Source organism: Bacillus sp. JFL15 (assembly GCF_001184225.1).
Classification (GTDB): Bacteria; Bacillota; Bacilli; order Bacillales; family Bacillaceae; genus Bacillus; species Bacillus siamensis.
Genome location: NZ_KQ236689.1, coordinates 1089466 through 1147136 on the forward strand (window position 1 = coordinate 1089466; position 57671 = coordinate 1147136).

50 protein-coding genes and 1 pseudogene (2 of these 51 only partly in view) are annotated in these 57671 nt (G+C 45.8%); 19 read left to right on the top strand and 32 right to left on the bottom strand.

What is annotated here, in order from left to right; all coding sequences use genetic code 11:
• From AD710_RS05510 to degS, 5 genes are all read right to left on the bottom strand, one after another.
• Window positions 1-50, bottom strand: partial view of a late competence protein ComFB gene (locus tag AD710_RS05510; protein WP_016937770.1) — the 5' portion only. It extends 235 nt beyond the left edge of the window; the window shows 50 of its 285 coding nt (coding positions 1-50); the start codon lies at window positions 48-50; its stop codon lies beyond the left edge, outside the window.
• Between the two features lie 57 nt (window positions 51-107).
• Entirely contained in the window at window positions 108-1493 is a 1386-nt protein-coding gene (locus tag AD710_RS05515) for an ATP-dependent helicase ComFA (protein WP_049627500.1), read from the bottom strand.
• Window positions 1494-1600: 107 nt separating this feature from the next.
• Window positions 1601-2449 (bottom strand): DegV family protein, encoded by an 849-nt coding sequence (locus AD710_RS05520; RefSeq protein ID WP_049627501.1) that lies wholly within the window; start codon window positions 2447-2449, stop codon window positions 1601-1603.
• Between the two features lie 97 nt (window positions 2450-2546).
• On the bottom strand, window positions 2547-3236 hold the full coding sequence (gene degU, locus AD710_RS05525) for a two-component system response regulator DegU (RefSeq protein ID WP_003219701.1): 690 nt from the start codon (window positions 3234-3236) through the stop codon (window positions 2547-2549).
• Between the two features lie 76 nt (window positions 3237-3312).
• The gene (gene degS / locus AD710_RS05530; protein WP_016937767.1) at window positions 3313-4476 is read right to left on the bottom strand and encodes a two-component sensor histidine kinase DegS; all 1164 of its coding nucleotides are present in this window, start codon (window positions 4474-4476) and stop codon (window positions 3313-3315) included.
• Window positions 4477-4698: 222 nt separating this feature from the next.
• Between degS and AD710_RS05535 the strand changes: the two genes are divergently transcribed.
• Window positions 4699-5346 (top strand): YigZ family protein, encoded by a 648-nt coding sequence (locus AD710_RS05535; RefSeq protein WP_007614107.1) that lies wholly within the window; start codon window positions 4699-4701, stop codon window positions 5344-5346.
• Window positions 5347-5350: 4 nt separating this feature from the next.
• Window positions 5351-6577 (top strand): LCP family protein, encoded by a 1227-nt coding sequence (locus AD710_RS05540; protein WP_049627502.1) that lies wholly within the window; start codon window positions 5351-5353, stop codon window positions 6575-6577.
• A gap of 98 nt (window positions 6578-6675) precedes the next feature.
• Here the strand turns inward: AD710_RS05540 and AD710_RS05545 are convergent, their stop codons facing one another.
• The 12 genes from AD710_RS05545 to AD710_RS05600 form a co-directional block, all read right to left on the bottom strand.
• A complete protein-coding gene (locus AD710_RS05545; protein ID WP_003151382.1) occupies window positions 6676-7752 on the bottom strand; it encodes a glycosyltransferase family 4 protein in 1077 nt (358 codons plus the stop codon).
• 132 nt (window positions 7753-7884) lie between these two features.
• Window positions 7885-9081, bottom strand: coding sequence for a teichuronic acid biosynthesis protein TuaH (gene tuaH / locus AD710_RS05550; protein ID WP_049627503.1), 1197 nt, complete (start codon window positions 9079-9081; stop codon window positions 7885-7887).
• Window positions 9082-9100: 19 nt separating this feature from the next.
• A complete protein-coding gene (gene tuaG / locus AD710_RS05555; RefSeq protein ID WP_049627504.1) occupies window positions 9101-9859 on the bottom strand; it encodes a teichuronic acid biosynthesis protein TuaG in 759 nt (252 codons plus the stop codon).
• Between the two features lie 23 nt (window positions 9860-9882).
• Complete coding sequence (gene tuaF / locus AD710_RS05560) at window positions 9883-10563, bottom strand: teichuronic acid biosynthesis protein TuaF (protein ID WP_045927197.1); 681 nt, start codon at window positions 10561-10563, stop codon at window positions 9883-9885.
• Entirely contained in the window at window positions 10560-12047 is a 1488-nt protein-coding gene (gene tuaE / locus AD710_RS05565) for a teichuronic acid biosynthesis protein TuaE (protein WP_049627505.1), read from the bottom strand. The genes tuaF and tuaE overlap by 4 nt, the downstream gene beginning before the upstream one ends.
• A 67-nt stretch (window positions 12048-12114) precedes the next feature.
• Window positions 12115-13455: a UDP-glucose 6-dehydrogenase TuaD gene (gene tuaD, locus AD710_RS05570; protein WP_049627506.1), complete on the bottom strand. Its 1341-nt coding sequence runs from the start codon at window positions 13453-13455 to the stop codon at window positions 12115-12117.
• A 4-nt stretch (window positions 13456-13459) separates the two neighbouring features.
• Window positions 13460-14656, bottom strand: a complete 1197-nt coding sequence (tuaC, locus tag AD710_RS05575; RefSeq protein WP_049627507.1) for a teichuronic acid biosynthesis protein TuaC — start codon at window positions 14654-14656, stop codon at window positions 13460-13462.
• Entirely contained in the window at window positions 14653-16101 is a 1449-nt protein-coding gene (tuaB, locus tag AD710_RS05580; protein WP_049627508.1) for a teichuronic acid biosynthesis protein TuaB, read from the bottom strand. Before tuaB ends, tuaC begins: the two co-directional genes overlap by 4 nt.
• A gap of 35 nt (window positions 16102-16136) precedes the next feature.
• Window positions 16137-16796: an exopolysaccharide biosynthesis polyprenyl glycosylphosphotransferase gene (locus tag AD710_RS05585; protein ID WP_049627509.1), complete on the bottom strand. Its 660-nt coding sequence runs from the start codon at window positions 16794-16796 to the stop codon at window positions 16137-16139.
• Window positions 16797-17014: 218 nt separating this feature from the next.
• Window positions 17015-18505, bottom strand: coding sequence for an N-acetylmuramoyl-L-alanine amidase (locus AD710_RS05590; RefSeq protein ID WP_049627510.1), 1491 nt, complete (start codon window positions 18503-18505; stop codon window positions 17015-17017).
• Between the two features lie 21 nt (window positions 18506-18526).
• Window positions 18527-20647 (bottom strand): SpoIID/LytB domain-containing protein, encoded by a 2121-nt coding sequence (locus tag AD710_RS05595; RefSeq protein WP_049627511.1) that lies wholly within the window; start codon window positions 20645-20647, stop codon window positions 18527-18529.
• Between the two features lie 32 nt (window positions 20648-20679).
• Window positions 20680-20997, bottom strand: coding sequence for a hypothetical protein (locus AD710_RS05600; RefSeq protein ID WP_016937755.1), 318 nt, complete (start codon window positions 20995-20997; stop codon window positions 20680-20682).
• Between the two features lie 181 nt (window positions 20998-21178).
• Between AD710_RS05600 and tagU the strand changes: the two genes are divergently transcribed.
• Window positions 21179-22096, top strand: a complete 918-nt coding sequence (gene tagU / locus AD710_RS05605) for a polyisoprenyl-teichoic acid--peptidoglycan teichoic acid transferase TagU (protein WP_049627512.1) — start codon at window positions 21179-21181, stop codon at window positions 22094-22096.
• Window positions 22097-22126: 30 nt separating this feature from the next.
• Here tagU and wecB read toward each other — a convergent pair whose 3' ends face one another.
• Entirely contained in the window at window positions 22127-23266 is a 1140-nt protein-coding gene (wecB, locus tag AD710_RS05610; protein WP_049627513.1) for a non-hydrolyzing UDP-N-acetylglucosamine 2-epimerase, read from the bottom strand.
• Between the two features lie 229 nt (window positions 23267-23495).
• Here wecB and galU point away from each other — a divergent pair, with 229 nt between their 5' ends.
• On the top strand, window positions 23496-24380 hold the full coding sequence (galU, locus tag AD710_RS05615) for a UTP--glucose-1-phosphate uridylyltransferase GalU (protein ID WP_016937752.1): 885 nt from the start codon (window positions 23496-23498) through the stop codon (window positions 24378-24380).
• A gap of 39 nt (window positions 24381-24419) precedes the next feature.
• On the opposite strand, the gene tagH is transcribed toward galU, so the two are convergent.
• The 5 genes from tagH to tagD all read right to left on the bottom strand — a co-directional run bounded on the left by tagH (window position 24420) and on the right by tagD (window position 31286).
• The gene (gene tagH / locus AD710_RS05620) at window positions 24420-25964 is read right to left on the bottom strand and encodes a teichoic acids export ABC transporter ATP-binding subunit TagH (RefSeq protein WP_049627514.1); all 1545 of its coding nucleotides are present in this window, start codon (window positions 25962-25964) and stop codon (window positions 24420-24422) included.
• 20 nt (window positions 25965-25984) lie between these two features.
• Window positions 25985-26812: an ABC transporter permease gene (locus AD710_RS05625; protein ID WP_016937750.1), complete on the bottom strand. Its 828-nt coding sequence runs from the start codon at window positions 26810-26812 to the stop codon at window positions 25985-25987.
• A 184-nt stretch (window positions 26813-26996) separates the two neighbouring features.
• Complete coding sequence (locus AD710_RS05630; protein ID WP_049627515.1) at window positions 26997-29171, bottom strand: CDP-glycerol glycerophosphotransferase family protein; 2175 nt, start codon at window positions 29169-29171, stop codon at window positions 26997-26999.
• Window positions 29172-29220: 49 nt separating this feature from the next.
• Window positions 29221-30759 carry a glycosyltransferase family 2 protein gene (locus AD710_RS05635; protein WP_049627516.1) on the bottom strand — a complete coding sequence of 513 codons (1539 nt, stop codon included), beginning with the start codon at window positions 30757-30759 and terminating at the stop codon, window positions 29221-29223.
• 137 nt (window positions 30760-30896) lie between these two features.
• A complete protein-coding gene (gene tagD / locus AD710_RS05640; RefSeq protein WP_016937747.1) occupies window positions 30897-31286 on the bottom strand; it encodes a glycerol-3-phosphate cytidylyltransferase in 390 nt (129 codons plus the stop codon).
• A 355-nt stretch (window positions 31287-31641) separates the two neighbouring features.
• Here tagD and AD710_RS05645 point away from each other — a divergent pair, with 355 nt between their 5' ends.
• Window positions 31642-32412: a WecB/TagA/CpsF family glycosyltransferase gene (locus AD710_RS05645; RefSeq protein WP_016937746.1), complete on the top strand. Its 771-nt coding sequence runs from the start codon at window positions 31642-31644 to the stop codon at window positions 32410-32412.
• Between the two features lie 32 nt (window positions 32413-32444).
• Window positions 32445-33611, top strand: a complete 1167-nt coding sequence (locus AD710_RS05650) for a CDP-glycerol--glycerophosphate glycerophosphotransferase (RefSeq protein ID WP_049627517.1) — start codon at window positions 32445-32447, stop codon at window positions 33609-33611.
• Between the two features lie 60 nt (window positions 33612-33671).
• Here the strand turns inward: AD710_RS05650 and AD710_RS05655 are convergent, their stop codons facing one another.
• Complete coding sequence (locus AD710_RS05655) at window positions 33672-36317, bottom strand: N-acetylglucosaminidase (RefSeq protein WP_049627518.1); 2646 nt, start codon at window positions 36315-36317, stop codon at window positions 33672-33674.
• A gap of 143 nt (window positions 36318-36460) precedes the next feature.
• On the bottom strand, window positions 36461-37411 hold the full coding sequence (gene manA / locus AD710_RS05660; RefSeq protein WP_049627519.1) for a mannose-6-phosphate isomerase, class I: 951 nt from the start codon (window positions 37409-37411) through the stop codon (window positions 36461-36463).
• 217 nt (window positions 37412-37628) lie between these two features.
• Here manA and AD710_RS05665 point away from each other — a divergent pair, with 217 nt between their 5' ends.
• From AD710_RS05665 to AD710_RS05675, 3 genes are read left to right on the top strand one after another with little or no spacing between them, the layout of a single operon-like run.
• Window positions 37629-39080, top strand: a complete 1452-nt coding sequence (locus AD710_RS05665; RefSeq protein ID WP_049627520.1) for a spore germination protein GerBA — start codon at window positions 37629-37631, stop codon at window positions 39078-39080.
• A gap of 5 nt (window positions 39081-39085) precedes the next feature.
• Window positions 39086-40192 carry a GerAB/ArcD/ProY family transporter gene (locus AD710_RS05670; RefSeq protein WP_049627521.1) on the top strand — a complete coding sequence of 369 codons (1107 nt, stop codon included), beginning with the start codon at window positions 39086-39088 and terminating at the stop codon, window positions 40190-40192.
• Window positions 40189-41319, top strand: a complete 1131-nt coding sequence (locus tag AD710_RS05675; RefSeq protein ID WP_049627522.1) for a Ger(x)C family spore germination protein — start codon at window positions 40189-40191, stop codon at window positions 41317-41319. Before AD710_RS05670 ends, AD710_RS05675 begins: the two co-directional genes overlap by 4 nt.
• A gap of 3 nt (window positions 41320-41322) precedes the next feature.
• On the opposite strand, the gene AD710_RS05680 is transcribed toward AD710_RS05675, so the two are convergent.
• Window positions 41323-42708: a glycosyltransferase gene (locus AD710_RS05680; protein ID WP_049627523.1), complete on the bottom strand. Its 1386-nt coding sequence runs from the start codon at window positions 42706-42708 to the stop codon at window positions 41323-41325.
• A 116-nt stretch (window positions 42709-42824) separates the two neighbouring features.
• On the bottom strand, window positions 42825-44201 hold the full coding sequence (locus tag AD710_RS05685; protein ID WP_049627524.1) for a sugar porter family MFS transporter: 1377 nt from the start codon (window positions 44199-44201) through the stop codon (window positions 42825-42827).
• 303 nt (window positions 44202-44504) lie between these two features.
• Here AD710_RS05685 and AD710_RS05690 point away from each other — a divergent pair, with 303 nt between their 5' ends.
• From AD710_RS05690 to AD710_RS05700, 3 genes are all read left to right on the top strand, one after another.
• Window positions 44505-45491 (top strand): LCP family protein, encoded by a 987-nt coding sequence (locus AD710_RS05690; RefSeq protein ID WP_045926551.1) that lies wholly within the window; start codon window positions 44505-44507, stop codon window positions 45489-45491.
• Between the two features lie 155 nt (window positions 45492-45646).
• The gene (locus AD710_RS05695; RefSeq protein ID WP_016937736.1) at window positions 45647-46504 is read left to right on the top strand and encodes a Cof-type HAD-IIB family hydrolase; all 858 of its coding nucleotides are present in this window, start codon (window positions 45647-45649) and stop codon (window positions 46502-46504) included.
• A gap of 114 nt (window positions 46505-46618) precedes the next feature.
• Window positions 46619-47344, top strand: a complete 726-nt coding sequence (locus AD710_RS05700; protein WP_049627525.1) for a sunset domain-containing protein — start codon at window positions 46619-46621, stop codon at window positions 47342-47344.
• A 38-nt stretch (window positions 47345-47382) separates the two neighbouring features.
• On the opposite strand, the gene AD710_RS05705 is transcribed toward AD710_RS05700, so the two are convergent.
• The 5 genes from AD710_RS05705 to pgsB form a co-directional block, all read right to left on the bottom strand.
• Window positions 47383-48618, bottom strand: coding sequence for a C40 family peptidase (locus tag AD710_RS05705; RefSeq protein WP_049627526.1), 1236 nt, complete (start codon window positions 48616-48618; stop codon window positions 47383-47385).
• Between the two features lie 147 nt (window positions 48619-48765).
• Window positions 48766-48927, bottom strand: a complete 162-nt coding sequence (locus AD710_RS19505) for an extrachromosomal elements maintenance protein EdmS (RefSeq protein ID WP_003151344.1) — start codon at window positions 48925-48927, stop codon at window positions 48766-48768.
• Entirely contained in the window at window positions 48914-50083 is a 1170-nt protein-coding gene (locus AD710_RS05710) for a CapA family protein (RefSeq protein WP_049627527.1), read from the bottom strand. The genes AD710_RS19505 and AD710_RS05710 overlap by 14 nt, the downstream gene beginning before the upstream one ends.
• Before the next feature lie 18 nt (window positions 50084-50101).
• Complete coding sequence (pgsC, locus tag AD710_RS05715) at window positions 50102-50551, bottom strand: poly-gamma-glutamate biosynthesis protein PgsC (RefSeq protein WP_003151340.1); 450 nt, start codon at window positions 50549-50551, stop codon at window positions 50102-50104.
• 14 nt (window positions 50552-50565) lie between these two features.
• Window positions 50566-51747 (bottom strand): poly-gamma-glutamate synthase PgsB, encoded by a 1182-nt coding sequence (gene pgsB, locus AD710_RS05720; RefSeq protein ID WP_016937732.1) that lies wholly within the window; start codon window positions 51745-51747, stop codon window positions 50566-50568.
• Between the two features lie 696 nt (window positions 51748-52443).
• On the opposite strand from pgsB, the pseudogene AD710_RS05725 reads away from it, so the two are divergent.
• The 7 genes and pseudogenes from AD710_RS05725 to rbsB all read left to right on the top strand — a co-directional run.
• Window positions 52444-52687 (top strand): annotated as a pseudogene (locus AD710_RS05725) (Ger(x)C family spore germination protein); the annotation flags it as partial.
• Between the two features lie 91 nt (window positions 52688-52778).
• Window positions 52779-53765 (top strand): LacI family DNA-binding transcriptional regulator, encoded by a 987-nt coding sequence (locus AD710_RS05730; RefSeq protein ID WP_049627529.1) that lies wholly within the window; start codon window positions 52779-52781, stop codon window positions 53763-53765.
• On the top strand, window positions 53762-54643 hold the full coding sequence (gene rbsK / locus AD710_RS05735; RefSeq protein ID WP_049627530.1) for a ribokinase: 882 nt from the start codon (window positions 53762-53764) through the stop codon (window positions 54641-54643). The genes AD710_RS05730 and rbsK overlap by 4 nt, the downstream gene beginning before the upstream one ends.
• A complete protein-coding gene (gene rbsD / locus AD710_RS05740; RefSeq protein ID WP_049627531.1) occupies window positions 54640-55035 on the top strand; it encodes a D-ribose pyranase in 396 nt (131 codons plus the stop codon). Before rbsK ends, rbsD begins: the two co-directional genes overlap by 4 nt.
• Window positions 55036-55051: 16 nt before the next feature.
• Entirely contained in the window at window positions 55052-56545 is a 1494-nt protein-coding gene (locus tag AD710_RS05745) for a sugar ABC transporter ATP-binding protein (protein WP_049627532.1), read from the top strand.
• Window positions 56535-57506, top strand: coding sequence for a ribose ABC transporter permease RbsC (gene rbsC / locus AD710_RS05750; RefSeq protein WP_049627533.1), 972 nt, complete (start codon window positions 56535-56537; stop codon window positions 57504-57506). The genes AD710_RS05745 and rbsC overlap by 11 nt, the downstream gene beginning before the upstream one ends.
• A 13-nt stretch (window positions 57507-57519) precedes the next feature.
• On the top strand, window positions 57520-57671 hold the 5' portion of the coding sequence (gene rbsB, locus AD710_RS05755) for a ribose ABC transporter substrate-binding protein RbsB (RefSeq protein ID WP_049627534.1). 766 nt of this gene lie beyond the right edge of the window; 152 of the gene's 918 nt are visible here — the first part of the coding sequence; it begins with the start codon at window positions 57520-57522; the stop codon falls past the right edge of the window.

A 57671-nucleotide genomic window follows, 5' to 3' on the forward strand; every position in this document is an offset into this window, starting at 1 on the left:
TGGCGGTCGAGAAGTTCCCTTAATATGATTTCTTTAGAATTGACAAGCATGTTGACAGCTCCTCATAGGAAAGTATGAGTATACTGTATCACGTTTTCTGAAATTAACTAGTCCAACAATTTACTTTTTTGTGCCAATTTGTTCATATGTTCTATATGTTTTTTTGCTTTTTTCATTCCGTTTGTCATTCCGAAATGAAACATGACGACATCACCGCTGAAATGTTTATAGTGCCTTCCCGTTCTGCCTGCGATCTGCACGAGTGCGCTCTCAGTAAAGATAGGTGCTTCTGCGCCGAGGACACATGTCTGAACTTTAGGTACGGTAACTCCTCTTTCTAAAATCGTAGTTGTTACCAGCAGATCAAGCCGGCCGTCTCTGAACCGTTTCACTTTATCCTTTCTGAATGTGTCTTCCGCATGTACGCCTTCTGCCCTTACATTTAATTTCTGAAAATAATCCGTTGTCTTTTTCAATACGTGTACAGACGGAACGAATAAGAAAACAGGCAGCCGTGATTGAAGTTTTTGACGGACCCAATCCGTTACTGAGTGCGGCAGTTTTCCTTTCTCAAGCTTCTTCTTCCAATTGCCGCACCACAAAAAACGCGGCTCCGGGAGAGGTTTTCGATGATATCTGGCCGGTATGCGGACGCTTTTCAGCAAACCGGCTTCAGCCTTCTTTTTTAATGCGTCTGAAGGAGTTGCCGTTACATAAACAAGGGCGCTGTTGTTCTTTCTGGCTTTATCAACCGCGAATCTTAATGTCTCATCGGCTGAAAAAGGAAATGCATCCACTTCATCTATTATCATGACATCAAAAATATCACGATAGCGCATCAGCTGGTGAGCGGTTGAAATCATTAGCGGAGTTAAACTGCCTTTGTCTTCACTGCCGCCGTACAGAGCTGAAACTTCAACATTCTCAAATGCTTTTTTCAGTCTCGGCAGAAGTTCAAGCACGACATCTGTACGCGGAGTCGCGACACAGACCCGCAATCCGTGATTCAGCGCAAACTCTATACCCGGAAACAGCATCTCTGTTTTCCCTGATCCGCAAACCGCCCACACTAACAGCTCTTGTTTCTCTTTTATCGCTTTTATAAGCGCGCCGGCCGCCTGCTTCTGTCCGTCTGTCAGTGTTCCTTCCCAAGCAAGCTTTACAGGCTCCCAGCTGCTTTCTGAGGTTTGATTCCAAGAATATAATGACGTCAGTTCATCAGCCCTTCCCATGACGACACAGGCACGGCAATAGGTAATATGTCTTTTGGCAGAAGGCGCCCAGAATGCGGCAAAGCAGGATTGATCAGACTGGCCGCATCGGCGGCAGACGTAACGGTTTTTCCTGCGGATGACAGACGGCTCGGCCTTTATATATTCTTTTTCTATAAAAGGATTGATACGCTGATCTGAAAACGGTATCTCAGATCTCAACAAATGCCTGCCGTAAAAGAAATCCCGCACCTCTGAAAATTCTGAAGCATCTTCGGACATCTCTCTGCCTCCTTTCTGCTCAAAGTATGCCTGACGGGAATTTTTTTGTCGAATCCCGAAAATTAAAAAACAAAAAAATCTCCGCTCTTGAAAACGGAGATTTTCACTTAGTTTTTAAAGCACCAGCCGATTCCGATGGCGCCTTCGCCCAAATGCGTTCCGATCACGGCACCGAAATAGCTGTTATAGAATTCGACATGAGGGTATTTACCGCTTAATTCTTGAATAATATCCGCGGCTTCTTCCTCCCTGTTTCCATGAATGACAGCTGCCCGCATCGGGATTCCTTTACTTGCATCCTCGCCAAACAGCTCAAAAATTCTAGAAATCGCTTTTTTGCGTGTCCGAATCTTCTCAAAAGGAACAATTACCTTATTGTCAAAATGAAGAATAGGCTTTACCTTTAACAGACCGCCGATAAATGCCTGAGCACTGCTTAGGCGCCCGCCCCGCTGCAGATGTGATAAATCGTCAACCATAAAATACGCACGGACTGTTTTCTTCATTTCTTCCAGCTCTTTTAAAATCTCTTCCGGAGAGTCAACACCGTCTTTAATAAGCTGTGCCGCTTTTAATGCATAAAAACCTTGCGCCAAACAGCTGATCTCTGAATCAAAAGGATAAACTTCGATATTATCAACCATAGCGTTTGCCGAAGCGGCGCTGTTATAAGTTCCGCTGATTCCGCTGGACAAATGTATGCTTATGACTGCATCATATGTTTTGCCCAGTTCTTCGTACAATGCGATCAATTCACCGAAAGAAGGCTGTGACGTAGTCGGCAGCTCATCATGATTTTTTACTTCTTTATAAAAGCTTCTCCAGTCGAGCTCTGTTTCTTCGCGGAATGTTTTTTCACCGAAAACCACTTGAAGAGGAATCATATGAATATGATGTTCTTCTCTCATCTCTTTCGGAATATATGCTGTACTGTCTGTTACAACTGCAATATTCATCACTTTACCTGCCTTATTAAGTACTTAATAAGTATTTTAATAGATATGAAGCGGTAAAAAAAGACTTGCCTATTATGGCAAGTCTTCTCATACATGACTAACGCATCTCTACCCAGCCGTTTTTAATGGCTACGACAACGGCTTGTGTCCGGTCGTTAACGTTCATTTTCTGCAAAATGTTACTCACGTGGTTTTTCACTGTTTTCTCACTGATAAACAATGATTCACCGATTCCGCGGTTGCTTTTTCCGTCTGCAAGCATTTGCAGCACTTCACATTCCCGTCTCGTTAATATATGTAATGGTCTCCGAATTTCCGGATAAACCTCATGCTGAGGATGAGCGGAAACTCCGCTTGTCGCAAGACGTCGGAATTCGTTGACAAGATTGTGGGTTACTTTCGGGTGAAGGTACGAACCGCCTTCGGCTACCACTTTCACTGCCTCAATTAAAGTATCCGCGTCCATCTCTTTCAGGAGATAGCCTCTTGCGCCTGTTTTTAAAGCATGGGTCACATAGTTTTCATCATCATGGATAGAGAGGATAATCACCTTAGATTCAGGGTACAGCTCAACAAGCTGTTTAGTAGCCTCTACTCCATTTACATTCGGCATATTGATGTCCATTATGACGACATCGGGATGATAATGCTCGACGATACGAGCCGCTTCATCTCCATCGTCACCTTCTGCTACCACTTCAAAGGTAGGTTCAAAATCCAGTATTCTTTTTACACCCTCACGGAATAGTTGATGGTCGTCGATAATAACAATATTTACTTTAGTCACACGCTACGCCTCCTTATCCTATTGTTCTATATACGCCGCTGTTCGGTCAATATGTCTTTTGGCTCTATTTAACAAATTATAGGCCGAGAGATAACGGAACCTTAATCATGATAAATGTCCCAAGACCTATTTTAGAGTCTATCGTTATCGTTCCTTCAAGCAGATCTACTCTTTCTTTCATTCCCAGCAAGCCGAATGACTTGTTTTTCTTTTGTTTAGCTTCCTTAATATCAAAGCCTTTTCCGTTGTCCTTAATGATAAGAACGACAAAATCAGCGGTTATTTCCACTTTTACCGTAATTTCCTCTGATTCTGAATGTTTGAGGGCATTTGTAACGGCTTCCTGAGCGAGACGGAAAAGCGCCACTTCAAATTGCGGGGCAAGCCTTTTGTTCTCCGTGTCTCCGATACACTGAAAATGTATTTTCACCTTTCCGTTGTATTCTTCAGTTGTATAAAGATATTTTCTCAGCGTCGGAATCAGCCCGAGATCGTCCAATGCCATCGGTCTTAAATCATATATAATCCTTCTGACTTCGTAAAGGGCATTCCGCACATTCTGCCGAAGATTTCTGATTTCCTGAAAGCCGTCCTCCGTGCCGCGGTCGCGGAAGATCCGTTCTATCAATTCCGATCTCATCATGACATTTGCCAGCATTTGCGCGGGACCGTCATGAATTTCTCTGGAAACTCTTTTTCTTTCTTCCTCTTGGGCTTCGATAATTCTTAAACCGAAATCTTGTTTAGCCTGCGCATCGGCAAGCAGAAGCCCTACTTGGCGAAGGTCTTGATTCAGGTAATTCAGAACGACGGTTATTTGGCTGACCAATGATTCTGACCGTTCAATGATTTCCTGAAGCCCCAAAAGCCGGCGTTCTAAATCATCTCTGCGCTCCCGCAGCTGTTTTTCACGTTGCTGGATCATCGTCAGTTCCACTTGAAGTTTGTGCGCCTTTTCATAGGCATTGCGAATTTCTTCTTCGCTGAACTTATGGAAATTCCTGCTTACTTCAGACAAGCGGTTTCGTGCATGCCGAGTATGAACTTCAAGTTTGTCTCCCAGTTCAATGACATCGTAGACCTGCTGTTTGATCTGTTTGAGTTCTTCGACCAGCTGTTCATATTGCTGGCGCGACTGCTCTCCGATTTGAAAAACCTCGTCTTTGCTCCCGTCCACGGTTTTCAGCATTTTCATAAGTATAGAATCCAAAACTTTGGAGTCCATCTTCGATTTATTCATCGGTCTCCCTCCGTAACGGTGTTGTTATGTATTTTTATTATAAATGTAATTGAACTGCAATTTATGTCGAATTATAATGAAAGAATGCGTATATTCTAGAAAAAAACATTTTTATATAGTATCTTACTCTTTCATGATACCAAAATATGCGCAAAAATTCTAAAGTCTGTTCGAATTTGTAGAAACAAGTCTTTTAATGCTTGTCAGGAGGGTCCAGCAATCATGCTGCACAGCTATTTAACTGTTAAAGAAACGGGTGAACACGAGATTGTGATTGAAAAATCACGTTTTATCTGCCACCTGAGCCGTGCTGCTTCTGAAGAGGAAGCGCAGGAATTTATACAAAAGATAAAAAAACAGCACTGGAATGCGACTCATAACTGCTCAGCTTATCTGATCGGAGAAACGGATCATATACAAAAGGCGAATGATGACGGAGAACCAAGCGGCACAGCAGGCGTACCCATGCTGGAAGTGCTGAAAAAACGCGGCCTGAAAGATACCTGCGCGGTGGTTACCCGGTATTTCGGCGGAATAAAGCTCGGAGCAGGCGGATTGATTCGTGCATACGGGAAGTCAGTGTCTGAGGGGTTAAATCATATAGGGGTTACGGAGCGGAAGCTGATGCGGATTATGCATACATCGGCGGATTATACGTGGCTCGGCAAGATAGAGAATGAATTGAGGGAGTCAGTTTTTTTACTGAAGGATATCCATTATGCAGATCACGTTGAATTTGAAACGTACGTTGAAGAAAAAGACAAAGACGAGTTTATAAAATGGATGACAGAACTGACGAACGGCAAGAGTAAGAATACAGAGGGAGAACTGACGTATTTAGAAACAGACGTCAGCCCTAAAGGAGACTAATGTAATGGCTGAACGTGTAAGAGTGCGTGTTCGAAAGAAAAAGAAAAGCAAACGAAAGATTATTTTCAAGCGGATTTTGCTGCTGCTTACCCTCGTTTTGTTAGTCGCTGCCGGGTTCGGCGGGTACAAAGTATACAAAACGATCAATGCGGCAGATAATGCATATGATGCCCTTTCCCGCGGAGATAAATCAAAACTGAGGGATGAAGTCATCGATATGAAGAAAAAACCGTTCTCCATTTTGTTTATGGGGATCGAAAATTATGCCACTAGCGGAAAAGGCGGACGATCAGATTCTCTAATTGTCGTTACCCTTGATCCGAGAAATAAAACAATGAAAATGCTGAGTATTCCGCGTGATACGCGGGTGACGCTTGCCGGCGACACAACCGGTAAAAAAACAAAAATCAATTCGGCTTTTGCTAAGGGCGGAGCGGATGAAACCGTGGCGACCGTTGAGGACTTATTAGACATTCCGATTGATAAGTATGTCACTGTGGATTTTAACGGATTTAAGGATGTTATTGATGAAGTCGGAGGAGTCAATGTAAAAGTGCCGTTTGACTTCGACGAGATGAGTGACGTCAGTAAAAAGAAACGGATTTACTTCAAGAAAGGAAACATGCATTTGAACGGTGAGCAGGCTCTGGCTTACGCGCGGATGAGAAAGCAGGATAAGCGCGGAGACTTCGGCCGGAATGACCGTCAAAAGCAAATCCTCAATGCACTGATTGACCAAATGTCGAAGGCTGGAAATATTGCTAAAATCGATAAAATCGCTGAAACAGCGAGCAATAACGTACAAACGAATATCCGAATCACTGAAGGACTCGCTCTTCAGCAGATTTACAGCGGCTTTACCAGCAAAAAGATTGATACACTGTCCATTACAGGATCAGATTTATATTTAGGCGGCGGCGGAACCGCATCTACGGGCGGAACGTATTATTTCCAACCGGACCCGGCCAATCTCGAAAAAGTACGCCAAACCTTGCAGAAACATTTAGATTACCCGTCCGGAAGCGGCACCGCGACCGATTCTGCTTCTGACAGCACCGGAACGGACAGTACGACTGGTTCAAGTTCCGGCGGCACAGGAACAGACGACGGCACGACTGATTCGACTTCCGGCAGCACGGGAACAACTGATTCAACCAGTACTCCAGGTACAAACGGAACGGACAGCACACAGTCTGGCAGCACAAATTCAAGCGGCACAACAGGCTATTAACAGCAAACCCGATCCTTTGAGAAGGATCGGGTTTTTCTATATAATAAGAGAATAGAAGAATCCATAAAAAAGCAGACCATTCGCATGATCTGCTCTTTTTAATTTTTCTTTACCAACCTCTTGTAAAACTTGGTAAATGGTTTAAATTGTTCATTTACTAACCCTGTGACCTCTGCTATGATTTGCATAAATACAATCAATACAAAAATAATAAACAGCGAAAGCCATATGGTCGCGCTTTTCAGCAGGATTGCACTGACGCTGAAAATAAAGCCGATTAAATAAATGATGATGACAGCCGTACGGTGTGAAAGCCCGAAGGCCATCAGCCTGTGGTGTATATGTGACTTATCAGGCGCCGAGATCGGCTGTTTGTTTAAAATCCGCCTGATGACAGCGAATGTCGTATCAAAAATCGGCACGCCCAAAATAATGATCGGAATGATGATACTGAATAAAGTAACGCTTTTATAAAGACCCAATAATGAGAGTACTGAGATGACGTATCCGAGAAAGAGCGATCCGGTATCTCCCATAAATATTTTTGCCGGATGAAAATTATAAAATAAAAATCCGAGTGTGCTTCCTATCACTACGAGAGAAAGTGACAGAATCAGGATTTTGCCTCCGGATAACGCCATTACTGCGATGGTGGACAGTCCGATGACTGACAGGCCCGCAGCGAGTCCGTCCAAACCGTCTATCAGGTTCATCGCGTTCGTGATACCGACGATCCATAACACAGTCAGCGGGTAAGCGACCCATCCCAATTCTAAACGTTCCGTTAAAAACGGCACGGAGAAAAAGTCCATTTTCAGTCCCGTGCTCACAATCATAATGGCCACGGCTAACTGGACGAAAAACTTTACCTTTGCGCTTAATTGGTATTTATCATCAAGGATTCCTAAAATAACAATAATAAACGCGCCCACCGTGATGGCGGTCATCTTCGTTTCATTATATATGCCGGCCGCGAGCACCCCTGCCGCTACGCCGATAAAGATAGCCAATCCGCCCATACGGGGCATTATTTTATCATGTACTTTTCGGTTGCTGGGCTGGTCAACTGCACCTATTTTGATCGCAATTTTTTTCACGATAGGAGTTAGGATTAAAACCGTTAGCAGAGAGACAAAAAACGCAACAACTATGCGAAACATGCGTTCGTCAAGCATAAAGAAGTCTCCTTTGGAATTATATGAAGTCTTTTCTGATATTGAACCGTTCCTTCCATTATAATTCTTACTAGTTATTATAACAAGCATCATCAAAAAGAAACACGCAAATCAAAAAATGCGCTTTCCCTTTTAATGGGATTGCGCATTTTTCAATATACCCGTGCATTCGAGCATTCGGCCGAATAAAACGTTCCAATCCCGTCTCCGGGCCAATTCACGGCGCAACGCCTCATATGATCCGCTCCGTTCCGATGCCAGCAGGGCGTCACAGGCCGCAATGAAATCTGCGGAGTCCCCGCCTTCAACGTATTCATAAACGAAAGGCCTTTTGATCTTTGCCGTAGAAGTAAGGTTGCACCCGACAACAGGTTTCCCGGCGGCTAAAAATTCAAAAAGCTTGAGCGGAAATACCGCGTCATTATAAGGAGAATTTTTATAAGGCATAATGCCGATGTCGACGAGCTGCATATAGGACGGCACTTCATTCGGCGCGGCGGGTCCCGTCCAGATAACATTCGGGCGTTCCAGAAGCGACTTGAAATCCGGGTCATCGTGAGCCGTGTTCGGGCCTACCAATAAAATCGTCCATTCCGGCCGTAAATCTGCGGTTTCCGCCAAAAGCGCGAAATCAAGCTTCGGTTTGATTCCGCCGATAAAACCGAGAACGTTTCCGTTTCTTCCCCGTAAAATGTCTTCATCCGGCTGTTTATTTTCCCGTGAAAACAGGTCATATTCCACTCCGTTTTCAATGGTGAACACTTTCTGGCGCGGATTCTCCAGCTTTTTTCCGACCTCCTGGTGCAGAAAGTCAGATGTGCAGGTAATGGAATCCGCCCGCTGAATGATTCTCATTTCCGCCTGTTTAATGATGTTTCTTCTGACATTTGACAGCACACCGGCACGGCCGCTGATCGGAGCGGCCCACAGATCGCTGCAATCGTAAATCACTTCATCCCAAGGGTAAAGATCTGATAAAAGCGGAAAACCGGGGAAGGTGTACCATAAGCAGCAGCGGGCCCCTTTTCCTTCTTCCTTCAGCACGGCCAGCAACGGTGAAAGCTTATGCCTGTAGCACATATCTGTATACCTGCCGAATCGGAATGCTTTTTGCCGGAAGAGATCCTTTACCGCGAACTGCCGGATTCTCTCGGAAATTTCGGTCATCTGTCCGTCATTTGCCCGCGGAGACGGACATACCCAAATGACGCTTTTCGTTTCTTTTTGCCGGGCGAGAAATTCAGCCAGCCGGTGCCGTCTGTATCTCAGCCGGTCATGACCCCATTCCGCCGCTCCGACGATTACGTGAACAATCGGTTCCACCTTCATCACCCAGCCCCTCTGACGCCTACAGCCTTTTCATGACCGCGTTTTTCGCATATTGCATAAAACACCATGAAGCCTTGATAAAGTGCAGGCGCTCAATTTCTCTATAGACAAACCATGTTTTTTTGGCGGCTTTCCACTTGTTGCTTGAAATCGAATTCTGCACAAGTCTGTATTCTGAAAGACACTCATTCAAACCGTAAGCTGTAAATCCCCTTTTCAGCAGGGAAAGCCAAGTCGCCAAATCCTGCCGCGTTCTGATATCAGGCATTTGAATCTGCCCCGTCTGCTCTCTGTCAATCATGACCGTTAAACATCCGATAATCGTGTTTTTTAAAGCTTCATCATATGACAGGCTTTCAGGCGCTTGAATCGTTTTATCCGTCGGCGTTCCGTCCTGCTCTATGACGCTGTAGCCCGTGAATGAAAAGGCGCAGGACCGCTCTGACATAAACGCCAGCTGTTTCTGAAGCTTTTCCTTCTTCCATCTGTCATCGCTGTCCAAAAATGCGACATAACGCCCCTCGGCATGCTCGAGGGCTGTATTTCTGGCAGCCGCGGCTCCCTTGTTCTCGTCTAAATAAACGACGCGGATCCGCTCATCCTTTTGTTCATATTGCCGTAAAATATCTCTCGTTCCGTCCGTTGAACAATCATCCGCAATGATCATTTCCCAATGGGGATGGCTTTGGTGTAAAACGGATTGAATCGTGTCTTCGATATATTCACTTGCATTATAAGACGGTGTAATGACAGATACGAAAGGTTTCCAGTTTGTCATGGTCACATCTCCATCGCAGATTTTTAAAAGGACTCTCTAAAAAACTCAGGAATGACAATGAACATAAATGCAACCGCAATGCCGATCAAAACACCCAGAACCGCTTTCTTTTTCGGCGGCATGCCTTGTCCCGCCGTTTCACTCACCGGCTCTGAATTGATGACGCCGGCTGATTTCAGATTCAGCTGTGTATTTTTCAATTCGTATAAAAATCTTTCCTTATCCACTTTGGCATCCGCGCTGACGGTTTCTCCTTCAAGTGCATCAATGCTCTGCCGGACCACTTTTGCCCGTTTCTCAAACAGCTCCTGATCATTCTTCAGAAAAGTCTTCATGACGGCCTGAAACACCGATTCGGTCTCCTGCTTGTTTTGATCGCTGTAGCTGACCGTGATCAATGAATCTGATTGTGTTTCGACAGTCAGTTTACTTTTCACGGCCGTCCTTTCTTCGTCTGTTTTGTCAGGCAGAGCCTGTTTTAAAAAAGCATCGCTCGTCAAAAGGAGCGGAATTTCTTTTGTATTGTTATAAAGCGGATGATCATAGTTTCCGGCGGCAATCGCGGCTTCCGATGTGAAACTGCTGCTTCCGGTGATTTTTGACGGCAATAGATAACCCGCCGCCCCCAGCACTACGGGCAGCGCAATGATCCAAATGATATTCTTTTTGATACGCCGGATTATTCTTGTCAACATATCCTTCATCTCGCATCTCCCTGTTTTTCATAGTACGCCGTAACGGCAGGCTCCTTTTGTAAACGTCTCAGAATATTGACCGCCGCAATCACGAGTGAGAGAAATACCCAGTGGAAAAATAAATTTGATACGGAGCTTGGGCTGATGCTGCTTACCAAAAAACCGGCCATTGCTGTGATGAGTCCTTCTGTGATCAGTCTTGACTGATTTTCCGATTTTCTTTCATGGCATTTATAAAGTGTCCAAAAAAGGTACAAATAGACTGTCAGATAGCCAAGCATCGCAAGCACGCCGAAGTTCGCCATAATCTCGACGAGCCAGTTGTGCACCTCAACTACGCCGCCCGTATCATAAACGGGCTCGGCTTTTAAATAGTACGAGACGTTTCCGGCACCCACTCCGAACCCCCAGGAATCAATTACGTAGTAAAAGGCGTTCTTTAAAAGATTCGCCCGCGCGAGGTTCGATGGAAGCGGGTGCTGTCCCGGCATCGCCTGCGGAGCTGAAAACAGATTCAAGACGGCATTTGTGATACGGCCCGCAAATAAAACCGCAAACAGCGCAGCACCCGCTCCCGCTGCGTACAGCGCGAGTTTTTTCAGCAGGGACGGCAGCAGGATGAAGACGTATACAGCCGCCCCCGCGCATATGCCCAGCAGGCTCGCGCGCGAACCGGTCAACATGATTAAATACAAAGCGCTGATCGCAAAGAGCAGGCTGACGGCTTTTACATAGCCGTTTTTCACATTTTTCACCGCCGCCGCGTACAGAAAGAAACTGATGCACAAAAATGTCGCAAAATCATTTTGATTAAAGAAAACGGACGTCGGATAATGCTGTTTGTACTGCGGCCCGTTATAAAGCGTTGAGCTCGGCAGTTGGTGGTGAGTAAAATGGTTGTAAAAGCCGATCGCCATCACAAAAATGGTCATCACAAGCCAGATGCCGTAAAAAACCATCAGCTGATCAAAGCGCTGAATAAACATGACGATGAGATAAATCAGAAACATGCCCATCGCCATTAAAGCTAAATATTTGATCCCGTACGTCACGGATTTTGCCCACAATAACGATATGAGACCGTATGTAAACCATAAGGCGAAAAACATCAGGATGCCTTTTACATTCACCCGATTCCATCTGTCAATATGATGACGGTTTGTCAGGATGCCGGCGATGTGAAGAGCGCCCGCTCCGATTAATAACAGCCGGTATATAAATAAGCTGAAAAACCCGAGATGGATCGCAAAGAAGGCCTGATTTAAAAATGTACACGCGATCAAGACATAAATGAGCCCCATAAACATCTGACCGTTTGTGGCAAAGGCCGATAGCAAAGCAAGACCGGCAATCCCGATCATGGCGGCAAGCAGCATCACGGTGATTTTTCCGAAGCCGGCATCCGCCCTGACCGCCTCCACCATGATAAATCCTCCAGTAATGACAGCGGCAAGCAGCACAAGAACATGTGCCGCTGAACGTTTGATACTCACATGGCAAACCCCTTTCCAAAACCGGCAGCCGAGCCGGACTGCCGAGAGCCTGAAGACAAATCTTTTTCTACCTTGCCAGTTCTTTTATTTGCCGATCGGCATGAACCGCCGGACGTCCGACGGAATGATAAGTGAATCCTGAAACCCGCATATATTCCAGCGGGAACATATTTCTGCCGTCAATGATGACCGGCTGTTTGAGCAGCTGCTTCGCCCTCTGAAGATCCATCTCCTTGACTTCCGGCCAATCGGTTGTAATCAGGCATGCATCCGCATTTTTGATGGCGCTGTACAGCTCTGTGTAATAGTCAATGCCGCCGTTTCCTAATGCCGCAGACGCTTCGGGAATCGCGATCGGATCATACGCTTTTACGTAAGCGCCCTTCTCTTTAAGACGCGGAATGATATCAAGAGCCGGGGCGGAGCGGACGTCATTTGTGTGCGGTTTAAAGGCCAGCCCCAGTACGGCCACGGTTTTCCCTTTTACCGAACCGATGGCGCGGTTTAATTTTTCCGTTATGAGAACCCGCTGCTTCTGATTGGTTTCAATGACGGCTTCCATCATTTGAAACGGATATCCGGCGCTGTTTGCGATATGCAATAAAGCCGTTGTATCTTTCGGAAAGCACGATCCGCCGAACCCGATGCCCGCCTGAAGAAATTTATTCCCGATCCGGCTGTCAAGGCCGACGCCTTCTGACACGTGAGAAATGTCCGCGCCGACACGTTCGCAAATATTTGCGATATCGTTAATAAAAGATATTTTGGCGGCTAAAAAAGCATTTGCGGCATACTTAATCATTTCCGCGCTTTCAAGATTGGTCTTAACGATCTTCGTACGGAACGGCTTGTGAAGCTCTTCAATAACCGAAGCGGCATGTTCGCTTGTGGCGCCGATGACCGCCCGCTCCATCTGCATCGTATCCCGCACCGCCGAGCCTTCGCGGAGAAATTCAGGATTTGACGCGACATCAAACGGATATTTCCCCTTCGACGCTTCGCTGACGATTTGGTAAACGAGCTTTCCCGTCCCGACCGGAACTGTGCTTTTGCTGACAATGATTTTGTATCCGTTCAGCTGTTCCCCGATTGTTTGCGCCGCGGCCTTGATATAGGTCAAATCGGCTTCACCCGTCTTTGACATCGGTGTACCGACGGCAATATAGATGATATCAGCGGCTTTCACAGCCGGCCCAATCTCTGCCGTAAAGGATAACCGCCCGGCACTGACGTTTTTTTCAGCTAATTCCTCAAGCCCCGGTTCATATATCGGGATGACTCCGTTTTGCAGGCTTCTGATTTTCGCTTCATTGATGTCACAGCAAGTCACATGATGGCCGATTTCCGCAAAACAAGTTCCAGATACTAGACCTACATACCCTGTTCCTAATACAGCGATTTTTTTCACAGCTTCATCCCTCTTTCGAAAGGTTCTCCTCTTGCCCGGCCCGGTTCATGACGGTCCGGTATTTCTCTTTCAGCGCTTTTGCGTTTTGGCTTGCGTCAAAATACGTGCGGACGGTTTGATAAAGTTCTTCGGCTGTTTGCGTTGTCCATGCCTCTCCTTTTTCATATCGCAGGATGGATTCCGCCAGCGTTTCGGGTGAACCCGGTCTGATCAGCAGCCCCCGGTATTTACCGAATAAAGAAGCCACTCCTCCGACATCAGTGCAGAGCACCGGCACCTTCAGAGCAAGCGCCTCAATGACCACGGTCGGCATGCCTTCGCTGTAGGACGGCAGGGCCATGATATCCGACGCCAGCAGATAGTCCTGTATCTTGTCATTCGGCACTTGCCCCGTGACGATGTGAGCGGCTTCCCGCAATGAGGCTGCGGCGGGTCCGTCACCGACAAAGACGGCTTCAAATCTTTCATCCAATGACTGAACGGCTTTTGATAAGTCGAAAACGCCTTTCTCTTTGACAAGCCTGCCGATGAACGCGATCAGCTTTTTATCCGGAGGAAGGCCGAGCCGTTTTCTGATGGCTTCTTTCGTCTCGTTTCTTTTTTGGAAGGCGTCAAACGTGATGCCGATCGGAAGCACGCTGCAATCCGCTGCGCTGATCTTCTTCATTTGTTCCCGCAGACTGCCGCTGACGGCATAAATATCGGCAGCCTCCCGCACCGCAAATGTAAATGCGCGATGAGCGCTTTTGCTGTAATGCGGATAGACATTGACATCGCTGCCATGCAAGGTCAGGACATACGGAATTCCCAGAGCCTTTGACACAATGGCGGCCGCTCCGCCTGACGGCATGGCGAAATGCGCGTGAATCAGGTCAGGCTTCAGGCCGTTCTTTTTGATCGCAGAAAGAACCGATGCCGCCATTCTTTTATGCGGCTGCGCCCATTTCAGCTGCCCGGGGACCGCCTGATAAAACGGCCGGTGTACGGACACGCCTTTCCGCCATTCATGCGCAGGCCTTATATCCTTTTGCCGATATGTCTTTTTCAGCAGCCGGAATGGCGCGGCGAGTTTCGGCCGCGGACAGATAACGGTCATCTCCGCGCCAAGCTTGCTCAGTTCTTGCGCCTGTGTTTCATGAAAAACGCCTTCCCCCGGCTTTTCACTGCTCGGATAGACACTTGTCATCCACAATACCTTCATAGCAAACGCCCTTTTCTTAATTTACTTTTCATCTGCGGATAAGCTTTGATTAAAAGAAATAAATAACACAATGCGCCGCAGGCTACTGAGATCGCCAGACGCAGCTTTACATCAAGGCTGATCCGCTCCGTTCCGAGGCTGGCTGTAAAGGCGATGACACCCATCGCCGCCGTAAGCAGAAACGGTTTGGCCACGGCTTTGAAGTAAGCCGACAGCCGCAGCTTAATGACATATGCCAACAGCCAGCGGCCGATCAGGAAATTCAAGATGCTGATGAATGCGTACGTCCAGGCTACCGTCAAGAGATTTCCGGACAGCACGGCGGCGTACAATGATGCACCATACAGGAGCATCACCCCGGCGTCCCAATAAAACGCCAGATCGGCCCGCCCTTTTGCCAGCAGCACAGATCCGTTCGGGTTCATCAGGACCCTTAAAATCCCGACAATGGCGAGAACATTTAAGACCGGGACAGCCGCCAGCCATTTTTCTCCGAATACCGAAGCCACGAATGCATCCGACACTGAAACCAAACCGAGCAAAAGCGGAAAGGATATCAGCGCGAGCATTTTGGTCATATTGAGAAAGCCTTCTCTGATGGCGCTGTTTTCATGCTTGTTTTTCGCAAAGACGGGAAACGCGACTCTTGTAATGATTGGATTAATTTTTAATACCGGAAGCGTGACCATCTGATAGGCCAGATTGTAAATGCCAAGGGCCTCGGCGCCGATAAAACTGCCGATCAGAATCATATCAATATTCGCCCCGAGCCGGTTCACAAGCCGGGAAGACAGCTGAAAGGCTCCGAAAGAAAAGAAGCCTCTCATTCCCTTCAGATCAAAAACGAACGACGGACGCCATGTTTTTCTGCAGGCCATCCAGTACAGAATCCCTTTCGACGATTGCAGCAGCACCTGGGAAATCACATACGCGAGAATCGGGTCCGTATAAAAAACCGCAGCCGCCAAGTAAACGAAGGACAGCACATTTGAAAAGATTTCAATTTTGCTTAACGAATTAAATGCCAGCGCTTTTTGCAGCATATACTGATATTGCTGACCGATCGGTGCGATTAAAAACATGACGGCCAGCACGCGGACTAAATAGTCAAGCTCCTCCCGCTGATAAAAATCAGCAATGAGCGGGCTGTTGAAAAACAGCAGCGCAAACAGTGCAAGCCCGGTTATGATATTCAGCCAGTACAAGGAAGACATCTGTTTTTCAGTCACATGATCTTTTTGAATGAGCGCGGCGCCAAACCCCATATCAAGCGCAATTTGGGCAAACACCGCTACCGTTGTGATCATGCCGACAAGGCCGAATTCAGCCAGTGACATGACCCGCCCGAGCAGGGCAAATTGAACGATTTGAATGACCGTAATACACGCTGTCGAAATACTTGTCCATTTGGCGCCGCTCAAAATTTGATTTGTAATACTAGGCATCGTTTTCCCTACTTTTTGTCTGCTGACCAGAATTTTTATCGTGCCCCGTCACCGGTCCAGATTACTTTGCACGTTTTGAGCATAATCTTCAGTTCCAATGAAAAGGTCAGGTTGCGGATATAGTATAAGTCAAACATCAGCTTTTCCCTCGGTGTCATGTCATATCCCCCATTGACCTGCGCCCAGCCGCTTAATCCCGGCTTAACAGCCAGCCGCTCCGTAAATCCCGGGATTTCTGCCTGAAACTGTTCCGTAAACACGGGCCGTTCGGGGCGCGGGCCGATCAGGCTCATTTCTCCCCGAAGCACATTTACCAGCTGCGGCAGCTCATCAATACGGGTCCTTCTGATAAAAGCGCCGACCTTTGTCACGCGGGGATCCTTTTTCAGCGCCCAGACCGCACCCGATTTTTCAGCATCTATTTTCATAGAGCGGAGCTTATACAAATAAAACGGCTTCCCGTCTTTGCCTACCCGCTCCTGCTTATAAAAAGCCGGGCCGGGCGACTCCAAACGAATCAGTATGGAGAACAGGCCTATTATCGGAAGCGCCGCCAAAAGCCCCGCAAGCGCAAACACAATATCCATGAATCGCTTAAAAGCCAAATAACGGGCCGTTTTTTCCGTTACGGCAGCGGAAGTCCCCTGCCGCACTGCATAGTTATTATTTACATTCATGCTTTTCTCTGCTCCCACTGACACACACCTCACGATTTGTTGGGATGTTTGATGACCTATGCCGTGAGTTTAGCAGATGGATGTTAATTGGAAGTAAAGGAAACGTTAATGTTTATTAGAATGTTTCGATTATTGTTTTTTTATTGTAAATCTATTCATATCCATATTTGAGTCAAAGCATAATGAAAAATAAAAAAACAGACCGGTATGAATCGGTCTGTTTTAAATGGAAAATATTATCTGAAATAGGAGGAGACGCCTTGGGTGATCCCCGCCGCGAGTCTGTCCTTTTTCGTTGATTGTTTTAAAATATTGGCATCAATCGGGCTTGTGACAAAACCGGTTTCTAACAAGACACTCGGCATTTTAGAATACTTAATCACATAAAATCCGGCAGTTTTCACACTGCGGTCACGCGTGCCGAGAGCAGAAACCATTCTCGGCTGAATATTTTGGGCAAGTCTCAGACTGTTTGCGGATTGGTAGGTTGGATCATAATATGTCTCCGTACCGTTTGCACTGCTGTTATCATTCGCATTTGCATGGACGCTGATGAAAATATCGGCGTTCGCCTTCGCCCCTTTGTTCACTCTCTCCTCAAGTGAATCAAAGGTGTCGCCCGTCCTCGACATTACAGTAAGCGCGCCCGCGCCGTATAATTGATTGTTTAGGCGTGTTGCGATATCAAGGTTCACATTTTTTTCAAGCAGGCCATTGCCCGTTGCTCCTGAATCCTGGTAGCCGTGTCCCGGATCAATAAAGACCGTTTTGCCGACAACTGGATTTTTAAGCTGCGATGCCGCATTGTTGCTTAAAGATGATGCACTCCCTATGACGGTGAAGCTGGTGATGCGTTTACTTCCGATATACGTCCGGACGTCCTTTGACAGACTGTCCCCATTCGTCATAAGGTGAACTCTTCCCTGTTTGGCACTTAAAACGCCTGCGACAATGGTATCCGGCTCTTTAAAACCATTGGTAATAAACGTATAGCCTGTGCTGAGGCTTGTCTTTTTCGCAAGATTCACAGACAGGTTATAGCGGTTTTTGCCGCTGATTCTTGAAGGGTTCGGCAGCTTATTGTAAAGTGAGCTGCTGATGCTGCTTGTCCCGCCAATGACAATCGTATTTTTAATCCCCAGGCTTTTGATCGCATTTGACGTAGATCCATTCAGTGTTGAATCATTGGTGAATAAGATCGGATATTTTTTAGCGGACGCATAAGAAATCGCAGCCATTCCATCTGCATCAACAAACCCGTTGACCACAAGAGCTGTAGAAGATCTTGTCATTTCACCCGCCACTTTTGCGGCTGTGGCATATCTCGTGCTCCCGGATAATCGTTTGACACTGATGCCTAATTTAGCAATTTGATTTGCGGTATTTTTCGAAACGGCAGGTGTGCCGCCTACGATAATCACATTTTTCGTTTTTAAATCAATTAATCCCTTTTTTGTGCCGGCAGACAGCTGATCTTTATTTGTAAACAGCAGCGGCGCATTTTTTTGATATGAAAGCGGCGCAGCGGCAATTGCATCGGCATATGAAGTTCCGCCGGTGATAATTACCGTTTTCGCTTCACCCCATGATTGTTTTGCCGCCAGTACAGCCGTATCATACCGGGTGCTTCCGCCGATCCTTTTGACCGTATTGTCAGCCAAAGCGGACGGGACAAAAAGAATGACCCCGAGAATGAAGACAGGGAGACATTTTATGATGAATTTCAATCCGATCTCCTCCACAGAAGTTTAGTAGTTTGTAAGTGCTGTATTAGGATAATAGAACGCAAGAATAGAAGTATACGGCTCTCCGGCCTCCGCTCTTTCTCTCGCTCCGTATTGACTCATTCCCACGCCGTGTCCGTATCCTTTTCCTGATATCGTGATTTTCGCAGAATCAGCGGAAGCACTGGCGTATGTACTTTTAAAAGATGAAGCTCCGATCATCGTTCTGAGTTCTGACGCCTTCACCTCAAAGGATGCAGTCTTGTTCATGACATAGCCTTTCGACTTATCATTCACATGGTATGTCACCTTCACCGCAGCGTCTTCTGCCCGCTGCCCTTTTGTTTTTCCGGTGAGCGAGAGATCAGAGATGCTTGCAATTTTTATGGAATTTGCATTGGTTTCTTTATTTTTCATCAGCCAATTTTTTATTCCGTTGAGCTGCGCAGCATTTGCTTCATTTGTTTTGGACCACCAGGATGCGGGGTTTTTCATATCCAGACCGGCTGGCAGCTGCTGTTTCTGCAATGTTAAAGACCAGCTGATTTCCGGATCTTTTGTATCCTTTTTGGCTACTAAATACGGCACTTTTGAGCCCCATACTTCATCGCCCGCTTCAGTGTAGCCGCCATTGCTTGATGAGTAGGTGGCATCTATCAATCTGCCGGAATAAGTAAGCACTTTTCCCTTTGTTCCGTCAACGGCTGCGGTGGCGTTTGGATACCAGCTGTATCCCCCGTACACCTGAAAAGCCGTTGAATCCGCAACTGTTTGTCCCGTCTTGCTGATAGAGTAGGTGCGGGCGGCAACAGCCTGAGCCTTCAGCGCTTCTGTCGGCCAGCTTCCCGGCATTTCATTCGGCAGGACACCTTTCAAATAATCCTCAAAAGGAATGTTTTCATTTACAGGTCTTACATATTTGCCGGATTCCGCAGAAAAACTCATATTCCCCAAATACGGTTTTCCGTCAATGCTGATTGTGTTCGATGTTGAATATTTTTCAGGAACCGCCTTGAAAGACGTTTTTCCGCTGTTAATACCGGCAACGCCTAGTTTGCCGCCGGATGTTTCAATGCGGTACGTTTTTCCGTTTACGAGATAAAACTCTTTTGAGTAAGCATCCTTAACTGAATCTGCAATTGAATTCGTGCTGCCTATTAATGTATAAGAATAGGTGCCTTTTGCTTTAAAAAGGCTGGCTTCGTCGGCCGGCGTTTCACTTTTTTTGATGTATACAAGCGGCATATGATTTGCGGCGGCAATATTCGAGCCGACAACGATGTCCGCTAATTTTGTCCCGTTGGCAGCAACTGCTTTGCTTGCATCCATGCCCAGCGAAGTGACTGCATTTGCTGATATTTGATATCTGTTTGAACCGGTAATTCTTTTTGTCACTGAAGCTTTCTTTTTAATTTGATTCTCCACATCTTTGCTGACGCTTGAAGTGCCTCCCATGATGATCACTTTTTTAGGCAGATTGTAGCTCGGGAGGGAGTCTTTTTTCGTCAGGAGAATCGGATAGCCGTTTTGCGCGGCATAAGGTGCGATTGCCAGCGCATCCGTATAAACATCTCCGGTTACTACGATTGCCTGGTCATAGCTGCCCATTTCGGCCGCGATATTTTTGGACAGATCATATCTGTTTTTTCCGCTGATCCGTTTCGTGCGGCCGTATTTTTTCAATGTTTTTTCCGCGGCTGACGAAATACTGTTCGCCCCGCCGATGATTAAAATATTATCCGGGTTGTATTTTTTGATTTGCGCTTCCGTGCTGCTGCTGAGTTTTTTCGATTCAGTCAGCAGCACAGGCGCTTTCAGTTTATTCGCTAAAGGAATGACGGAAAGCGTGTCCGCAAAATAAGCATCCGTATTCACGACGACTACGTTGGACGGATTTTTCCAATACTTTGATGTCGCGGCGTTTGCTGTATCATATTTGGATGCGCCTCCCAATCTGACAACGGAAGACACACCGCTTCCCGTCAGTTTATAAGTTCCGGAGGGTTCGATATTCAGAGTCGATTTATTACCAATATAATTCGTCAGTTTTACTGAGATATCCGAACTGGCCGCAAAAGTGCTTTCCGGTAATAAAGCCAGGCTGAATATCACAGAAAAACAGACAGCCCATATTGTTTTCTTCAATTTTTATCCCGCCTTTTGCTGATCATGATGTATTATTTTGCTTTCTCGATTTCCTTGATCTCTTTTTGGCCTTTATCATTTGTGAAATAAGTAATGCTGACTTTGTCATTTTCGCTGAATTTATTCAGAACATCAGAGAAGTCATCAGAAAATTCAAAGCTGACAGGCTGATCATCGACTTTTACTTCAATTGTGTGCGTATCCGCCATACCGACATAATATGCCGTTTCTTTTTGAGCCTGCGTTTCCGAAGAACCGCTTCCCTTCTTTGATTGATCCGCCGTTCCGCATGCTGCTAACACAACTGAAAAAAGCAGTATTAAGAACGAAGCTGCAACAGTTTTTTTCATTTTTTTCACCTCATCTTTATTTATCGTCTTATACTAACTTTTTTTTAAGGTAATTTTAAGGTCTTTTTGTAACCTTTTTTTTAAGAATTTCGTCTATTACACGGTTAGAAGTAAAAATATGACTGGGTTTATAAAGATTAGTAAATTGCATCGTGAAAGTTAATAGAAAAGGTGATGACAAATGAGGGCTGAACGAAAAAGAAAGAAGAAAAAAGTTCTTCTGACAATCGTAACGATCATCGGGCTGTTAGTTTTAGCATCAGGAGGCTACGTCTACTACTTGTGGCATAAAGCAGCTTCAACGGTGGCAAGCATTCAGGAAGACTTAAAAAAATCGGACAAACGCGACACAGATATAGATCTCGGAAAGAAGGACCCGATTTCTGTTTTAATCATGGGCGTCGATGAACGGAAAAATGATAAGGGACGCGCGGATACGATGATTTATATGACCGTCAACCCTAAAACGAATACAACAGAAATGGTCAGCATTCCGCGTGATACGTATACGAAAATCCCCGGCAAAGGTACGATGGATAAAATCAACCACTCCTATGCTTTCGGCGGGACGCAGATGGCCGCGGATACCGTCGAGAACCTGCTTGACGTGCCGGTAGATTATTTTGTGAAAGTAAACATGGAAAGCTTCAAAGATACGGTGGATACACTCGGCGGGATTACGGTGAACAGCACGTTTGCCTTCAACTACGACGGGCACTCTTTCGGAACGGGGAACATCAGCCTGAACGGTGAAGAAGCACTTGCCTACACGCGTATGAGAAAAGAAGATCCCCGGGGGGATTTCGGCAGGCAGCAGCGCCAGCGCCAAGTGATTGAAGGGATTATCGCTAAAGGGGCAAATATTTCGTCTGTCACGAAATTCGGCGATATGTTTAAGGTTATTGAAAACAATATGAAAACAAACATGTCATTCGATGATATGTGGACGGTCATGACTGACTATAAAAACGCCCGCGGCAAAGTTATTCAGCATGAACTGAAGGGAACGGGAACGAGAATCAACCATATCTATTACTACAAATTAGATGAAGCAAGCCTCGCTTCAGTCAAAAAAGAATTAAAAGAAAGCCTGAAATAATAAAAAACTCTGCATGCGATGCAGAGTTTTTTATTCTGTAAAAGGCTGCGGACGGTTTTTTCTATAGCCGTACCGATAAAGCAGTTCCTCCGCAATCCGTTTTGACGCAGATCCGTCACCATAAGGGTTGGACGCCTTTGACATCCGTTCATATTCAGCCTGATCGGTTAAAAGCCGTTTTGTCAGCTGATACACGGTTTCCTCATCGGTGCCCGCAAGCTTTAATGTTCCTGCTTTCACTCCCTCAGGGCGTTCGGTTGTATCCCGGAGCACCAAGACCGGCTTACCGAGGGAAGGCGCTTCCTCCTGCACTCCGCCCGAGTCGGTCATAATGAAATGGGCTTTCGCAGCGAAATTATGGAAATCCACAACCTCCAGCGGCTCTATTAAATGCACTCTGTCCGAATCAGCGAAATGGTCTTCTGCGGCCTCACGTACTGCGGGATTCAAATGGACGGGATAAACAACTTGTACGTCCTCAAACTCTTCAATGACTCTTCTGACAGCCTTAAACATCTGTTCCATCGGTCTTCCTAAGTTCTCACGTCTGTGCGCTGTCAGGAGGATCATCCTGCTTCCATCCAGTTTATCAAAAATCGGATGAAAATAATCTTCCCGCACTGTCGTTTGAAGTGCGTCTATCGCCGTATTTCCCGTGACAAATATGGAATCCGGCTTTTTATTTTCCGCGAGCAGATTCTGTTCAGCCTGGCTTGTCGGCGCAAAATTCACATCAGCGATCACGCCCGTCATCTGCCGGTTGATTTCCTCAGGGAAAGGAGAGTATTTATTTTGCGTACGCAGACCGGCTTCCACATGGCCGACGGCGATTTGATGATAAAAGGCGGCAAGGCTTCCCGCGAAAGTTGTCGTCGTATCTCCGTGGACCAAAACGATATCTGGTTTTACTTCTTGGAACAGCTTGTCCAGTTTCAGCAAGGCATGAGACGTAATTTCAGAAAGCGTCTGACGCTCTTTCATAATGTTCAAATCATAATCAGGCTTAATGCTGAATGCTTCAAGCACTTGATCCAGCATCTGTCTGTGCTGTGCGGTTACAGTCACCAGTGAATCAATTTCCGGATATTTTTCAAGCTCTAACACGAGCGGAGCCATTTTAATTGCTTCAGGTCTTGTACCGAATACGGTCATTACTTTTAGTTTTTTCAACGGTTTGTCTGCACCTCGTTTTATATGTCGGATATTGCCTTCATGTTAACATATTTATGCCGTTTCTTAGATATTGTAAAGCTTAACGGCAAACAAAGCAAAATCCTTTACAAGACTCTTTGAAAGCGGATTAAAAGGTGTGAATTTTAATCAATTGTGGTAAAGTGGAAAAAGACTAGGTTATAGTTCTGAAAAAAAGATTCAGCAGAAACAAGGATGGTGTTATTCAGTGAAGAAAGTACGCAAAGCCATTATTCCGGCAGCAGGTTTAGGCACACGTTTTTTGCCTGCCACAAAAGCAATGCCTAAAGAAATGCTTCCAATCGTTGATAAGCCGACAATTCAGTATATTATCGAAGAAGCTGTCGAATCCGGCATCGAAGACATTATTATCGTAACCGGAAAAGGAAAAAGAGCAATTGAAGACCATTTCGACAATGCGCCTGAACTGGAGCGCAATCTGGAAGAGAAGGGTAAAATCGAACTGCTGCAAAAAGTGAAAAAATCATCAAACATTGCAGATATCCACTATATCCGCCAAAAAGAGCCAAAAGGACTCGGTCATGCGGTTTGGTGCGCACGCAACTTCATCGGCGATGAACCTTTCGCCGTTCTTCTCGGCGATGATATTGTCCAGGCCGAAAAACCGGGACTTCGTCAGCTGATGGACGAATATGAAAAAACATTGTCTTCCATTATCGGGGTTCAGCAAGTTCCTGAAAGTGATACACACCGCTACGGAATAATCGACCCGTTAACAAATGAAGGACGCCGTTACCAAGTCAGAAATTTCGTAGAAAAGCCTGAAGCGGGCACAGCTCCTTCCAACTTGGCGATTTTAGGAAGATACGTTTTCACTCCTGAAATTTTCATGTATTTGGAACAGCAGGAAGTCGGTGCAGGAGGAGAAATTCAATTAACGGACGCCATTCAAAAGCTCAATGACATTCAGCGTGTCTTCGCTTATGATTTCGAAGGAAAACGTTACGACGTCGGGGAAAAACTAGGGTTCATCGAAACGACGCTTGAATTTGCCTTACAGGACAAAGATATCCGTCATAAATTAATTCCGTTTATGAAGGATCTTCTTGAAAAAGAAGAAGCTGACGAATAGAAAAAGCTGCCGAATCCGGCAGCTTTTTTTATGTGATCTTTACTTTTTAGATGTTACGGTCAGTGTTTGATCAGCATTGTTCACAGAGAAAGTATATTTCTGGTTTTTAAGCATGAACAAGTTCTGATTGATTTTGCTGCCGCCTTTTTTACTTAAAGCTGAGATGTCTGCGGGACGCGATAAATGAAAAATCACTTCGGAGACTGTATCATTGTCAATCACAAAATCCGTTTTCGCATCGGATACTTTTAATACTTTCCGTCCGTCATCCGTTTGCCCGTCAGCTGGATTTTTCAATTTACTCCGCACGTCGTCAAGGCTCTTATTGATATATGAGAGAAACTCTTCTGTCGTTTCGCTTGATAAACTGCTGCTGAAATCGCTGAGCTGAACATCCGTCGTTTTTAAAGCGTTCACTTTATGCAAATCAGCCTTTTTCATAAAGTACTCTTTATCGTTTAATCTCACTTTGGCCGCTTGGTTATTCTCGGCTTCTACCCGCACCTTCGTACCGAAATTTACACTTGCCGAGATTTTCCCTTTTATATCTTTTCCGGCGTAAAGATCCGCGTTTTCAGCTTTTACCAAAGCAGGTTTATTCACAGACTCATAAAGGCCGGCATCGCTCTGTTTGACGTCGCCGAAAGAGGCGATCGCACGCAGAGGCTTGTCTGAAAACATCGAAGCGGCAGCTCCTGCAGCCAGCAATGCAAGCAGCGTAATCTGAATCGTATTGGCAATGAATTTGGGCTTCGCTTTCTTTTGCTGCGCCTGAGAGATTTTCTGTTCCTCGGCAGCCCGCGTTCTGCCTTCAATCTGCTCATTTTGATATTTCTTTTTTTCTTTCTTGGAAAGCTTGTTGAACCAATCCACAAAAGCTTTATATTCTTTCACAACCGCTTTTGTTTCATCAAACATACGCATTTCGCCGTAATGCATCCAAGCCACCCGATCACACATTTTCTCAATCTGTCCGATGGAATGACTGACGAAAAAGATCGTTTTGCCGCGTTCTTTAAATTCCGTAATGCGGTCCACACATTTTTGATAGAAAGTCTGGTCCCCTACTGAGAGCGCCTCATCGATAATAAGGATGTCAGGGTCCATATGCGCCGATATGGCAAAACCGAGACGGGATTTCATACCGCTTGAATAGCTTTTAACAGGCTGATCTATAAAGTCGCCGATATCCGCGAATTCAACGATTTTTTCATAAAGCTCGTCTATCTGCTTATTGTTGAGACCCATCATCAAGCATTTCAAACGAATGTTATCCTTACCGCTTAATTGATTGTTTAATCCGGCAGAAATGGCGATTAAAGACGGCTGCCCGTTCATATCAATCTCACCGCTTGTCGGCGGAATGATTTTTGCAAGCAGATTGGACATCGTTGATTTTCCCGAACCGTTGATTCCTACAAATCCGATCGTTTCCCCTTCATAGACGTCAAAAGAAACATTTCGGACAGCGAAAAAACCTTTTTGATTTCTGTTTGGGAAAAACAGCCCTTTAATTTTGTCAGACTGTTTTTTATATAGAAAATACTGTTTTGAAACATTTCTGAACGAAACTTTTAGTTTCATCGTATAATCTCCTTACTATATTAAAGAAAGTCAACAAACTTATCTCTGAATTTCATATGAAGAAGTGAACCGACTGTTAACAACAGCAGTGTGACGAACCAGAAATACAGCGTATATTTCATATCGTGGAAAAACCACTGCCCTTCCATAAAGCTGTCTCTAAAGCCCTCGATAATATAGAAAAGAGGGTTTAACTTCAAGATGGTCAAAACTTCAGGTCTGTTTCCAAATTTCTCGGCAATGTCCCAGAAAATCGGCAGAAGAAAAAAGAGAAGCCTTGTGACGGCCTGAAGCAAAAACTGATAGTCCCTGATTAATACGCTGATAGTCGAATTAAACAGGCCGAAAGCAAACATAAAACTGATCATGCAAAACAAGTAATAAATATATTGCAGCCAGTGAAGCGTCGGAAACAGCCCGTTGCTCAGCAGCACAATAATATAAATCGCCATCATCACAAAGTAACTGAATAAATTCGATGCGATCACTACAGAAGGCAGTGAACTGATCGGAAAGTTCATTTTCGATACTAAATTTATCCGTTTAAAAACGCTGTTAGATGCATCCAATATCGTCGGACTGATAAAGAACCAAGGAATTAAGCCGGCCAGCATCCAGACGATGAACGGTACGCTGTCTCCATTTCCAAGCACCATATCATGTCCGCCGCGAATCCCGAGACCAAATACGAACCAGTAAGCCAGCATTTGAATCATAGGGTTGAGAAACTGCCACAATATACCCAAATAGTTCACTTGATACTTTGATTTCGTTTCGTACACTGCAAGCCGCATAATCAGCGGAAATGAGTTGAATTGCTCTTTCAGAATTTTTACCAATGCATTCATTCTAATCTTCCTTAGTCGTAAGTTTTGGTCATAGCTTTGACTTACAAAAGCACCGCTCATAATTGTAACAGATTACGATGTATTTTTCACTTCATAACAAGCCTGCGTCCGGTGAGCGCAACATGCCGTCTTTTAAGCAAAAAAGCATAATTAACGTGGTTAAATTATGCTTTTTTGCACTTATTTACTTGTCCCCGAAAATCACTTTTACGGCTTTTTCAGACGATTCCCCGGTCTCTAAATAGCAGAACTTCTCATAAAAAGGCCCGAACGAATCCGGAAGCTTATAATTGTCTGATTCCGTTTCATTCACCCACTTGATAACGTCACCCGTTTCTTTGACCAGCGGGCCGGGCGCTTCTTTTTCAAAGTCAAAGTAAAACCCTCTGAGTTTATCCCGATACGTTTCGATATCAGGCACATAAAACAGCATCGGTCTTTTCAGATTTGCATAGTCAAAAAAGACAGATGAATAGTCCGTTATGAGTAAATCAGAGACCATATACAGCTCACGGATATCTTCGTAGCTGGAGAAATCATATGCAAACCCTTCATACGGTCCGAGATCAAAGTTTTCCGCAACCAGATAATGCATCCGTAAAATAATGACATAACGGTCGCCGATCGCTTCTCTCAATTGGTGAAGGTCTAAATCAAGGTCAAACTTGTATTTTCCCTTCTTATAAAATTGGTCATCCCGCCATGTCGGTGCGTAGATGATCACTTTTTTATCTTGCGGAAGGTTCATTTTTTCTTTCAGCGCTTTGATGACAGAAGGACTGTTATCCGTCTGAAGGAAGTCATTCCGCGGATATCCAGATTCAATCATGGTTTTATTAAACTGAAACGCCCGAGCGAAAATTTCTGTTGAATAGGCGTTCGGTGAAATCAGATAATCCCATTTTGAAGCCTCTGTCGTAAAATTGCGCTTATATTTTTCAGTGTTTGTTCCCGGCATATGCACTTCATCCATATCAACGGCAAGACGCTTTAAAGGCGTGCCATGCCATGTCTGGACATATGTCGTATGCTCAGGTTTCGGGATCCACAGCGGCATACGGCTGTTGACAATCCAGAACTCGGCTCTTGCCATGGCAAACAGCCATTTAAACGTAAAACGTTCGATATAAGGAATTCCTTTATCTTTAAATGTCTGTGAATAAGCGGGATTTACACTCCAGCACAGACGGTATTCAGGCATTTCTTTGCTCATGTATTCGTAAATTGCCCGCGGATTGCAGCTGTACTGTTTTCCTGCAAAGCTTTCAAACATGACAAATTTCTGTTTGACGGGCAGTTTCCCTGCAAGCCTGAATCCTGCTTTATAAGTGTTTTGTATTCTTTTCTCAATAAACTTTTTCAGCTTATTCTTTCTTTTGCGTATAAATGATGCGCCCCGTTTCAGCTTTCCTTTTACAAAATACTCCACACGGGTGCTGAAACTGTAATCATTCATTCTCAGATGGAGATTTTTCGTTTTCTTTTTCGTGAAAACATGAAATCTGGCAGGCCCTTTTTCCGTTTTCAGAATCGTGAATTGGTTAGGGTTTACTTGTTCAGATTTCAGTGCCTTTAACGGCTTGCTGTTGGTGATAACCTCTTCACCCGTCCCGGCATCTTCAAAAATGAATTGAATATGGAATTGAAAGATAAGCTGCTGATTCAATTCTTTATAAATGGCATTCAAATCAATTTTTGTATCAAAGCCTATCGTGTCAAGTGCCGTTGTATCCTGAACATATTCATCAAGGTCGTGTCTCGGCACGTCATGAAGCGGATACTTCAGAATGAGAGGCTCCTCTTCTTTTCCTTTTTTCATTTTCAGAATCAGGTTTTTTTCTTTTATCTTTAAATTTTCTGCTGCATTCAGCCGGAATGCAAAACCTTTCAGATGTAAGCTGCCGTCAGATTCAAGCTCCATTTCATCAATTCGCGTGACGAACTTTCTCTGCAGCAGCTTTAAGGAGAAATTCCCTTTCTTCGTCGTATAAGGGAAAAAGAACATATGATGAGCCTCATCTTTATAAGAAGACAGTTCAATAGGTTCAAGGCTGGATTTTAACCGTTTTTTATTGATATCACTGTCATCATTGATAAAGGAGACATAGAAATCAAGACATCCTTTGCCGCCCGTATGTTCAGAAAGCAGCTCCGTGCCCATGACAGCATGGTACTCCCCGCCTTCTCCGGGCAACCGTTTCAGAGGGACGGAAAGTTCCGCTTTTGTCTTACGATTTATAATCTGAAGAGAAGGCTCTTCCTCTAAAGCGGCATTTTCACAGGATATCGTAATACTGAATGTATCGTCCTTTATATTAAGATGTTTTAACTTGTATCTGACAGGATTTTCTATACCCATAAAATAAGTCTACTCCTCTGTTTCAATTAAACATATCCAATCATAATCATCATTTTGATACTTTCAGCGATAGGTTCTCCTTCACCGTCCGGTAGAATTGATAGTGCAGTCCGTTCGCTTCTGCTGTTACCTTTTCATCATCTTCTCTGTTTAACATGACCCGTTCATAATCGTTATAAATGACATACATAATATAACCGCCAAGTCTGACTTTTTCAATGTCACGTAACGGGAGTTCAAGGACGTACCGCCCGTCTCCCAGTGACTGTACCGGAAACTGGTGGTATACTTTCATTTTTTCTCTGTGCTGAAACTGAATATATTGGGCATTATTTCTGTCCTGTCCGAACAAGCGGAACGTAATGCTGAATTTATCATCGGCGAACACCGCGCTTTCCGTTTCCCCGTGCATGCGCAGTTCGACCAGTTTATTTTCTTCATCCGTCAGCGGGCTTTCTAAATAAGCCAGTCCGTCCCGGGTCACGATGTTTTTATTGGGCTCTTTTTTAGACCATCGGAACAGCTTTTCGACTTCATCATACCGTTTTTGAATCAGCAGGCGGTAGGCTGTTTTATGGATCGGATGAAAAAACGTCTCGGAAATATCGTACTTCGTCTTCTTTAATACATTCAGAATTTCATTGAATTTATTGTAGTAAGCTTCTTTATTTTCGCTTTTCAGGAAGTGCATCCGATCGAAAAGCCGCGTAATGGAATCGAATTCAATCAGGCGGTTCATCGCCATCTTTTCTTTCTCAGTATCTAATTTTTTGTTCAGAATATACTTCATTACGGCTATGTTCGTATCGGTTTTTTCCATAATATTCGTCTTTTTTGTCAGCGACTCATTATTGTCCATTCTGTTCAGATAATAAACCGGTTCTGTTGACGTTGAAATATCTCCGCACGACAAAAGAACATCCATAAAAAATTGCTTATCTTCAGCAAATTTCATTTCCGGATATCTGATATCATTATCTTTTAGAAATTGTAAGTTCATCATTCTTGCCCGCGGGCCGAGATGATAGAAAATATGCCGGATTGAAAAAGGCGATACTTTCGCTCTGTTCAGTGAGGACTCATGTTTCCCGATTGTTTTTTGCCCGTTCACTTGCATTTCGATCGTTTTTCCGACCGCATAATTCACATGATCTCTTTCAAGCATGTCGAATAAAATTTTAACGCCGTTCGGCGCAAACCAATCATCCGCATCTAAAAAGGTAATGTACTTTGCATTTGCAAGCTCAATTCCCAAGTTTCTCGGATAAGCGGGAGTTCCCGTATTGTCTTTCAGAAATACGACCGTAATATTTTCATACAGCTCGGCGTATTCAGTCAGAATGTTTCTGGAATCATCAGTTGAACAATCATCGACCAGAATTAAAGAAATATGCTGAAAGCCGATATTTTGAAGGATTACTGAATCAACTGTTTTCCGCACATATTCTTCTGCATTATAAACAGGAACGACTACCGCTACCTTCTTTTCATCCGCCAATGCTTCTTTGTTTAAAATGGTATATTCACGTTCTTCTATGGACGGCTTGGACTCTTTTTTATTCAATTTAAAAAAGTTACTAAGATTCATTTTAAATTCTCCTCTTATTGTCTAGCTTTTTTAAAAAAAGCGCATAACAAATATAGCGAAAATAACCTTATATTACAAGAAGTACTCCCTATCCGGAGGGAGTACTTCTTTATCATCTGCATATCCGAATGTTTCAATTACACCCCGGCAATTTCTTTTTTAATCTGAGTAGTGGAAATGCCTTCGGTTCTAGGGAGATAGATGACTTCGCATTGATCTTTAAGGAAGTCGAACTTGCCTTCCCAATCGTCTCCCATTACGAACACGTCGATGTTGTGCTCCGCTACGTCCCGGACTTTTTGATCCCAGCTGTTTTCCGGAATAACTTCGTCGACATAACGGATCGTTTCAAGAATTAACTTTCTGTGTTCATAGCTGTGGTAGGCCTTTTTTTGTTTTTGAAGGTTGAACTCATCTGTTGAGATGGCAACGACAAGATAATCTCCAAGCTGCTTCGCGCGCTCGAGCAGTTTAATATGACCCCAATGCAGTAAATCAAACGTTCCGTAAGTAATGACCTTCTTCATGAAACAAAAGCTCCTTTCTATCATCATACGTATAACAAGCAACTGCCCTGAAATGCTGTGCAGCTGTATCCTTAATCACTAAAGTGCCAATTTCGTACTCATGGAACCTCATTATATCACATAGCCCTGAAAAGGTTAAGCTAATGTAAAACGAAGTTAAATTCCACTTATTAACAAATGTTATTGCAATAGGAGTTTAGCAGGGTTTTTGCGCGTATGATTAAAGAAATTGTTATCTTATTTATATTTTTGTAAAACTATTGTTAAGTTTATCTGAAGGTATTATGTTAAAATAAAGCTTAGCTCAAGTCACGAAAAAGTGAAAGAAAATCCCGTACAAAAAGGAGGACGGCAGATGCAGACTGAAATGGTGCACAACCTTTCTTATGTTAATGGAAATTTACAGGAGTTTATTTCATATTTAGACACTTATTATATCGCACAAAAGCAAGGAGCCGTCATTGCGACGGTCAATCCAGAGATCGGATACGCTGCGGCGAAAGACAAAGGTTATCATCAAGTCATTTCTTCCGCGGATTTCGTCCTGCCGGATGGTATCGGCGTCGTGTTAATGTCACGTTTGACGCAGCACCCGCTGAAATCAAGAATTGCGGGATTCGATGTGTTTCTGTCGCTGCTCGGTCTCGCAAACCGGCAGTCTAAAAAAATATTTTTATACGGAGCTAAGCAAGACGTGCTTGACGCCGTTTTGAATCGGATCGATAAAGAGTATCCGAATATCGAGGTTGTCGGAGCCAGCAACGGCTATGAAGCCGATAAACGCTTCGTCGCCAAACAGATTTCCCGGGCGAAACCCGATATCGTGTTTGTCGCCTTAGGATATCCGCATCAGGAGCAATTTATTTATGAATACAAACATCTTTTTCCTCAGGCTGTTTCAATCGGTTTGGGCGGAAGCTTTGATGTGTTCAGCGGAACGGTGAAACGCGCCCCTGAATGGATGATCAAAACAAATCTGGAATGGCTGTACAGACTGGTGACAAATCCGTGGAGATGGAAAAGGATGCTGAACATTCCGAAGTATGCTTTTACCGTTTTGAGAAACAATAAATCAAATAAGAGCCTGTACTCCAAGCAGGCTGAAGATCAAACGAAACAGCTTTAAACAAATAAAACAGCAAAAGAGATTGGTAATCTATGAACTTGCGATCTTTATTCGCCGCTTTCTATTCTATATATCTGTCGGTTCTCGGCGTTTTGTTCAAGCCTGTAAAGCCAAAGAATCACCTGACCCTGCTGGTATCTTTTGAAGAGAATGCCCAGGCTCTCATCCGTTCTTACAAGGCGCACGCTGAATCGCTTTCTTATGAAGTGACGGTTCTGTATACGAGACATGCCGTCAGTCTGAAAAAGGAGCTGGAAGGTCTCGGCTCTTTTTATCTGAACGAAAAAAACCCTCTGCATCTTGTGAAGGTCGTTTTCATCCTTTTTAAGAGCAAAGTGGTCATAACGGATAACTATTTTCTCCTGACAAGCGTCTTAAACCGCCGGCCGCAAACGACATGCATTCAAGTATGGCATGCGAACGGCTCTTTGAAAAAGTTCGGCCTTGAGGACGTGACGAACCAAAGCCGGCCTGCATCAGATATCAGCCGCTTTAAAAAAGTGTATCGTTCGTTTGATTTTGTCACCGTCGGTTCAGATGAGATGGCTGACGTTTTTAAAAAGTCGTTCGGTATACGGGATGCCCAGCTGTTAAAAACGGGAGTTCCCCTGACTGACGTCTATTATGAAGAAAACAAGCCGGAACCGGTGCGCAAATGGCCGAAAAAAATCATTCTGTACGCACCGACATTCAGGGATTATGATATGCAATCCTTCCGGCTCCCATTCACCGAGGAACAGCTCACAAACGAATTAAACGGAGAGTATATGCTGCTTGTAAAGCTTCACCCTGCCGTTTTGCATCATATTTCAGCTTCGTTTGAAAGCGAATCAATCAAGAACGTGTCTGACATGCGTCTTCATGATCTCTTGAAAGCGGCTGATATTTTAATTACGGACTACTCTTCCGTGCCCTTTGAATTCGCACTCTTAAATAAACCGATTTTCTTTTTCACCTATGATCTGGAGGAATACGATCAAAAACGCGGTTTGATCGACAATTATGCTTCGGTCATCCCCGGAAGAGCTTGTCATGACAGCAAAGCCCTTCTCGAGGAAATGACGAAAAAGCCATTTCATGCAGAAGAAATGAAGCGGTTCTCGGACAAATGGAATATGTATTCAAATGGGAATTCGAGTGAAGCGTTATTGAAATTTGCGGAAACAAAAATGAAAAATTGTGCTGAAGCACCTGCCTGAATCCGAGGCGGGTGTTTTTTTGCATGAAGAAAGGCTGAAGCAACAACTTCAGCCTTTTTTTTACACTTTCATATACACAGGAACATCATAGTAAAGCGTGTAGTCGTCCAGAAGTGAGTATAAGCTGTACATGCGGTTTACCTGCTTATACGCCCAGCCGATGTCTGTCGCATACTGATGGGATGCGGCTGGAGACCATCTCATTTTATACAGGGTATCCTGTTCGTATGCGGAGTTGTGAATATATGACGCACCGATAAATTGGGCTCCGCCGATAATCGCGGCTTCCGGAGTAAACCAGCCTTGATTATATGCGTATTGTGCGCCGTAATAATTCGGGTTGCTGTCATAAGCCCCGATGCCGTACATGTTATAAACCTTTTTTCCATTATACGTAATGCCGTTTGCAAGCTCTGACGTGCCATTGCCCGTTTCAAGCAAAGCATGCGAAATCAAATACACTTCATTGATGCTGTATTTTCCGGCGGCTGTAATAAAGGCCTGGCCTTTGCCTGTCAGAATTCCTTTATTGACCAGCACTTTTTGGTTCAATTCAGATGCGTTCAATCCCGCTGTCTGAGAGAGCTTCAGAAATTGAAAATAATACTTGCTGTCTTGTGCGAAGTGATCAGGATTGACGTATTGCTCGACTTCATCACTGCTGGCGTTTCTCCAGCCCATGCTGAGTTTGGCCCAGCCGTTTGTCTGGCCGGTGATGCTGACTTTATCGCCTTTTTTCAACTGCCCGATAATATTGCCTGAGCTGACTTCCGGGGTTGATCGGACGTTCAGGACGTCGGCTGTGACCGTCCCGGAAGCCGTATTGATGTAAGTAAGCGACGCGTAAGCCGAGGCATCAGTCTGCGGGCTGACTGTCATTTGTTTTTTGACCATATCCGCAAGCGAGATGTTGTAATTGGTATTCATAATTTGCGGTCCGTTTTTTATTTTCAAAATAGTCATCGTCCATCCGTACAGCTTTTTCAGCTTTTGAGAGGCGGCGTCCGCAGACTGCGAGCCCGTGAATTGATCGCGGAGATGGAGCTCATAAACCGGATGGCTTTCACTCGTATAGCCGGCCTGCAATTGTTTGGCGCTGAAATAGCTCATGCTTTTATTGAAAACGGTTTTACCAGTGAACTTTTCGGTTTTGATGACGTACTGTGAATAGGCGGTTTTCCCCGTCTCCTTTGCAGTGCCGGCCGCTTTGTTTTGTTTGAAAAAGGCAGTCACGCGGTCAATGTCTTCCTTCTTAAGCAGCGGCGCCGTTTCAATCCTGAATTGTGTATACGCTGTTTCACCTGTTTTCTGTGAAGAAGCGGATACTTTTTTCCCTTTGAAGAAATCCAGCGATCGATTGATCTTTGCCGTATCAAGCAGTGATTCAGTTGTGACTTGGTACGTTGTTCCCGTTTGCTTGGCTGCTGTTTTGGAAACGGCACTCAGTTTATATCCGGCCAGAAGATTCAATCCTTTTTTAATCTTCGATTGGTCTGCCGTCTGCTGAGAAAGCAGCTGATATTGGTTTTCTGCTGTTATTCCTGCCGCGGTTCTTGCCATCTTTACATGCTGCTGGCGGAAAAACGCCTCCGCTTGATCTGCCTGTGCGGCGGTAAGCTGTCCTGCTGTAATCCTGTAAATGGACGCTGACGCTGTCTTTTTAACAGACGTTGCGTCGCAATGCCATTTTTTCTTTTTAAAGAAGGATTGAACGCTTTGCAGCTGCTGAGCCGTCAGTCCGCTCATCGCGACCGTATAATTATTTTTCGTGCCGGCTTTTTGATAACTGCCGCTGACGCCCGTATTCTTCTTGATTTGGCTGACGGCATTTCGCACGGCGCTTACTCCGTTAAAATACCCTGACCGCACGTTGTACACGGCAGCTGTTTTGCTTTGGGCATATGTTTGAACATTCCCTTTGATGCCCGTTTTCTGCTGGAGCTGTTTCGCTAAGCCGGCCGCTTTATTTGCATCCGGAATGCCGGAAGCTGTCACGGTGATATTCGGGCTTCCTTTTGTTATCACCTTCAGCGACGATTGTAATCCTGTTTCCTTTTGAAAATCAGTTTGGATTTGAGCAGCTTTTTGATCGCCGGTAATTGTTCCTGATTGGATCTGAAACTGGGCAGTTTCCCGCTTGATCGGACGGTATGATGCTTTCACGCCCGTCTGCTTCGTCAAATCTTGAGCGAGCATTTTCGCGTCTGCTTCGGCTGCGATCTCAGAAGTCACGACCTGCATGTACGGCTGCTTCGTTCCCGACTCCTTGACGGCGCCGGTCACGCCCGTTTCTTTCGTCAATTTGGCAAGAAGGTTTTTCGTCTGCTGCCCGTCTGATAGAACTCCTGATGTGACGGTCACGTATGGCTGTTTGCTTCCGCTTGCGCTGTAAGTCCCGGCCACTCCAGTCTGCTTCGTGAGATCTTTCAGCACGGCTTTCGCGTCCGTTTCATCGTGTAAGCCTGAAGCTGAGATTTGATAAGTGAGCGGCGCATTACCGGCTTTCTTTGCGTCAGCCTGCCATCCCGTATCCTTTTTCAATTTCGCTGCCGCTTGAAGCGCATCATTCTCAGAAGCGAATTGCTGCTTCGTTTCCAGCTCATAAACGGAATAATCGCTGTATGCAGCCTGGGCGTGCTGTGTAACGGTGCTAAAGACAAGGAAAACGCCGGACAATAACATAGGTGCAACGAATCTCTTTTTCATTCCTTCTCCTCTTTCTGATTCAATTGGTTTCTATCAAACTAGTTTATTTATCGGCCGGCTTTCTTCATTTTTACAGAGAGAAATCATCCAATTATCCAAATAAAAAAAACTTAATCCCATCGCTGGGATTAAGTTTCGGTGATTTATATATGAGAAACGATGATTGTGCATTCTCCGGTTATCGTAAAGTCAGGCATCTGATCCGGCAGTATGAAATGCGCGCCTTTTTCAAGTGTTGCGGTCTTGCCTTCACAAGTGATGGAGCCGTTTCCTTCTATAACGCTGCACAGCATAAACGGAGCGTCCTGGGTCATTTCCGCCGTCCCGCTGATATCCCATTTGTAAACAGAAAAATATTCTCCCTGCACAAAGGTTTTGATGGTGATGCCTTTTCTCGTTTCAGTTGATTCATCTAAAAATCCGTCCACATGAGGAACGGTGGCGGCGTTGACGGCATCGCGGATATGCAGCTCACGCGCCGCGCCGTTTTGATCTGTGCGCCCGTAATCATATATCCGGTAGGCGGCATCTGAATTCTGCTGTATTTCCAGCACGAGCGCCCCGGCGCAAATGGCATGGATGGTTCCGCTCGGCACATAATAAAAATCACCGGGTTTGATTTTCACGCGGCGCAGCAGGCCTTCCCAATCACCGCTGTTAATCATGGTGACAAGCTCTGCTTTCGAACGGGCCGTATGACCGTATATTATCTCCGCATTTTCTTTACAGTCGATAATGTACCAGCACTCAGACTTCCCCGTTTCGCCCAGTCCATGCTCCTCGGCATCATAATCGTCAGGGTGGACTTTGACGGACAGGTGATGTTTGACGTCCAGTATTTTCGTCAGCAGCGGAAAGCGGTCCCCTTCCGTTCCGCCGAATAATTCTCTATGCTGATTCCACAGTTCGATCAGGGTTTTCCCTTGATACGGACCGCTTTTGACCGTGCTCATCCCGTGCGGGTGGGCTGATATCGCCCAGCATTCGCCGGTTGTTTCTGAAGGTATACTGTATCCGAATCGTTCGCGTAATAACGTGCCGCCCCATATTTTTTCTTTACATACAGGCTGTAAAAAAATCGGCTCTTGCGTCATGTTCGTTCCCCTCCCATTAAAAAGCGGCTCATATCCCATTCCCCCTGTACCTATTTTAAAACACGGAGAGAGCCGCCAGTTAAAAACAATATGTATAAATGGCTGACCTGCTCATTATACCATTCGGATGGGGCGGAATGCTCAGTCATTTCCTATTCCAGAATAAAATCCCTTGTTTGTCGCAAATTAAAATAACTGATGAAAGGGGGGAAACATTGTGACGATAAATGCTGAGCTCGGACAAAACCTTCAAGCGCTGAAAAAACGGTTCGGCCAAAGCGATGACATGATGTTTTATTCATTTACGTACGGAAACGGCAAATGTGACGCCTGTCTAGTGTATATAGACGGACTGACTGAAAATCAATTGCTTGCCGAATATATTATTTCGCCCGTGCAGGCGGCCGCCCGGCATCAAGAGGAACCGGCTGAAACACCTCCGGCATCCAATTCTTTCGGGTATCACCACACCCGGCTTTCTTCACTTAAGGATGTTGAGGCTGACATTCTTTCCGGCAAATCGGTTTTGCTGGCGGAGGGATGGAAGGAGGCCCTTTCCTTTGATACGGAAACATTTAAAATGCGGGATGTCGAAGAACCGGCATCAGAAGTGCTGGAACGCGGGCCGAGGATAGGTTTTGTCGAAAAGCTTCGGACGAACACGGCGCTTTTGCGTGAGCAGTCCCGTGATCCCAACCTCCAGATCAAGGAGCTGACACTGGGCGAACGGACAAAAAAACGGATCGCTGTTGCCTACATTCGGGATATCGCGCCTGATGATGTCGTAAAAGAAGTGATGAAAAGACTGGAGTCCATCACCATTGATGATATTCCGGAATCAGGATCGATCGAACAGCTCATTGAAGATAACACGTATTCCATTTTCCCGACCATTTTGACGACCGAACGGCCTGACCGGGTTATGGGCGCTCTTTTGGAGGGGCGGGTCTCCGTTCTTGTAGACGGAACGCCATTTACCCTTTTGGTGCCCGCTACCATTGATGAATTTATCCACTCCCCTGACGATTATAATCAGCGGTGGGTTCCGGTTACCTTTCTCAGGCTGCTTCGGTATTCATGCATTTTAATCACGATTTATTTACCCGGCCTTTACATCGCGCTCGTTACGTTTCATACCGGGCTTTTGCCGACGAGAATGGCGGTGACGATTGCCGGAAGCAGGTTGAATGTCCCGTTTCCCCCTTTTGTTGAAGCGTTTATTATGATTTTTACGATTGAAATGATCAGAGAAGCCGGGCTCAGACTGCCGAAGCCGATCGGCCAGACGATCGGCCTGATCGGGGGAGTGGTGATCGGCCAGGCCGCCGTACAGGCGAATATCGTCAGCGCGATGATGGTGATTGTCGTATCCGTTACGGCATTGGCCTCTTTTACGGCGCCCTCCTATGTGTTCAATTTCCCGCTGAGGCTCATCCGCATTTTTTCGATGATTTTATCGGCGATTTTAGGTTTATACGGACTGATCATGTGTTATCTGCTGGTCGTCGGCCATCTGATGCGCCTGAAAAGCTTCGGCCAGGATTATATTATTCCGATCATGGCGCAGCCGGGACAGGACTTAAAGGATACGATTGTCAGGCTGCCGACACCGCTTTTGAAAAAACGGCCGACCCGAAAAGAGACAAAAGATAAAATCAGACAAAGGTGATCCCCATGATAAAACCGGAAGACAAGCTGTCTTTTATGCAGACCCTTCTCATGGTAAGCGGAACAATGATCGGAGCGGGCGTGTTAACATTGCCGCGCTCCGCCGCAACAGCGGACAGTCCGAGCGGATGGATCATTATTCTGTTGCAGAGTGTCGTGTTTATCGGCATCGTCCTGCTCTTTATGCCGTTTTTGCAGAAGAACAGCGGGGAAACCATCTATGAGCTGAATCAAAGCATCATGGGCCGCGCTATCGGTTCTCTTTTGAATTTATTCATCAGCTGTTATTTTGTCGTCACCGTCTGTTTTCAAGCCCGGTTTCTCGGTGAAGTCATCAATTACTTTTTACTGAAAAATACGCCGATGGGTGTCGTCATATTCATTTTTCTGGCGGTCGGCATTTACCATGTGACCGGCGGGGTCTATCCCATTTCAAAGCTCTATGCGTATCTCTTTCCGGTTTCGATCATCATTCTGCTTACACTGCTCATATTCAGCCTGAGACTGTTTAAGCTGGATTTCGTCCGCCCGGTCTTTGATGGGGGCTACAAAAGCTTTTTTGAGCTGTTTCCGCGAACCCTTCTGTATTTTTCGGGGCTTGAAGTGATTCTTTTTCTGGTGCCGTTTATGAAAAACCCGAAGCAGGCGAAAAAGGCGGCTGTCTTCGGCATCGCAGGCGCGAGCTTATTTTACAGCTTTATACTGCTTATCGTGATCGGCTGTATGTCGGTTGCTGAAGCCAAAACGGTGACGTATCCGACAATTTCCCTGATTCACGCCTTGGAAATCCGCGGTATTTTCATCGAAAGATTTGATATCTTTCTTTTAATTACGTGGACATGCCAGCAGTTCACCTGTATGCTCGGTTCTTTTAAAGGAGCGCATCTCGGATTCAACACCATTTTCAGGCTGAAAAATAAAAACAATGGCTGGCTGCTGGGGGGATTATTGGCGGTGACATTCGGCCTTTCAATGTACCCCGATGATATCAACAGTGTGTTTGCATTCGCTAATATTCTCGGATATGCGTTTTTTGCCGTCATTATGATTCCTTTTCTCATTTGGTTTGTCAGCTGGATGAAGAAAATAGCGGGGAGGAAACAGACGTCATGACACATTTCATAAAATGGGCGGCGGCGCTTTTCATACTGATAATGCTTTCAGGATGCTGGGACGCGAAGGAAGTCGAAAAACTATCGTTCGCCCGGGGAGTGGCTATAGACGAGACGAGTGACCGCCGATATAAACTAACCTATCAAAACCTGCTGCCCCAAAGTGAAAACAGCCAGGCTTCCGGCCGGCCCGTGTTTGTCAATGTGACGACGCGGGGGGATACCATTCTTGAAGCCGTCAGTGAAGTCTCCTTAAAAGATCCGCCCGTTTACAGCGATCATTTAAAAGTGCTGATATTCAGCGACAAATTGCTGGCCGACCAAAATATACTGCAGATGATGAATCATTTTATCCGTGATGATGAATTAAGACGGAGCAGCTATCTTTTCGCGGCAAGAGGAAAAGCGTCCGATATTCTGACGGAGCCGACGCCGAATCAGCAGCAGCCCATGGCCGCGGAAAAGCTCATCGACCTCACAAACAACGGCGGCTACAACGGAAAAATTTTAAAGCCGCTCAGAATCGGGAGAGCTTCGATTTACTGCCATAATAAACTCAGCTTTCTCATGCAGGCCGTCAGCAATCAAAAAGGAAAAACGGTGTATGACGGAGCGGCCATCATCAAAAACAAAAAACAAAACAGACTGGCGGGATTCCTGTCATCATACGAAGTACAGAGCCTGAATTGGCTGACGGGAACGATACAGGGCGGCGTGCTGCCCGCTATGGATAAAGGAGGGCACCCGATTACCTTCGAGATCAAAAAATCAACGTCCTCCATCACCCCCCGGCTGAAAAACGGGAAGCTGTCATTTCACGCAGCGGTGAAAACAAAAGGCATCTTGTCGGAGGATCAATTTGCCGGCGAGGATTCATTCAATCAGCATTATTTAAATGGGCTCGAAAAGATTTTCGAAAAAAAACTGAAAAGCGATATAAAAGAAGTCATTGATAAGCTGCAGAATCAATATGAAACGGACCCTGTATTCTTTTCTGACAGAGTCCGCATTCAATATCCCGACTATTGGAAGAAAGTGAAGAATCATTGGGATGAGACCTTTTCCGAAGCGGCATTTGACTATGATGTTTCCATTCAGATTGTCAACTTCGGAACGATGGGCCGGTAGCCTTCAGCGTGTTTTTTCGACACGCAGGAGGATTTGGTAAATCCGGCTTTGTTCGGGCAGCTGTGTTACCGGAAATTGCATCGCCTGCGCCATTCGTGTGATTTCTTGTAAAAACAGCTGCACCCGCTCATCAACGTGAACATACGTATAGGACTGCTTTTTCACGTCAAATGTCTCTTCCGGAAAGAGCGTGCGGACCGTCTGCGGCGTAAAAAACCGCAAGTGGGTGCGGTCGAGAATGCCGGCGTCCTTGTATGTCCAGTCACCGAGCAGAAGCGGAAACAGCGCTTCGGCGTGAGAAATATTCGGAATGCTGCAAACGATTGATCCGGCAGGCGCCAAATAGGCTGAGTACGTTTCAATGACACGCCAAGGGTCTTTTAAGTGCTCAAGAATGTCTGCAAAAATGATGCAATCAAAAAAGCCTTCCGGATACGGGAGTTTCACTTCTTCGACATCTTCCTGCAGAACCGCTTCATAGTGTCCTTTTGCCGCTTGCGCCGCCAGCGGGTGCAGTTCTATTCCGTACAGTTCACAGGGCTGTCTGTTTTGAAGTTCCAGTCCCGTAGCACCCGCGCCGCAGCCGACATCAAGTACCCTTTTCGCTTCCCGGGGAACAAGCTCGGCAATTTCCGGTCTCGGGTGGGTAAAGTACGTAAAATCAGTGCCCCATTTTTCCGTAAAACGCTGGCGGTTCTCCAAATATAATTGATTGATATTGATATCCTGATTAGCCGTAAACGTCGCGTGCCCGTGATGATGCACAAAGGCATCGAGGGCGATGTGCAGGCTGTAGCCTTTTTGCAGGGCGCGCAGGCATAGATCATCATCTTCAAAAGAACCGTATCCGAATTGTTCATCGAACGGGCCGATGTCTTCAATGACGCTTTTTTTCACCAGAAGGCAGAATCCGACAAGGCGGAGCACCCGCTTCGTTTTATGCTTTTCCCTTTCACAATAAGCCTCCGCGAATGACTCCAGTTCATCAAGCGATTGATACGCGTCATGGATCATCTGCGCGCCGCTGACATAGTTGCTGACGGGACCGACCATGCCGTTTTTTTCAGATTGATACAGCACTCTCAGCATGGCGCTGAGCCAATTTTTCGTGACCATCGTATCGTTGTTCAAAAACAGCAGATTGTCCCCCGCCGCCGCTTCGATTCCCTGGTTGCACCCTTTGGCGAACCCGAGGTTTTTTTCATTTAGGATGACTTTGACGTCAGGAAGATTTGATATGTACTCTCTCGTTCCGTCTGATGAACCGTTATCAACGATGATCAGCTCTATCTCTTCTTTGTCGGTGTATTGATCAATGCTGGCCAGACATTTTTTGGTCAGTTCCAGCTCATTATATGTAAGGATAATAATGCTCGTTTTCACCGGCATCCCCGCCTTTATCGTGACTTTATACTAATGTATGACATATTCCTGTCATTTATGTGACCGGCGCGGGGGCGCAGTTTTAAGGGGCCGGTGTATAACCGCCCCCTCTCACACTGGAATTAAGGATGAACTGTCTGCCGATTGGATTCTGATTCAGAGCCTCCGTTACGGCTTCGCAGATCCTGTTCGATTTCTTCAAGGCTTTTCCCCTTCGTCTCGGTCACTTTAAACCAAACGAACAGGAATGCCATTATCCCGATTGCGGCATAAATGATAAATAGATAGCTGATGCCGACGGCCTCCATTAATATCGGATAAGTTAATGAAACAAGCAATGTTCCGGCATGCAGCATCAAAGTCGAGACACCCGTGCCGATACCGCGGACATGCAGCGGGAATAATTCCGGCAGCATAACCCACACGACAGGCCCCCAGCTGATCGCAAACACGATGATAAACAGACCTAAACAAATGACCGTCGTCCATGATGCGGCTGCTGAATGTTCAAAGAAGAGATTGACCGCGGCCAATACGAGAAGACTGATGACCATGCCCGCATTTCCGGCCAAAAGCAGCGGCTTCCGACCGATCTTATCAATGACTTTGATAGCCGCAAGCGTCATGATGACATTGACGGCGCCGATTCCGACGGTTCCCAGGATAGACGCGGAATTGCCGAACCCGACACTGGTAAATGTTTTCGGGGCGTAATAAATAATGGTATTTGTCCCGATGAATTGCTGTAAAAAGGCTAGCCCGAGGCCGGCAATCAGCGCGGGTCTCACCCACGGCTCAAACAATTCTTTCAAACCGCCTTCGTTTTCCTTTTCCGCTTCTTTCATTTGGTCAATCTCGCCCTCAATATTCTTCGTTCCCCGCAATGACGAAAGAATTTCTCTTGCTTTATCTTCTTTGCCGATTGTAAACAGCCAGCGCGGGCTTTCCGGCATGAATAATATTCCGATCAGCAGAATGACTGACGGCACGACCGCAAGACCAAGCATCCAGCGCCAAGCGCCTGCATCGGCAAATATATAATTCACGATATACGAAACGAGGATTCCGACCGAAATCATCAGCTGGTTCAGTGATGAAAGCGCCCCCCGTTTATGCTTCGGAGCCAACTCCGATAAATAGAGCGGAACGATCGTTGTAGATGTTCCGACAGCCAGTCCGAGAATGATCCGGAATAGAACCATCACCTGTGTATTCGGGGCAAAAGCGACCCCAAACCCGCCAATACAAAACAGCAGCGCCGCTCCCATGATGGCCTTCCGCCTGCCGAACCGGTCGGTCAGTTTGCCGGCGAATCCCGAACCGAGAATCGCCCCCGCCAATAACGAACTGACGACGAGGCCTTCTGTAAAGGCGTTCAGTCCCAGTTCTTTTTTCATAAATAAAATAGCCCCGGAAATGACTCCGGTATCATATCCGTATAAAGCGCCGCCGAGAGCGCCGAAAAAATAGAGCCATTTATTCGAGTGTATGCTTTTCATGTGATATAGACTCCCCTCATCCTGCGCTGTATCCGCGAGGAATTGTTCTACTGCTTCTTTTGCCTGATTCCGATCGTTTCAAACCTTCCGACGGTTAACATCCATTATTTTACTGATTATTTTTTACAACCCGACGAAACATTTTCCGCTTCCTGCCGTCCAATATAATGTGAACCTGATGTAAAAATAACAGTAGATGTTGTCGAAATAGAGAGAAAGATTTGGAATTTTCTCATTTACAGAGTTGTTCCAAGCCAACAATTATGGTACGCTTCACAAAGAATAGAAACGAGAGGTAATGATATGGAAGAACGATCTCAACGCAGAAAAAAGAAAAAACGCCTCAGAAAATGGGTGAAATTTGTACTGGTTTTTGCCGCTTTCTTATTGGTGATTGCCGGTTCCGTCGGCGCCTACGCATTTGTGAAACTGAACAATGCGACCAAGGAAGCGCACGTCAGTCTTGACCGCGGCGACCAGTCCGTGAAACGGATTAAAGAATTTGATCCGAAGAAGGATTCTTTCACCGTATTGCTTTTAGGAATTGACGCCCGTGACAATAAGGGCGAATCAGTAGATGACGCAAGAAGTGACGCCAACGTGCTCGTCACCTTCAACCGGAAAAAGAAAACAGCGACAATGCTCAGCATTCCGCGGGATTCCTATGTCAACATCCCAGGTCACGGCTATGACAAATTCGCGCACGCACATGCTTACGGCGGTTATAATTTAACTTATAAAACAGTAGAAAACATGCTTGATATTCCGGTAGATTATGTGGTTGAGAGCAACTTCGACGCGTTCCGCGATGTCGTCAATGAATTGAACGGCGTTACGGTAAATGTAAAAAGCCAGAAAATTGCCGATCGTATTAAAGTCGATACAAAAGGAAAAGTCGTGCTGAAGCCGGGCGTTCAGACGCTTGACGGCGAGCAGGCACTGGCTTATGTAAGAACACGTAAAGCGGACACCGATCTGATGCGCGGACAAAGACAGATGGAAGTGCTGAGCGCCATTATTAAAAAATCTAAATCGTTAAGCTCGATCCCTTCTTATGACGATATCGTCGACAGCTTAGGGAAAAACTTAAAAATGAACTTATCTCTGAATGACGCCATCGGCCTGTTCCCGTTTATCACATCGCTGAAATCAGTGAATTCTTTACAGCTGACAGGTTCAGACAGCTATATTTACACTCCTCAATACGGCAAAAATATTTATTATTTCAAACTGAATGAGGAGAACCTTCAAGAAGTGAAAACGAAATTAAAAAAGGATTTAAACGAGTAAGATATCACGGCGGGGTTTCAGAATCCCCGCCGTTTTTCTGTTGAAAAATAGGGCATGAAGGTATAGCCTTTTAATTGACGGCTTTCTGCTGATTTCGCAAAAAGCTGAACATACTACAGGAAGCAGCTTTATTTTTAAGGAGGGCATCCATACATATGAAATTGATAGCCATTGACTTAGACGGCACATTACTGAACTCGGACAGTGTGATTTCTCCGGAAAACAGAGCGGCTTTACAAAGAGCGGATGAAGCGGGCGTTCTTGTGGCCATCTGCACGGGCAGAGCCACTTTTGATGTAAAATCACTCCTGGAAGATTTGGATATTCCGATCATTGCTGCAAACGGCGGGACGGTTCACGACAAAGGATACCGGCTCGTCAGCCGGCTCTTAATGGATCAGCAGGCCGGTAAGGATATCGCCGCTTATTTAACGGGAAAAGACATTTACTTCGAGGTTTATACAGATCATCACCTGCTGTCCCCGTTTGACGGCGAATCCAAATTGCAGGCAGAACTGGACATTCTGAAAAGCGCCAACCCAAAGGAAGATATTCAGACATTATGGGAGGGCGCAAAGACGCAGTTCAAACAATTCGGCATCAAACCCGTGCAGGATATACAGGCCATTTTTAACGGAGACGAACATATTTACAAGCTTCTTTGTTTCTCTTTTGATATGGAAAAACTGAAAAACGCCAAAGAAGAAATTACACACCATCCGAAACTATCCCAGACTTCTTCCGGAAAACACATCATCGAAATCCTCCCTGCCGGTTCCGGTAAAGGACGGGCCCTGACGGAGCTTGCCTCACTATACGGAATTGAAAAACAGGATATTTACGCCATCGGCGACAGCCCGAATGATTTCTCCATGTTTGAAGCAGCCGGAAACCGCATCGCCATGGGCAACGCGATTGATGAACTGAAGGAAAAAAGCACGTATATTACAAAAAGCAACGATGAAAACGGCGTTGCCCATTTCATCAACCGGCTTCTCGACAACGAACAATAAAAAATCCGTCCGTCAAAAGCCAGGTCTTTCCCGACCTGGCTTTTTCATATTTTCCAAAAAGGAATTTCCAAAATTGAAAATAAATTGTAAAATAAAGAAAAAAGGAGCGTTATTATGTCGAATGCAATCGCTATTATTGGATTTTTGGCTTTTCTCTTCGCACTTGGATACGGAATATTCCATCTCATATGCAAAGCGGCAAAAAAAGAAAAACGTTTTTCAAAAAAGCTGTTTTGGCCCCTTCTCATCGGCGGATTTGTTCTGCTCCTGACAGGCGGTTCCTCGGCAGAGCCGGACACCTCAGCCGCGAAGGCAGAGGAGAAATACAGCACACTGGATACGGCTTATCAAAAATTAACGAAGGACCACCAGGCGCTTGAGAAAAAATATGAAAGCATCAGTGCCGCGGCTGAAAAAGAGAAATCCGAAGCCGAAGCAGGCAATGAGAAAAAACTCAGCAAACTCAGCAAAGAAATAAACGAACTGAAAAAAACAAACAAATCACTCAAACAAGACAACGAGAAATTAAAAAATTCACAAAAGAAACTCGAAAAGACCGCCAAAACGCTTCAATCAGAAAATAAAACATTAAAGCGGCAAAAAGAAGAAACAAAAACATCCGAGCACACGGAAACGGCGCAAAATACCGCCCCTTCCTCCGGCGGACATGCCGGGACGAAAGCAGCCGACACCTCACAGGGATGCGACATTAAAGGCAGCCGAAACGGCATTTATCACACGCCGGGAAGTACATACTACGATCGGACGACAGATCCAGTGGAAATGTTCTGTTCTGTCGAAGACGCGGAAGCGGCCGGATTCAGAGCTCCGAAACGGTAAAATAAAAAGACGTCAGAGACACTCTCTGACGTCTTTTTTTACGGGAGCCGGATGCTGCCCGCATATTTGTCCTTCCAATAAGCGCTTGTATTCATATTTGTGATGGTTACGCCTGCGGACACGGTGACATGAATCACTTGTCCGTTCCCGATGTAAATGGCCGGATTCAAGCTCTCCGCTTTAAAGAAGACCAGATCACCGAGCTTCAGATCCTGTTTATCGACCGGAGCGCCCGCCTGCATCTGCTTGTCCGCGTAACGCGGCAGGCTGATTCCTTTCGCTTTTTGATAGACGTATTGAACAAATCCGGCTGTATCAAAGCCATTTTCCGGTGAAACGCCGCCTTTCAGATAAGAAATTCCGATAAGATCAGCCGCTGTTGACACAACGGGATTATCTTTAGAAATAGTCAGGTTGCTGAATCGGCGCACTCCTGTAAAATGCTTTTTCCAATAATCTTCCGCCAAATAAGAAATGGTGACTTTTTCGGAGCGGCTCGCTTGGATGAATCTTCCCTCTCCCGCATAAATGCCCGCATGGGAAATTCCTTTTTTATACGTGTCGCTGAAATAAATCACGTCCCCGGGCTTTATGTCGCTCAATTTGATTTTCTCACCGACCAGCCACTGCTGCTCCGCAGATCTCGGCAGGTAAATGTGAAGCCTGTTTTCGAAAACATATTGGACAAGCCCCGAACAGTCGAATCCCGCTTCAGGCGTGCTGCCGCCGAATACATACGGAATGTCGAGATAACGGGCGGCTTCCTGAACGATCGGATTATCAGCCAGCTCCGGATCTTTTTTAATCCGTCTCGCGCCAAGATATAAATTCATCCAATAACTGCTTTTTTGAAAGCGCGTGATCGTCACGCCTTCTGACGGAGAACTGTGTATCATCTCTCCGTTTCCGATATAAAGACCGTCTTGGACGGGCGTGTTTTTTGTTGAATCCGACTTTTTGAAAAAAACAATATCTCCCGGTGAAAGGTCATTTTCTTTGACGGCAGCTCCGACTTTCCATTGATCACTGACCGTTCTCGGCAGATGGATGTTCTGTCTGCCGAAAAGATAATGGATCAATCCGGACGGATCAAAACCGTCCTCAGGCTCTTCGCCTCCGTAAACATATTTATTTCCGACAAGTTTTTGTGCGTCTGAAACGATCAGGACAGAAACTTGAGAATCCGCTTCAGCAATTTCCGTTCTCGTTACTGCAGGTGCCACAAGACAAATCATAAGGCCGGCAAGGATGTACTTCCTCCAGCTTGTGAGCATGTTTTTTGTTCACTCTCCTTGTTTTTAGTAGTTTTTACATCGGTAACTTTTAACAAATGTTTAGAGAGCATAAAAAAAGAATGCCCATATCGGGCATTCTTTACTGGATTCGGTGCAAACAATATGCCGGCAAGCGGAATCATGCGCTTATTTTGCGCCCGCTGTGTCCTCTTGCTGAATTTTTTGCATTTCCGTGTCAATTTTTTGTTTTTCCTGATCTGTGAGCTGATCATTGTATTTAAAAGCTGACATAAACATAAATACCATAATGATCGCGGCAAACGGCCATCCGGCTTTAATGATTTTCATTTGTTTTTCCCTCCGCTTTCTTTTTTAAGATATTGCTGTGGTCCACATCAAACGTTAACTTTCCGTCCTTGACGCTCCAATCGAAATTCGATTCTTTCGTCAGTTCACGTACGATCGTTTTATGATTGATGCTGCCTTTTTTAACCGGTGCAGGCGTCGCTTCATGAATGTTCATCGGCGTGACTTCAAAGCGTCCCGTGCCGTTTTTCTGCAAATGATATTGTACAAGCGCCGTGTCTCTCGTTCTTGTCCATCCCTGGTCAAATACGAAGTTGCCCAGGCTGTAGAAAATAACGGTGCCGTGGTACATTTCGATCGGTTCAAGCACGTGCGGATGGTGTCCGACGATGATATCCGCTCCGGCATCTGACATTGCTCTTGCCAACTGGCGCTGTCTGTCATTCGGATCATTATCATATTCCTGTCCCCAGTGTGTTTGAACAATGACAAGATCGGCTTTCTTTTTGGCTTTGGAAATCATCGGAATGAACAGCTCAGGATCGGCCGGAAGCACACCCGGCGCATTTCGTTTAGCTGCAAAGCCTTTTCCGGAAACATCGGTGAATCCCAGTGTTGCGATTTTGATTCCGTTTACATCTTGATATGAAATGTTCTGCTCAGCCTCTTTAAGCGTCAGGCCCGCACCGACAAGTTCAAGGTTCTGCTTTGAAAATTCTTCAACAGTATCCCGCATTCCTTGAGGGCCGTAATCCATCGCATGGTTGTTGGCTGCCGTCAAAACGGTGAAATTTGTGTCCTTCAATACTTTTACGGCATCTTTGTCTGACTGAAGGTGAATATTTTTGTCTGCTTCTTTGTAGTTCTTTTTATATGTAACCGGGTTTTCAAAGTTTCCCGATACATAGTCAGATGCTTCAAAAAATGGCTTTGCGTAGCGGAAGACGCTTTCCGTTCCGTTATGCTTTGTCACTTTCTCCACATTCCGGCCCATCATAATATCTCCGACGAACGAGGCTGATACAAGGTCATCGGCATTTCTTTTCACACTCGGTGTCTCCGCCTTCCCTGTCAGGATGCAGATGAACATCAGGCAAAAGACGATCGGCAGTGCGATAAAAACGTGAAGATTGGTTTTCTTTTTCTGCTGTTTGGTCAGCTTCAGCAGTTTCTCTTGAAAGCTTAATTGTTTTTTCATCGTTTGACACACCTTACATTAGATTAAGTAGTAAGCAAACATAATGGCAAAAGTGGCGCCGCTTAAAAACAGCGTGCTGGCAAATGTAATCGTTAATCCCTGTTTCTGAATGGTGTTGGCGATCAGACCCGGTACAATGATACCGATTCCGCGGAATTCTGATATCTCAAATGGTACGATCGGGTAGAGAAAATCCAATGCGATTTTTAAGCAGATTCCCGTGATCAGCATAGCTGCGAATTTTCTGCGTCCGTATAAAATCATAAATCTGGATAAACCGTATTTGACGATCACGTATGTAAGAAGACTCACTAACAATACGAGTAAAATAAAGACCGGCTGGTTAAAAACGAGCCCTAAATAACCCGGTACAACTAAACCGGCAGGTACGATACCTGTTTTTTCCGCGAAAATTAAACTGATTAACACGCCTAAAATAAGTGAGATATATAAATCTGATCCGAACATTTATCCTTTTCCTCCTAGCTAACGAGCTGTTTCACCTTATACTCTTGGATTTTTTCAATTAATGGCTCCGCTGAACCGTGGATGTTGCCGACGCCATATATGACACGGTTTTGCATTCTTGTTTTCAGCACGTCCATGATTTCGTCTGTTGATTTATATTCGAGATCGTGCAGGGTATCGGCAGGAATCTTGCCTTCTTCATAAGCTTTGACGATCGGTTCTGTCGTCTCACCAATGAGAATGAGTTCCTTCGTCTTAATGTACGGAAGCACGTCATTGGCAAACTGAATCGTTCTGTCCACGCGGTCGGCGCGGCAGTTCATGATGACGATCGGTTCATCTGTCGGATAGCCGATTTCCTTTACACGTTTCCATATATTCAAAGTAGAAGATGCATCATTTGCGGCAAAGCCATTTACGAAATGACCGGGCTCTTTTGTGCTGAGCAGCGGCAGAATTCTCATGGCGCCTGGATCAGGCGGCGCATTCAGCATGCCTTTAAACGCCGTTTCTTCATCTATACCAAGAGCCTGGGCAACGCCGAGCGCAAGTGAAGCGTTATCAGGAAAGACCATATATTCGAATTTCCGCAGGTATTCATCAGTAATTTTAGAGTTATCCGCAATAATGACTTCGGTATTCCGCTCTGCGGCTTTTTCTTTAAAGAAATCTGTGTATTCACTGTCTGTAATCACAAGATGGCCGTTATAAGGAATCGTCGCAGTAAAAGCTTCAGCAATTTCATCAAGCGTCGGCCCCATAACGTCCATATGGTCTTCAAGCACATTCACGATGACGCCGATGTTGGCTTGAAGGAGTTCTTCCTGAAAGATAATCTGATAATCCGGGTTTACCGCCATACATTCACTGACAATGGCATTGGCGCCCCGTTCTACGGTTTCCTTCATTACTTCTTTTTGCTCGCCGATATTCGGGCCCTGCGGTTTCCGTTTGATCGGTTTTTCCTCAGGTGTATCCCAATAGATCATCCTTGCATCTGTTCCCGTCGTTTTTCCGACTGTTTTGTAGCCCGCCTCCATCAGTATTCCGGTCGTCAGCCTCGTTACGGTTGACTTTCCGCGGATACCATTAATATTGACGCGTACTGGCAGAGCATCGATATTCTTCTGATGCCGCCTTTTTTCAATGATTCCGATGATTAGTACGGCAGCACAGGCTATAATGAGTAACCACATTGATTTTTGACATCTCCTTCTGTATTGATAAATTCATTCATCAGTATATAGCTTCACTATGAATTCTCAATCGGCATTATGTAACATAATCTTCCCGCTTTCACTGAGCCAAACTTCTCTATTAGTGACGCTATTCTTCCTATTATTGAATTGCTTTTTTTGGGAATCGGCAGGACTTAGAACTTACTTCAATTTTTTTCAGAAAAAATGAATGCGTTTACATTTTCCCTCGTCTATTTATTTGGACTAATAGAACTATTCGCGTTCCGGAAGAAAAAGATGTAATCATAATCCATCTTATCCAGCCTTTTATACCAGTGTTTTCCGCACTGCGCATACGTTTTCGGACTCTATGTCCGCTGGATGCAGACTTCCTGTTTTGTTAAGAATAAGGTCTTAAAGTCATTCATTTTTCCCCTGTATTCTGCTGTCAGTCCCATTCCAAAATAACTATTGGGATGTCTTGTACATGACAGAAACAGACGGGTCCGGAGTGTTTACAAGAAATATACATTTTATATGCGGAAAGCCTATCTGCTTTCGTTCCGTTTACAGGCCATTTCTCACTCTTTTGAAATAATTTTAATAAATCTTTAAATTCGTTCAAGAAAAGTTCATCCATAATTGTGGAGTTTATGGAAAAACAGCAAGCAGCATCAAGAAATTCCTCTAATTTATAAAATGCATAAAAAAGGAATGGACAATGATCCCCGCCGGCATCTGAAAGTAAAAATTCATTTAAAGCTGAATACACGTGCCTTGGAATATCCGAAAGACAAGCTGAATTCCTATGCGGCTATCGGCAAAATGAACAAACAAGCCTCAGCCAATCTGAACGAGCGGAGCAAGCATCTCAATTGGGCGTGAGGTCTATCCTTCCATAGAGATTGTCCCTGATATCAAAGTGAACATCTCTCAAATCGGTATCGTGAATGAATAGAGGCTCCGGCCTCTTTTTTTTGTTGCCAAGCGAAAATATTCGTGATACTCTTTTTATGTAAACGGTTACATAAATAGAGGAGGAGTGTTTGTTGGCAACGATTAAAGATGTCGCAGGCGCTGCCGGCGTCTCTGTTGCCACGGTCTCGCGTGTCCTCAATGACAACGGCTACGTGCATGAAGATACAAGAACGAAGGTCATGCTTGCCATGGAGAAGCTGAATTATTATCCGAATGAAGTTGCCCGCTCTCTTTATAAAAGAGAATCCAGACTGGTCGGACTTTTGCTTCCGGATATTACGAATCCCTTTTTCCCGCAGCTTGCCCGCGGCGCTGAAGACGAATTGCAGCGGGAGGGGTACCGGCTGATGATCGGCAACAGCGATGAGGAATTGGAAAAAGAGCTCGACTATCTGCAGACATTTAAACAAAATCAAGTTGCCGGAATTTTGGCGGCCACCAATTATCCCGATCTTCCCGAATACAGCGGGAGCCTTTACCCGGTCGTATTTCTGGACCGGGCAAAAGAAGGCGCTCCTTCCGTATTCAGTGACGGCCGGGCAGGCGGAAAACGGGCGGCTGAGGAAATGCTTCGCGGCAAAAGCGCAAGCATCACGCTCGTCAAAGGCCCCGGCCGCCTTCCGACCGCTCAGGAACGTTTTAACGGCGCACGTGACGTGCTGCAAAAAGCGGGCGCGCAGTTCAATGTCATCTCCGCCGCTTCATTTTCCATCAAGGATGCCGCCATTTTAGCGGAAGAATTGTTTGCCGCATTCCCGGAAACTGACGGCGTCATTGCCAGCAACGACATTGCGGCGGCGGCCGTCCTTCATGAGGCGCTGCGGCTCGGTAAAAAAGTTCCCGAGGAGATTCAGATTATCGGATACGACGATATTCCGCAGAGCAGTCTCTTGTTCCCGCCTCTTTCAACGATCCGCCAGCCTGCATATGAGATGGGAAAACGAGCGGCAAGCCTGCTGCTGCAATTAATAAAGAAAGAACCGCCGAAAGAGACGTCCATTCAAATGCCAGTCACATACATGGAAAGACAAACGACGAGAAAGGATGAGTACAAGTGAGTGAAATTTGTGTTATCGGAAGCTGTTCAATGGATCTTGTCGTCACATCCGAACGGCGTCCGAAAGCGGGAGAAACCGTACTGGGCGCAGACTTTCAAACCGTGCCCGGGGGAAAAGGCGCAAATCAGGCCGTAGCCGCTTCCCGCCTGGGCGCTGACGTATATATGGTAGGGAAAGTAGGCAGTGACAGCTACGGAAAAGCGATTATTGAAAACCTGCAGGCAAACGGTGTCAATACGGACTATATGGAAACGATTACACATCAAAAAAGCGGAACGGCTCATATTGTGCTCGCAGAAGGAGATAACAGCATCGTCGTCGTAAAAGGCGCAAACGATGACATCTCCCCCGCTGATGCCAAAAGCGCGCTCGCGAAACTTCCCGGCATTGATATCGTGCTGATCCAGCAGGAGATCCCCGAAGAAACCGTTGAAGAAGTGTGCAGCTACTGCCGCGCGCATCAAATTCCGGTGATCCTTAATCCGGCGCCGGCCCGTCCGCTGAAACAATCAACGATTGAGGATGCCGCTTATCTTACGCCGAACGAACATGAAGCATCCATTTTATTTCCTGGCCGGACGAAAGAAGAGGCGCTAGCCGGCTATCCCGGCAAACTGTTTATTACCGAAGGGAAACAAGGTGTGCGGTATTCTGACGGCACTGCAGAGCGGCTCGTTCCCGCCTTCCCTGTGGAAGCGGTCGACACGACAGGAGCCGGTGATACTTTTAATGCGGCACTTGCCGTCGCACTCGCGGAAGGACAGGACATTGAACAAGCGCTTCTGTTTGCCAACCGCGCCGCCTCCCTATCCGTGCAGCATTTCGGCGCCCAGGGCGGCATGCCGGACAGAAAAGCAGTCGAGGAGTTGCTGTCATGAAGAAACACGGAATGTTAAACAGCCACATTGACAAAGTATTAGCCGATCTCGGGCATACAGACCTCATCGCGATCGCCGATGCGGGTCTCCCCGTCCCAGACGGTGTCCCTAAAATTGATTTGTCCTTAACGGCGGGCGTTCCCGCCTTTCGGGACGTGACCAGCCTGGTGGCCGGGGAGATGGAAGTCGAAAAGGTGATGGCTGCCTCCGAAATCAAAGACGCCAATCCTGAGAATGCAAGTTTTCTAGAAAGCTATTTCTCAGAGCGGACAATCGAGTACATGCCCCACGAAGAATTCAAACAGCTCACACAGAAAGCGAAAGCCGTCATCCGAACGGGTGAAATGACACCATACGCCAACTGCATCCTGCAGGCGGGAGTGATTTTCTAGAAGGAAGGGATCCAGCATGCACATCAGCATGACAGACATTCATAAAGCATTCGGGAAAAATCAAGTGCTCTCCGGCGTCTCATTTGAGCTCCTGCCTGGAGAAATCCACGCTTTAATGGGAGAAAACGGAGCGGGTAAATCGACTTTAATGAATCTGCTCACCGGACTGCACCGCCTCGACAAGGGAAACATTACGATAAACGGAACAAATATGACCTTCTCAAATCCAAAAGAAGCCGAAAAACACGGAATCGCTTTTATCCACCAGGAGCTGAATATATGGCCGGACATGACGGTGCTTGAAAACCTGTTTATCGGCAAAGAGCTGACGACGGCGTTCGGCGTTTTGGAAACGAAGAAAATGAAAGCGCTAGCAAAATCACAGCTTGAAAAACTGGGAGTCTCTCTTCCTCTTGACCGGGAAGCCGGACAATGTTCCGTCGGCCAGCAGCAGATGATTGAGATTGCTAAAGCGCTGATGACAAACGCCGAAGTCATCATTATGGACGAACCGACCGCGGCGCTGACCGAACGGGAAATCAGCAAGCTGTTTGACGTAATGACGGCGTTAAAGCAAGACGGCGTTTCAATCGTCTATATATCGCACCGAATGGAAGAGATATTTTCAATTTGCGACCGGATCACCATTATGCGGGACGGCCTCACTGTCGATACGGCGCATTTAAAAGATACTAATTTTGATGAAGTGGTCAAAAAAATGGTCGGCCGGGAGCTGACTGATCGGTATCCGACACGCACGCCGTCACTCGGCGATAAGGTGCTCGAAGTGAAAAACGCCTCAAAAAAAGGAAGCTTTTCACAGGTCAGTTTCCATGTGCGCGCCGGAGAAATCCTTGGTGTTTCCGGCTTAATGGGGGCCGGACGGACAGAAATCATGAGGGCGCTGTTTGGAATTGACCGGCTCGATTCCGAAGAGATCTGGATTTCCGGCCGAAAAATCGGCATCCGGGGTCCGGCTGATGCCATCCGGAAGGGACTCGGCCTGATTACAGAAAACCGGAAAGATGAAGGACTGCTTCTGGATACGTCCATTCGTGAAAACATCTCATTGCCGAACCTGACCAGTTTTTCTCCGAAAGGCATCATTGACCGAAAACGCGAGGCGGAGTTCGTCGAGCTGCTGATCAAGCGGCTGACCATTAAGACCGCGTCTCCGGAAACCGCCGCGCGGCATTTATCAGGAGGAAATCAGCAGAAAGTCGTTATCGCCAAATGGATCGGAATCGGCCCAAAAGTTCTCATTCTCGATGAACCGACAAGAGGCGTCGACGTAGGCGCGAAAAGGGAGATCTATTCATTAATGAATGAGCTGACCGACCGCGGAGTCGCCATCATCATGGTTTCTTCCGAGCTGCCGGAAATTCTCGGCATGAGTGACAGAATCATCGTCGTCCATGAAGGACGCATCAATGGAGAAATCAATGCGGCCGGCGCAACACAAGAACACATCATGACACTTGCCACGGGAGGGCAGCAGAATGAAAACTGAACCAATGATATCAACTGAACAACAGCGTTTTTCCATTCATACCTTTACGCAAAAACTCGGTCCGTTTCTCGGCTTACTGATTCTTGTGCTGATCGTTTCCGTTTTAAACCCGAGTTTTCTTGAACCGCTCAATATTCTCAATCTTCTTCGGCAGGTTGCGATTAACGCGCTGATCGCTTTCGGAATGACGTTTGTCATTTTAACGGGTGGCATTGATCTCTCTGTCGGAGCCATCCTCGCCTTATCGAGCGCATTGGTCGCCGGTATGATGGTATCAGGCATCGACCCGATCTTAGCCGTTATCATCGGCTGCGCGATCGGCGCCGTACTCGGCATGATGAACGGTTTATTAATCACAAAAGGAAAAATGGCTCCGTTTATCGCCACTTTGGCGACAATGACGGTCTTTCGCGGACTGACCCTCGTTTATACGGACGGAAATCCGATTACGGGACTCGGTACAAATTACGCGTTTCAATTATTCGGGCGCGGTTATTTTCTCGGCATCCCCGTACCCGCCATTACCATGCTGATTGCATTTGCGGCCCTATGGGTTCTTCTGCACAAAACACCGTTCGGACGCCGGACATACGCCATCGGCGGCAATGAGAAAGCGGCGCTGATTTCCGGTATCAAAGTGCCCCGCATCAAGATCATGATCTATTCTCTGACAGGTTTATTATCGGCTCTGGCCGGAGCGATTCTGACATCACGCTTAAATTCCGCACAGCCGACGGCCGGGGAATCATACGAGCTGGACGCCATCGCAGCGGTCGTCTTAGGCGGAACGAGCCTGTCCGGCGGACGGGGACGCATCATCGGTACGCTGATCGGGGTTTTGATTATCGGTACGCTGAACAACGGCTTGAACCTTCTCGGCGTATCGTCTTTTTATCAGCTCGTCGTCAAAGGAATCGTCATTTTAATCGCGGTGCTGCTGGACCGCAAAAAATCGTCATAGTAGGAGGATCATTATGAAGAAGGCCATCATCGCGATTGCGGCATTATCACTGTTTTTACTGTCCGCCTGTTCACTTGAACCGCCCCAATGGGCAAAACCGTCAAATACCAAACATAAAAAAGAATTCACACTCGGACTTTCCGTCTCCACTTTGAACAACCCGTT

What these genes read in the sequence shown, in the direction of transcription:
- AD710_RS05515 (WP_049627500.1), bottom strand. Translation starts at nt 1,493, where the DNA reads ATGTCCGAAGATGCTTCAGAATTTTCAGAGGTGCGGGATTTCTTTTAC.
- AD710_RS05745 (WP_049627532.1), top strand. Translation starts at nt 55,052, where the DNA reads ATGCACATCAGCATGACAGACATTCATAAAGCATTCGGGAAAAATCAA.
- AD710_RS05545 (WP_003151382.1), bottom strand. Translation starts at nt 7,752, where the DNA reads ATGCTTGACGAACGCATGTTTCGCATAGTTGTTGCGTTTTTTGTCTCT.
- AD710_RS05695 (WP_016937736.1), top strand. Translation starts at nt 45,647, where the DNA reads ATGAAATTGATAGCCATTGACTTAGACGGCACATTACTGAACTCGGAC.
- AD710_RS05690 (WP_045926551.1), top strand. Translation starts at nt 44,505, where the DNA reads ATGGAAGAACGATCTCAACGCAGAAAAAAGAAAAAACGCCTCAGAAAA.
- AD710_RS05705 (WP_049627526.1), bottom strand. Translation starts at nt 48,618, where the DNA reads ATGCTCACAAGCTGGAGGAAGTACATCCTTGCCGGCCTTATGATTTGT.
- rbsC (WP_049627533.1), top strand. Translation starts at nt 56,535, where the DNA reads ATGAAAACTGAACCAATGATATCAACTGAACAACAGCGTTTTTCCATT.
- tuaF (WP_045927197.1), bottom strand. Translation starts at nt 10,563, where the DNA reads ATGAAGGATATGTTGACAAGAATAATCCGGCGTATCAAAAAGAATATC.
- AD710_RS05635 (WP_049627516.1), bottom strand. Translation starts at nt 30,759, where the DNA reads ATGAATCTTAGTAACTTTTTTAAATTGAATAAAAAAGAGTCCAAGCCG.
- degS (WP_016937767.1), bottom strand. Translation starts at nt 4,476, where the DNA reads ATGAATAAATCGAAGATGGACTCCAAAGTTTTGGATTCTATACTTATG.
- AD710_RS05710 (WP_049627527.1), bottom strand. Translation starts at nt 50,083, where the DNA reads ATGAAAAAACAATTAAGCTTTCAAGAGAAACTGCTGAAGCTGACCAAA.
- AD710_RS05655 (WP_049627518.1), bottom strand. Translation starts at nt 36,317, where the DNA reads ATGAAAAAGAGATTCGTTGCACCTATGTTATTGTCCGGCGTTTTCCTT.
- manA (WP_049627519.1), bottom strand. Translation starts at nt 37,411, where the DNA reads ATGACGCAAGAGCCGATTTTTTTACAGCCTGTATGTAAAGAAAAAATA.
- AD710_RS19505 (WP_003151344.1), bottom strand. Translation starts at nt 48,927, where the DNA reads ATGAAAATCATTAAAGCCGGATGGCCGTTTGCCGCGATCATTATGGTA.
- AD710_RS05700 (WP_049627525.1), top strand. Translation starts at nt 46,619, where the DNA reads ATGTCGAATGCAATCGCTATTATTGGATTTTTGGCTTTTCTCTTCGCA.
- tagU (WP_049627512.1), top strand. Translation starts at nt 21,179, where the DNA reads ATGAGGGCTGAACGAAAAAGAAAGAAGAAAAAAGTTCTTCTGACAATC.
- AD710_RS05680 (WP_049627523.1), bottom strand. Translation starts at nt 42,708, where the DNA reads ATGCCGGTGAAAACGAGCATTATTATCCTTACATATAATGAGCTGGAA.
- AD710_RS05670 (WP_049627521.1), top strand. Translation starts at nt 39,086, where the DNA reads ATGATAAAACCGGAAGACAAGCTGTCTTTTATGCAGACCCTTCTCATG.
- AD710_RS05675 (WP_049627522.1), top strand. Translation starts at nt 40,189, where the DNA reads ATGACACATTTCATAAAATGGGCGGCGGCGCTTTTCATACTGATAATG.
- tuaG (WP_049627504.1), bottom strand. Translation starts at nt 9,859, where the DNA reads ATGACAAACTGGAAACCTTTCGTATCTGTCATTACACCGTCTTATAAT.
- AD710_RS05540 (WP_049627502.1), top strand. Translation starts at nt 5,351, where the DNA reads ATGGCTGAACGTGTAAGAGTGCGTGTTCGAAAGAAAAAGAAAAGCAAA.
- pgsB (WP_016937732.1), bottom strand. Translation starts at nt 51,747, where the DNA reads ATGTGGTTACTCATTATAGCCTGTGCTGCCGTACTAATCATCGGAATC.
- tuaH (WP_049627503.1), bottom strand. Translation starts at nt 9,081, where the DNA reads ATGAAGGTGGAACCGATTGTTCACGTAATCGTCGGAGCGGCGGAATGG.
- tuaB (WP_049627508.1), bottom strand. Translation starts at nt 16,101, where the DNA reads ATGCCTAGTATTACAAATCAAATTTTGAGCGGCGCCAAATGGACAAGT.
- AD710_RS05625 (WP_016937750.1), bottom strand. Translation starts at nt 26,812, where the DNA reads ATGAATGCATTGGTAAAAATTCTGAAAGAGCAATTCAACTCATTTCCG.
- tagH (WP_049627514.1), bottom strand. Translation starts at nt 25,964, where the DNA reads ATGAAACTAAAAGTTTCGTTCAGAAATGTTTCAAAACAGTATTTTCTA.
- tagD (WP_016937747.1), bottom strand. Translation starts at nt 31,286, where the DNA reads ATGAAGAAGGTCATTACTTACGGAACGTTTGATTTACTGCATTGGGGT.
- rbsD (WP_049627531.1), top strand. Translation starts at nt 54,640, where the DNA reads ATGAAGAAACACGGAATGTTAAACAGCCACATTGACAAAGTATTAGCC.
- tuaC (WP_049627507.1), bottom strand. Translation starts at nt 14,656, where the DNA reads ATGAAGGTATTGTGGATGACAAGTGTCTATCCGAGCAGTGAAAAGCCG.
- AD710_RS05600 (WP_016937755.1), bottom strand. Translation starts at nt 20,997, where the DNA reads ATGAAAAAAACTGTTGCAGCTTCGTTCTTAATACTGCTTTTTTCAGTT.
- AD710_RS05630 (WP_049627515.1), bottom strand. Translation starts at nt 29,171, where the DNA reads ATGGGTATAGAAAATCCTGTCAGATACAAGTTAAAACATCTTAATATA.
- AD710_RS05520 (WP_049627501.1), bottom strand. Translation starts at nt 2,449, where the DNA reads ATGAATATTGCAGTTGTAACAGACAGTACAGCATATATTCCGAAAGAG.
- pgsC (WP_003151340.1), bottom strand. Translation starts at nt 50,551, where the DNA reads ATGTTCGGATCAGATTTATATATCTCACTTATTTTAGGCGTGTTAATC.
- AD710_RS05685 (WP_049627524.1), bottom strand. Translation starts at nt 44,201, where the DNA reads ATGAAAAGCATACACTCGAATAAATGGCTCTATTTTTTCGGCGCTCTC.
- AD710_RS05650 (WP_049627517.1), top strand. Translation starts at nt 32,445, where the DNA reads ATGAACTTGCGATCTTTATTCGCCGCTTTCTATTCTATATATCTGTCG.
- AD710_RS05535 (WP_007614107.1), top strand. Translation starts at nt 4,699, where the DNA reads ATGCTGCACAGCTATTTAACTGTTAAAGAAACGGGTGAACACGAGATT.
- AD710_RS05645 (WP_016937746.1), top strand. Translation starts at nt 31,642, where the DNA reads ATGCAGACTGAAATGGTGCACAACCTTTCTTATGTTAATGGAAATTTA.